Annotated in this window: 53 protein-coding genes and 1 riboswitch (2 of these 54 only partly in view); of the genes, 39 read left to right on the forward strand and 14 right to left on the reverse strand. The window is 35.8% G+C overall.

The features are described from left to right. The 4 genes from I2490_RS12925 to I2490_RS12940 all read left to right on the forward strand — a co-directional run. Positions 1-1313: the 3' portion of an S-layer homology domain-containing protein gene (locus tag I2490_RS12925; RefSeq protein ID WP_206460169.1), read on the forward strand. Its footprint begins 310 nt before the window's first position; the window shows 1313 of its 1623 coding nt (coding positions 311-1623); the start codon falls outside the window, past its left edge; its stop codon occupies positions 1311-1313. A gap of 392 nt (positions 1314-1705) precedes the next feature. After that, positions 1706-2746, forward strand: coding sequence for a calcium/sodium antiporter (locus I2490_RS12930; protein ID WP_206460170.1), 1041 nt, complete (start codon positions 1706-1708; stop codon positions 2744-2746). A gap of 159 nt (positions 2747-2905) precedes the next feature. Further along, entirely contained in the window at positions 2906-3559 is a 654-nt protein-coding gene (locus I2490_RS12935; RefSeq protein WP_206460171.1) for a Crp/Fnr family transcriptional regulator, read from the forward strand. Positions 3560-3700: 141 nt separating this feature from the next. Further along, positions 3701-4192 (forward strand): OsmC family protein, encoded by a 492-nt coding sequence (locus I2490_RS12940; RefSeq protein WP_206460172.1) that lies wholly within the window; start codon positions 3701-3703, stop codon positions 4190-4192. Between the two features lie 53 nt (positions 4193-4245). On the opposite strand, the gene I2490_RS12945 is transcribed toward I2490_RS12940, so the two are convergent. Next, positions 4246-4563, reverse strand: a complete 318-nt coding sequence (locus tag I2490_RS12945; RefSeq protein WP_206460173.1) for an ArsR/SmtB family transcription factor — start codon at positions 4561-4563, stop codon at positions 4246-4248. Positions 4564-4923: 360 nt separating this feature from the next. Between I2490_RS12945 and I2490_RS12950 the strand changes: the two genes are divergently transcribed. Continuing rightward, on the forward strand, positions 4924-5637 hold the full coding sequence (locus I2490_RS12950; RefSeq protein WP_206460174.1) for a cysteine hydrolase family protein: 714 nt from the start codon (positions 4924-4926) through the stop codon (positions 5635-5637). 190 nt (positions 5638-5827) lie between these two features. Here the strand turns inward: I2490_RS12950 and I2490_RS12955 are convergent, their stop codons facing one another. Beyond that, the gene (locus I2490_RS12955) at positions 5828-7033 is read right to left on the reverse strand and encodes an IS110 family transposase (protein WP_206457925.1); all 1206 of its coding nucleotides are present in this window, start codon (positions 7031-7033) and stop codon (positions 5828-5830) included. Between the two features lie 301 nt (positions 7034-7334). On the opposite strand from I2490_RS12955, the gene I2490_RS12960 reads away from it, so the two are divergent. The 14 genes from I2490_RS12960 to I2490_RS13025 all read left to right on the forward strand — a co-directional run bounded on the left by I2490_RS12960 (position 7335) and on the right by I2490_RS13025 (position 26976). Further along, positions 7335-8684 (forward strand): APC family permease, encoded by a 1350-nt coding sequence (locus I2490_RS12960; protein WP_206460175.1) that lies wholly within the window; start codon positions 7335-7337, stop codon positions 8682-8684. A gap of 220 nt (positions 8685-8904) precedes the next feature. Further along, a complete protein-coding gene (locus I2490_RS12965; RefSeq protein ID WP_206460176.1) occupies positions 8905-11292 on the forward strand; it encodes an ATP-binding protein in 2388 nt (795 codons plus the stop codon). After that, entirely contained in the window at positions 11261-12646 is a 1386-nt protein-coding gene (locus tag I2490_RS12970; protein ID WP_206460177.1) for a sigma-54-dependent transcriptional regulator, read from the forward strand. The genes I2490_RS12965 and I2490_RS12970 overlap by 32 nt, the downstream gene beginning before the upstream one ends. Before the next feature lie 99 nt (positions 12647-12745). Beyond that, complete coding sequence (locus I2490_RS12975; RefSeq protein WP_206460178.1) at positions 12746-14140, forward strand: sigma-54 interaction domain-containing protein; 1395 nt, start codon at positions 12746-12748, stop codon at positions 14138-14140. Positions 14141-14457: 317 nt separating this feature from the next. Further along, on the forward strand, positions 14458-15504 hold the full coding sequence (ord, locus tag I2490_RS12980) for a 2,4-diaminopentanoate dehydrogenase (protein WP_206460179.1): 1047 nt from the start codon (positions 14458-14460) through the stop codon (positions 15502-15504). A gap of 179 nt (positions 15505-15683) precedes the next feature. Then, a complete protein-coding gene (ortA, locus tag I2490_RS12985; protein ID WP_206460180.1) occupies positions 15684-15983 on the forward strand; it encodes a 2-amino-4-oxopentanoate thiolase subunit OrtA in 300 nt (99 codons plus the stop codon). Further along, positions 15983-17383, forward strand: a complete 1401-nt coding sequence (gene ortB, locus I2490_RS12990) for a 2-amino-4-oxopentanoate thiolase subunit OrtB (RefSeq protein ID WP_206460181.1) — start codon at positions 15983-15985, stop codon at positions 17381-17383. Before ortA ends, ortB begins: the two co-directional genes overlap by 1 nt. 149 nt (positions 17384-17532) lie before the next feature. Beyond that, entirely contained in the window at positions 17533-17895 is a 363-nt protein-coding gene (locus I2490_RS12995) for an ornithine aminomutase subunit alpha (RefSeq protein WP_206460182.1), read from the forward strand. A gap of 1 nt (position 17896) precedes the next feature. Beyond that, a complete protein-coding gene (oraE, locus tag I2490_RS13000) occupies positions 17897-20107 on the forward strand; it encodes a D-ornithine 4,5-aminomutase subunit OraE (protein WP_206460183.1) in 2211 nt (736 codons plus the stop codon). Between the two features lie 75 nt (positions 20108-20182). Continuing rightward, positions 20183-21715, forward strand: coding sequence for a GlmL-related ornithine degradation protein (locus I2490_RS13005; protein WP_206460184.1), 1533 nt, complete (start codon positions 20183-20185; stop codon positions 21713-21715). 99 nt (positions 21716-21814) lie between these two features. Beyond that, the gene (gene orr / locus I2490_RS13010; RefSeq protein ID WP_206460185.1) at positions 21815-22900 is read left to right on the forward strand and encodes an ornithine racemase Orr; all 1086 of its coding nucleotides are present in this window, start codon (positions 21815-21817) and stop codon (positions 22898-22900) included. A 226-nt stretch (positions 22901-23126) separates the two neighbouring features. Next, positions 23127-24035: a hypothetical protein gene (locus I2490_RS13015; RefSeq protein ID WP_206460186.1), complete on the forward strand. Its 909-nt coding sequence runs from the start codon at positions 23127-23129 to the stop codon at positions 24033-24035. A 78-nt stretch (positions 24036-24113) separates the two neighbouring features. Continuing rightward, positions 24114-25763 (forward strand): methyl-accepting chemotaxis protein, encoded by a 1650-nt coding sequence (locus I2490_RS13020; protein WP_206460187.1) that lies wholly within the window; start codon positions 24114-24116, stop codon positions 25761-25763. 22 nt (positions 25764-25785) lie between these two features. After that, entirely contained in the window at positions 25786-26976 is a 1191-nt protein-coding gene (locus tag I2490_RS13025; RefSeq protein WP_206460188.1) for a pyridoxal phosphate-dependent aminotransferase, read from the forward strand. A gap of 93 nt (positions 26977-27069) precedes the next feature. On the opposite strand, the gene I2490_RS13030 is transcribed toward I2490_RS13025, so the two are convergent. Further along, a complete protein-coding gene (locus I2490_RS13030) occupies positions 27070-28110 on the reverse strand; it encodes a uroporphyrinogen decarboxylase family protein (protein WP_206460189.1) in 1041 nt (346 codons plus the stop codon). A 200-nt stretch (positions 28111-28310) separates the two neighbouring features. Here I2490_RS13030 and I2490_RS13035 point away from each other — a divergent pair, with 200 nt between their 5' ends. Together I2490_RS13035 and I2490_RS13040 are read left to right on the forward strand one after the other, a co-directional pair. Continuing rightward, on the forward strand, positions 28311-29585 hold the full coding sequence (locus I2490_RS13035) for an AraC family transcriptional regulator (protein WP_206460190.1): 1275 nt from the start codon (positions 28311-28313) through the stop codon (positions 29583-29585). A 108-nt stretch (positions 29586-29693) separates the two neighbouring features. Next, a complete protein-coding gene (locus I2490_RS13040) occupies positions 29694-32057 on the forward strand; it encodes a M14 family zinc carboxypeptidase (protein ID WP_206460191.1) in 2364 nt (787 codons plus the stop codon). 89 nt (positions 32058-32146) lie between these two features. Here the strand turns inward: I2490_RS13040 and I2490_RS13045 are convergent, their stop codons facing one another. Next, the gene (locus tag I2490_RS13045; protein WP_206460192.1) at positions 32147-33331 is read right to left on the reverse strand and encodes a cation diffusion facilitator family transporter; all 1185 of its coding nucleotides are present in this window, start codon (positions 33329-33331) and stop codon (positions 32147-32149) included. 176 nt (positions 33332-33507) lie between these two features. Between I2490_RS13045 and I2490_RS13050 the strand changes: the two genes are divergently transcribed. From I2490_RS13050 to I2490_RS13065, 4 genes are all read left to right on the forward strand, one after another. Next, positions 33508-34827, forward strand: a complete 1320-nt coding sequence (locus I2490_RS13050; RefSeq protein WP_206460193.1) for a D-serine ammonia-lyase — start codon at positions 33508-33510, stop codon at positions 34825-34827. 59 nt (positions 34828-34886) lie between these two features. Further along, positions 34887-35576, forward strand: a complete 690-nt coding sequence (locus I2490_RS13055; RefSeq protein ID WP_206460194.1) for a response regulator transcription factor — start codon at positions 34887-34889, stop codon at positions 35574-35576. Beyond that, on the forward strand, positions 35573-36673 hold the full coding sequence (locus tag I2490_RS13060; protein ID WP_206460195.1) for a sensor histidine kinase: 1101 nt from the start codon (positions 35573-35575) through the stop codon (positions 36671-36673). Before I2490_RS13055 ends, I2490_RS13060 begins: the two co-directional genes overlap by 4 nt. Before the next feature lie 79 nt (positions 36674-36752). Then, the gene (locus tag I2490_RS13065; RefSeq protein ID WP_206460196.1) at positions 36753-37490 is read left to right on the forward strand and encodes a M15 family metallopeptidase; all 738 of its coding nucleotides are present in this window, start codon (positions 36753-36755) and stop codon (positions 37488-37490) included. Between the two features lie 181 nt (positions 37491-37671). Here the strand turns inward: I2490_RS13065 and hydF are convergent, their stop codons facing one another. The 4 genes from hydF to I2490_RS13085 are packed head-to-tail and all read right to left on the reverse strand — an operon-like array spanning position 37672 to position 41686. After that, complete coding sequence (hydF, locus tag I2490_RS13070) at positions 37672-38919, reverse strand: [FeFe] hydrogenase H-cluster maturation GTPase HydF (RefSeq protein WP_330634654.1); 1248 nt, start codon at positions 38917-38919, stop codon at positions 37672-37674. Continuing rightward, positions 38882-40303, reverse strand: coding sequence for a [FeFe] hydrogenase H-cluster radical SAM maturase HydG (gene hydG, locus I2490_RS13075; RefSeq protein ID WP_206460197.1), 1422 nt, complete (start codon positions 40301-40303; stop codon positions 38882-38884). Before hydG ends, hydF begins: the two co-directional genes overlap by 38 nt. Continuing rightward, positions 40293-41435: a [FeFe] hydrogenase H-cluster radical SAM maturase HydE gene (gene hydE, locus I2490_RS13080; protein ID WP_206460198.1), complete on the reverse strand. Its 1143-nt coding sequence runs from the start codon at positions 41433-41435 to the stop codon at positions 40293-40295. The genes hydG and hydE overlap by 11 nt, the downstream gene beginning before the upstream one ends. Beyond that, positions 41432-41686 carry a TM1266 family iron-only hydrogenase system putative regulator gene (locus I2490_RS13085; RefSeq protein ID WP_206460199.1) on the reverse strand — a complete coding sequence of 85 codons (255 nt, stop codon included), beginning with the start codon at positions 41684-41686 and terminating at the stop codon, positions 41432-41434. The genes hydE and I2490_RS13085 overlap by 4 nt, the downstream gene beginning before the upstream one ends. A 441-nt stretch (positions 41687-42127) precedes the next feature. On the opposite strand from I2490_RS13085, the gene I2490_RS13090 reads away from it, so the two are divergent. Together I2490_RS13090 and coaBC are read left to right on the forward strand one after the other, a co-directional pair. Further along, entirely contained in the window at positions 42128-42832 is a 705-nt protein-coding gene (locus I2490_RS13090) for a phosphopantothenoylcysteine decarboxylase domain-containing protein (protein WP_206460200.1), read from the forward strand. Positions 42833-42846: 14 nt separating this feature from the next. Further along, positions 42847-43389 carry a bifunctional phosphopantothenoylcysteine decarboxylase/phosphopantothenate--cysteine ligase CoaBC gene (gene coaBC, locus I2490_RS13095; protein ID WP_206460201.1) on the forward strand — a complete coding sequence of 181 codons (543 nt, stop codon included), beginning with the start codon at positions 42847-42849 and terminating at the stop codon, positions 43387-43389. Between the two features lie 74 nt (positions 43390-43463). Here the strand turns inward: coaBC and I2490_RS13100 are convergent, their stop codons facing one another. From I2490_RS13100 to I2490_RS13125, 6 genes are all read right to left on the reverse strand, one after another. Next, on the reverse strand, positions 43464-43766 hold the full coding sequence (locus I2490_RS13100; protein ID WP_206460202.1) for a hypothetical protein: 303 nt from the start codon (positions 43764-43766) through the stop codon (positions 43464-43466). A gap of 365 nt (positions 43767-44131) precedes the next feature. Continuing rightward, positions 44132-44343: riboswitch (cobalamin riboswitch) on the reverse strand. Positions 44344-44394: 51 nt separating this feature from the next. Further along, positions 44395-45513, reverse strand: a complete 1119-nt coding sequence (locus I2490_RS13105) for a DUF2812 domain-containing protein (RefSeq protein ID WP_206460203.1) — start codon at positions 45511-45513, stop codon at positions 44395-44397. Between the two features lie 197 nt (positions 45514-45710). Next, positions 45711-46760 carry a site-specific integrase gene (locus I2490_RS13110; protein ID WP_206460204.1) on the reverse strand — a complete coding sequence of 350 codons (1050 nt, stop codon included), beginning with the start codon at positions 46758-46760 and terminating at the stop codon, positions 45711-45713. Between the two features lie 121 nt (positions 46761-46881). Beyond that, on the reverse strand, positions 46882-47958 hold the full coding sequence (locus I2490_RS13115) for a type I restriction endonuclease (RefSeq protein ID WP_206460205.1): 1077 nt from the start codon (positions 47956-47958) through the stop codon (positions 46882-46884). 166 nt (positions 47959-48124) lie between these two features. Next, a complete protein-coding gene (locus I2490_RS13120; RefSeq protein WP_206460206.1) occupies positions 48125-48802 on the reverse strand; it encodes an ImmA/IrrE family metallo-endopeptidase in 678 nt (225 codons plus the stop codon). A 10-nt stretch (positions 48803-48812) separates the two neighbouring features. Next, a complete protein-coding gene (locus tag I2490_RS13125) occupies positions 48813-49178 on the reverse strand; it encodes a helix-turn-helix domain-containing protein (RefSeq protein ID WP_206460207.1) in 366 nt (121 codons plus the stop codon). Positions 49179-49433: 255 nt separating this feature from the next. Here I2490_RS13125 and I2490_RS13130 point away from each other — a divergent pair, with 255 nt between their 5' ends. The 12 genes from I2490_RS13130 to I2490_RS13190 all read left to right on the forward strand — a co-directional run. Next, positions 49434-49640: a hypothetical protein gene (locus tag I2490_RS13130; RefSeq protein WP_206460208.1), complete on the forward strand. Its 207-nt coding sequence runs from the start codon at positions 49434-49436 to the stop codon at positions 49638-49640. 8 nt (positions 49641-49648) lie between these two features. Beyond that, on the forward strand, positions 49649-50368 hold the full coding sequence (locus I2490_RS13135; RefSeq protein ID WP_206460209.1) for an ORF6C domain-containing protein: 720 nt from the start codon (positions 49649-49651) through the stop codon (positions 50366-50368). Between the two features lie 11 nt (positions 50369-50379). Further along, the gene (locus tag I2490_RS13140) at positions 50380-50619 is read left to right on the forward strand and encodes a hypothetical protein (protein WP_206460210.1); all 240 of its coding nucleotides are present in this window, start codon (positions 50380-50382) and stop codon (positions 50617-50619) included. A gap of 18 nt (positions 50620-50637) precedes the next feature. Then, the gene (locus tag I2490_RS16725; RefSeq protein WP_245157183.1) at positions 50638-50988 is read left to right on the forward strand and encodes a hypothetical protein; all 351 of its coding nucleotides are present in this window, start codon (positions 50638-50640) and stop codon (positions 50986-50988) included. 36 nt (positions 50989-51024) lie between these two features. Next, positions 51025-52017: a DUF7666 domain-containing protein gene (locus I2490_RS16730; RefSeq protein WP_245157184.1), complete on the forward strand. Its 993-nt coding sequence runs from the start codon at positions 51025-51027 to the stop codon at positions 52015-52017. Between the two features lie 10 nt (positions 52018-52027). Beyond that, the gene (locus I2490_RS13160; RefSeq protein ID WP_206460213.1) at positions 52028-52597 is read left to right on the forward strand and encodes a cell wall hydrolase; all 570 of its coding nucleotides are present in this window, start codon (positions 52028-52030) and stop codon (positions 52595-52597) included. Positions 52598-52627: 30 nt separating this feature from the next. Continuing rightward, a complete protein-coding gene (locus I2490_RS13165) occupies positions 52628-52822 on the forward strand; it encodes a hypothetical protein (protein WP_206460214.1) in 195 nt (64 codons plus the stop codon). Positions 52823-52924: 102 nt separating this feature from the next. Then, positions 52925-54214, forward strand: coding sequence for an AAA family ATPase (locus I2490_RS13170; protein ID WP_206460215.1), 1290 nt, complete (start codon positions 52925-52927; stop codon positions 54212-54214). Then, positions 54214-54402, forward strand: coding sequence for a hypothetical protein (locus I2490_RS13175; RefSeq protein ID WP_206460216.1), 189 nt, complete (start codon positions 54214-54216; stop codon positions 54400-54402). Before I2490_RS13170 ends, I2490_RS13175 begins: the two co-directional genes overlap by 1 nt. A 22-nt stretch (positions 54403-54424) precedes the next feature. Beyond that, positions 54425-55588: an ATP-binding protein gene (locus I2490_RS13180; protein ID WP_206460217.1), complete on the forward strand. Its 1164-nt coding sequence runs from the start codon at positions 54425-54427 to the stop codon at positions 55586-55588. 22 nt (positions 55589-55610) lie between these two features. After that, on the forward strand, positions 55611-56111 hold the full coding sequence (locus I2490_RS13185) for a DUF669 domain-containing protein (RefSeq protein ID WP_206460218.1): 501 nt from the start codon (positions 55611-55613) through the stop codon (positions 56109-56111). Then, positions 56111-57671, forward strand: the 5' portion of a protein-coding gene (locus I2490_RS13190; RefSeq protein WP_206460219.1) for a DEAD/DEAH box helicase. Its footprint extends 29 nt past the window's final position; the window shows 1561 of its 1590 coding nt (coding positions 1-1561); its start codon is at positions 56111-56113; the stop codon falls past the right edge of the window. Before I2490_RS13185 ends, I2490_RS13190 begins: the two co-directional genes overlap by 1 nt.

The raw sequence follows: 57671 nt of genomic DNA on the forward strand, positions 1-57671 counted from the left end.
GTGAAGAATCTGAAGCAAGAGAATATCAGATTAAAATTAAAAATAGTAAAATAGAGCTTAAATTTAAAGATAATTTACAAGAATGGGCATATGGTTACGTGAAGTTAGCAGAGGAAAAAGGAATTTTAGATAAAGCTGACTTGTTATACTTCAAATTGAATGAAGCAGCTACTAGACATGAAGTTGCTAAATATCTTGTAAGAGCAATGGGTTATGAAGATAAGGCTCAGAAGTATATGGATGCAGATCTTGATTATAAAGATGCAGCATTTATACCACAAGGATCAGTAGGATATATTTATGTAGCGAATAAAGAGCAGATAATAACCGGTTACCCAGATGGCACTTTTAAACCATTCAATAAGGTAACTAGAGCACAGATGGCAGTTATGGTAGCAAGACTTGAAGGAAAATTTGATGATGATTTTAAGATTTACACAGGTGAAGTAACCGATATAGACGATGGAAGTCGAATCGATTGGATTGAATTAGATGATGATAAAAAAATTGAGATAACAAGTGACACAAAAGTAGTGTTTGATGATCAAGTAAAAGGTAATATAGAAGATATAAAAATAGGGGATGATGTAAAAGTAAAGGTAAATGAAGATGATGAAGCAGTATATATTGAAGTAGATGGAGAATTATCTTATAAATACGAAGGTGAAGTAACCGATATAGATGATGGAACTCGAATCGATTGGATTGAATTAGATGATGATAAAAAAATTGAGATAACAAGTGACGCAGAAGTCGTATTTGATGATAATGTAAAAGGTGATATAGAAGATATTAAAATAGGATACGATGTAAAAGTAAAAGTAAATAAAGATGATGAAGCAGTGTATATTAAAGTAGATGAAGAATTGTCTTATAAATACGATGGTGAGGTAACCGATATAGACGATGGAAGTCGAATCGATTGGATTGAATTAGATGATGATAAAAAAATTGAGATAACAAGTGATACAGAAGTCGTATTTGATGATAATGTAAAAGGTGATATAGAAGATATTAAAATGGGATACGATGTAAAAGTAAAGGTAAATAAAGATGATAAAGCAGTGTATATTAAAGTAAATGAAGAATTATCTTATAAATACGAAGGTGAAGTAACCGATATAGACGATGGAACTCATATTGATTGGATTGAATTAGATGATGATAAAAAAATTGAGATAACAAGTGACACAGAAGTCGTATTTGATGATAATGTAAAAGGTGATGTAGAAGATATTGAAAAAGGAGATGATGTAAAAATAAAGGTAAATAAAGATGATGAAGCAGTGATTATAGTAGTAGAAAAAGATTGATAGATTTAACTTAAATTAGTAGCAAATATGTATGTTTTATTTTGTACGTATAGCATAATAATATATTGAATAATAGCAGGTTAATGAACGATGTCATTAACCTGTTATTTTATTTTAAATAGGAAAAAAATTGACAAATATAGTTTTTTTCCCTATACTTAAATCGTTAGAGGGAGTAACTGACCTGAATAAGGGATTAAAGTCGTCATTTCGGAAATAATAATTTCCCGGCTTTAATGGCATTGTATCTTGTCTGGTGAGACTCTACAAAAAATATAAGCTGTTACCATTAGTTTATATTCTTTGTGGAGTTTTTTATTTTTGCTTAGAATTTATTCTAACAGCACATAATTATTACATAAGCATTCAAATCATAAAAGGAGAAACGTAGTATGGAATTATTGATTCATAATTATTTAAATTCATTTTCAACATTTTTTTTAATTCTTGTCATTGTTGCAATGCTATACATTTTAAGCAAAGGAGCAGATATATTGGTAGAAGAAGCCGTTAGTCTTTCTCTTCATTTGGGTGTTCCAAAAATGATTATAGGAGCTACCATCGTATCTTTGGGAACAACACTTCCAGAAGCAACGGTCTCTGTACTTGCAGCAATCAATGGTAATCCGGACTTGGCATTAGGGAATGCAATTGGATCAATCATAGCAGATACTGGTTTGATTCTTGGACTAGCAGCTCTTATTGGACGTTTGCCTGTAGATCGGCTCGTTGTAGAACGTCAGGGAAAAATACAAGTATTATCCGGATTTTTACTAGCTGTAGTATGTCTTCCATTTTTATCTGGAGGAACAGGAAATATTAGACAATGGGTTGGATGGTTGTTTTTGGCACTATTAGTTGCCTATATTTATATTTCGATAAAATGGACAAAAAAATCGACTAGCAGTGATTCTTCTGTAATAACAAAAACAGAAGAGATGGATAATGATGATTTAGTAGAAGAAAAAAGTCCAGTAATTATTCAATTGTTAAAACTATTTATTGGTATCGTTTTAGTGATAGGCTCTTCAAAAATTTTGATACCGGCAGTTGAAATTTCAGCCATTCGTGTTGGAATTCCTCAAAGTATTATAGCAGCAACGTTAATTGCCTTTGGAACAAGTTTACCTGAGCTTGTAACTGCTATTACCGCTGTAAGGAAAGGACATGGAGAACTTGCTATTGGTAATATTGTTGGAGCAGATATCTTAAATGTACTGTTTGTAGTTGGAAGTGCAGCTGCTGTGACATCAGGAGGTTTGGATGTTCCAGTAAATTTCTATAAGCTTCAGATTCCGACTATGCTTATTATTCTTTTATTTTTCCGATTCTTTTCAAGCGGTAAAAATGAGGAAGAAATTTCGAAAAAAGAGGGTTCTATACTCTTTGCCATCTATTGCGTATATGTAATATTAAACTTTACATGGCATTAGTAAAAATAGCAGAATAATTAGGATAGAAAAAAATAGGATGAGTAAATCAAAGAATTTAAAACATAGATAATAGTGATATTTTAGATTTTAATTTTATAGAAACCTTGAATAGCCATTCTAAAAAGAATGGCTATTTGTTTTTGAGATGGAGGGCTGACTATGGATACAATAAATTTGATATACCCAACTAGTATTAGTAATTTATTCCCCAAAGAGATTATGGAAGATTGGATCAATCATGGAAAAGAAATTACCTTTAAAAAAGGAGATACAATTATCAAGCCTCAAGGATTTTTAAATGACATTTACATTGTAAAAGAGGGAAATGTTCATATTTTTTATATGCATGGAGATGGGAAAGAATGTGTTGTAGGTATTTTATCAAAAGGTGATTTTATTCATATGTTTGATATATTTACCGAAGGAGATAGTAAGGTTTTTGCAAAAGCATTAACAGATGTTAAAGTGTCAGCCATCAAGAAGGATGAAATTAGAAAAGTGGTAAAAGCTGATTCTAAACTTTCTATGGAACTATTAAGTAATTTTTCACTAAGATATCAAGAGATCATAGAAGTGCTCAGTCAAGTTGCATATGGTAAGGTAGAGGAGAGACTTTTATTTCTATTCCATAAGCTTGCAGATAAAAATAAGGAAGAAAATGGTTGGATTCCGGTTTCGGTTGCAGTAACACACCAGGATATAGCTGGAATGGTGGCTTCAACGAGAGAGACGGTAACACTTTTAATTAATAAATTTATTCAAAAAGGTTTTGTACGGCAACATAATAATAAAATTTGGATAAAAAAAGAATAAAAAAATTAGTATTTGTAATCCTCCTTACATTCAAATGAAAAATTGCTTGATACTATGTAACTATACACTAATATTACAATTTGAAATGAGTGTAGATGTATAAATATAATAAGAATGATAACTAAAAAAGGAGGATATAAAATGAATCATATTAATTTTGAAACAGTTGAGCAAACTGTAAAGGCTATGAAGGATGACCCAAATTTAGCAATGAAACAGTGGATTGCAAATGTAAGTTGGAATAATGGTGTTCAAAATGAGCTTACAATAAGAGAGTTCAATCCAATTATGGTTGATGAGCCTCAACCGTTAGGTGGAACGGATATTGCACCAAATCCTGTGGAATACCTTGTAGGGGCTGCTGCAAGCTGCTTTGCTATTACATTTGAAGTCATTGCAAGCCAAAAAGGCATTGCGCTTGAAACAGTAAATGTTAAAATGGAAGCAGATTTAAATGCAGCAGTATTTTTGGGATTGCAAGAAGGTGATGGAGGTATTCTTAATCCAAAATTAACATTAAATACAAAAACTTCTGCGTCTGAAAAAGAAATAAAAGAAATTGCAGAAGTTGCACTTTCAAAATCACCAGTACTCCTTAGCTTAAATACAAAAATAGAGTTAACGATAGAATAATAGATAAAAGAAAGTAAAAAGCGATTGCTGTTTATGCAGCAATCGCTTTCTTTTTATTGAAATTTCTTTACAGCATCTAAATATTTACCCAAAATACCTATATTTACATAATATATAGAGAATTTATCCTGTTTTTTAACTTGTATGAGTTCTGCTTCTACAAGTTTTTTAATGTGTTGACTGATAGTGGCTTGTGAATAATTAAAATTAGCCACAACATCTTTGTTACAAATTGTTTCTCTATTACGATTACTTACATAAATAAAACGAAATATCTTAACACGAGCAGGGTGGGCTAATGCATCGGAAACCTTTGCGACTAATAATATCTCGTCTTCCTGCATTTCATCGGATTCTTTTCTTAATCTCATATTGTTTCTCCTAAAAATAAAATGTGCATCGCATTTAGACGATGTATATTTTATTATAGGGAAATTTGACGAAAAAGTCAAGGAAGGAGTTGAAAAATTAAGCGTTACCTAAAAGTAACAAAAAGAAAAAAATGACACCTAAAGGTAACAAAAAATTTTGAATATTTAGAATAAATATAGAGAATTAAACGTTATTTATACCATTTTAAAAAAAATTTGAAATCAAAGAACCGTTGCATTGCAATGGTTTTTTGTATTTTTATAATAAAAAAAGAAAAATTATAAGAAAATTTGGCACATCTCATGCTCTTAATAAATGCATTCACAATCTAAATTTTATTTTTTAAGGAGGAGATGAATATGAAACCAAAGGATAAGTATCTTAATTTTTACTATGAGACGGTAAAAGAGCATGGGGAATTAAAATTGGACCCCCAAAAGACAGCATTGCTTATTGTCGATATGCAAAATGAATTCGTTCTTCGAGACTTTGGAGAGGCTTTACAATTCAAAGAAGCAGGAGAGTGGGAACGGTGGATTCCATTTCATGATCGTTTAGATGACATTGTCATTCCAAACAACAAAAAATTATTGGATTATTTTAGAGCAAATAACATGGTTGTTACGTTTGGAAGAATTGCATGCTTAAGAGAAGATGGAGAGGATCGTTCTCCGGTTCAAAAGTCAGAAGGGTGGAACAACATGCTGATGCCTGTTAATAGTTATGCAGCCCAAATGATTGATGAGTTAGCACCACTTGAAAATGAAATTGTGGTAAACAAAACTACAGACAGTGTTACAACTGGAACTAATTATTTAACATTACTTCGCTTTATGGGAATTGAAACGGTAGTTGTTACAGGAATTGTAACCGATCAGTGTGTTGCTTCTACCGTAAGAGGTTTAGCAGATGATGGATTTAAGGTTATTTGTGTAGAAGATGCATGTGCAGCAGGCAGTATGGAGCTTCATGATGCAGAATTAAAAATTATGAGTGTCATTTACTGTGATGTTTTAACAGCAGATGAAACCATCGAAACGATTGAAAAAAATAAAAAGAAAAAGAGTGCTTAGGGATTTGGATTTTTTAAGATGACAGAAAAAGGGGATGGATAATTTATTTGTTAAAAACTTCTCTTTAGCCTGCAAATAAAAAGTCAATAGTAAAAAGTTGATTTTTTTCAAAAGTACAATGAGGAAATATGACCATCACAAAAAGACCACCGGATATGGCTGGTCTGAAATAAGGGTATGTATGTGGTAATTACTGCGGAAGAGATGCTAAGTATTCTTTCACTCGTCCATAGTAGATACGTAAGAACTTATTGGCACCTGCAGTCATGTAGACATAATAAGGTTTACCTTGAGCACGTTTCTTGTCCATAAATAGATACACGGCATCATCCTGTGGCTTATTTTTGATAAGAGCGTCCATGACCTGAAACAAAGTTTTACGCAAGGTAGAAGATCCTCTTTTGGAAGCATGAACACTCTTTTGTTCATAGGTTCCAGATTGATTTACACCTGGATCGACACCAGCAAATGCTGTAATGGCGCCTTTGTGAGTAAAGCGTGTAACATCTCCAATTTCAGCAATTAGCTGAGGACCTAGAGACGAACCAACGCCTTTCATTTCCATGACGATAAAGTACTCTGGCAGTTTAGATGCAGTTTCATGCATTAAAGAACGAAGTTGTTCCACTGTTTGAGAGGCGATATTTAGCTGTTCTACAGCCTGTTTAACAATCAGTTTGGTTAAGTCATCTTTAGGAAGTACGGGAATAAGCTCCTTAGCTGCACCATAGATTTCTTCAGCTTTTGATTTACTGAAGTTGTACTTCTTTCTCTTGCACCATTTCTGATAATGGTCGGTGAAAGCATTTAGAGACATTTTACGAACACAGTCCACATGCCAGTATGTAGTGGCGAAATCAACCCATTTCTGACTACCATCATTACGGGCAGGGCTATCGAAGTAAGTATTAACACCTGGATAGGTTTGATCAAGAATGCCGATAAAGTTGTTTTTCATAGCCGTTTTGTGCTTCATATAGAAACCAAACTGACGGTTCATTGTTTTTAACTGATTGCGTATTTCATCCATAAGACAATACTGTTTCAAATCAGTCCAGCTGTCAAGAGCATAACGAGCTATTTTAACAGCATCTGCCTTATCAGACTTGACTTTACGGAGAGAATTATCTCCGAAATCTTTAATAAGTTTTGGATTTACGGCACTTACGAAAAGATTTGCCTGAGAAAGCTCATGAGCTAATGGTTCGTAATAACGACCAGTATGCTCCATGACAATCCGTGATTCACCTTCAATGGATTTGATTTGTTCAATTAAGAAACTAATTTCACTTGAAGTGTGGTGAATCTCAAAAGGTGAAGAAACAATCTCACCATATGGGCGGAGAATAGCAATCATGCTTTTGCCCTTAGAAACATCAATACCTACTGCGTTCATAAATTTGTCACTCCTATAGATTATTGCAATGGATAAACACCAGTTTTACTCATTGCCTATTCCATCTACTGTGGTGTGACCCGAACGTACTGTAGGAAGCAGTTCAACCTGCATAAAACGAACGCTGCGAATGAGGAGCTGGTTAGCAGTCTAATTTACGGACGCGAAGTCCAAGAAAGGAAGACGCCATACCTATTGCTCCATACATTCTAACAGCTTAAGCAACAAGATGGATAGTGACCTGACTGGCTGTCAAGCACATTAACCATAAATATATTGTAGTAGAAAGGAGTGAAATATTATGTCAGATAATACGTTGAAAAAAGAATTAAAATTGACTAATTTAATTTCAATGGCTGCAGGAGGAATGATTGCTGCATGGATGGTTGAAATCAAATTCTGGTTTGAGCTTTCGGGACCTGGTGCAGTGGTTTCTTTGATTACCTGTGCTTTACTGGTATTACCTTTGTGTTTAATTTATTCAGAATTAACGAGGACACTACCTTATGCAGGTGGTGAAAATATTTGGGTATCCAATGCATTCGGATGGAATGCTGGATGGTTCTCATGCTGGGGTGTTATGCTCCTGTATATTATGGCTATGCCAACGGTTGCATATGGAATTGCAAGTATGGTTGGTTTCCTTTATCCAATTACTTTTTTCCAAACAAAGCTAATTGCAGCAATTATACTGATCATTTGGTTTTTCCTAACCAACAAGGAATTAAAAATTTTAGCTAAAATGCAATCTATTATGTTTTGGAGTACTTTAGTTGTTTCGATTACAGCATCCATCATATTTATGACAAATCATCAATGGAGCTATGATAATCTAACTCCATGGTTTCCAAATGGATTTGCAGGTTATGGTGCTGCGGTAGGACTTCTTATTATGAAATTTGTAGGATTTGATTTAATTCCACAGCTTTCAGAAGAATCGAATTTTCCTAAGAAAAAACTTTGGATTGCTTTTGTAGGATCGCTGTTTTTAACCGTTCTAATTTATGGGCTTGCAGTCATAGGTGTTGGTGGTATTGTTTCGACAGAATGGGTTGCAGAAACTGATATCGTAGACCCTAGAGTTGCTGATATAATTGGCATGCATTGGCTTGGTGTAATCATAGTAGTTATGGGTTCCTTAACCTGTTTAACAACATTATCCTCGTTTTGGCTATGTGCTTCCCGTACTTTATACGGTGCTGCAAAGCAAAGACAATTTACTCCAATGTTTACTGCTTTGAATAAAGAAGGTCAGCCATGGAAAGCAAATATTGTAGTTGGTATTTTATCGATGTATTTTACGGTATTTGCTCCAGAAGCTTGGATCAATCACATTTATACGATTTATGGTGCTGCTGCAGGCGTTGTTTATCTTTTGGTTACACTTTCTTTCTTGAAGTTAAGAAAAACAAAGCCTAATTGGGAGAGACCATATAAGGTAAAAGCGGCTACCGTTATGGGTATTATTTCCATAATATTCACGCTTTGGGTCATTTACTCATCCGTTATAGCAATGGATATGGGAGCATGGATTGTATTAGGCCTGTACTTACTTCTTGGAATTCCATTCTGGGCTTATGCAAAGAATAAACAAAAGACAGATCCGGAGAAATGGGGGGCTGTCATTCTATCACCGGATAATCAGAAATAGCCATTTCATTATATTGATTGAAAAAAGGGAGGAAAGTCTTAGGAAGAAATCATTTTATAGAATTTGACTAGAAAATTAGATTATTTCTTCCCTTTTTTCATATATAAGAAAATAATTCCAAAATAATTTTACATATTTAATGTTATGAACAAAAAAATTTTTTGATATAATAAATGTAATAAAATTGCCCGTCCAAAAGCAGTGCTTAGGAGGAAAAGGCATGAAGAATTTAGTAAGAAAATCATTGGTTACCAATATACTAATTGTATTTGTTTTTTTCAATACCATCTCTCTTTTGGTATTTACTTTTTTTGTGATTCAACAAGATAAGCAAACCGCAAGACGGAATGTAGAAAGTAGTTTGCTTGCACTCGCTTCGGAAAAAGCCAATTCTATTTCCATGATAATGAAGAATGTAGCATATGAAGCAGAAAATACTGCGACATGGGCTGAAGAATATATTACAAATACAAATTACGCTGATGCATTGGCGGAGGGATATTATTTTAATCAAGAAGGTGCTTTAGTTCGAAAAAAACCGAAAATTGAAACGGATTATTCGGCTGTTTTTTTTCCGGCGGACAAAGAATTAACGGCAGAATCCATTCGTACAATTAACCTGACCGAAAAATTGGATTCACGATTTCAAGAAGTGCCACAAAGACAGGAAGTTGTTCGCTGGATTTATATTGCTACAGAAGAGGGATTGTTAAGGTGTTATCCGTATTCCGGAATGGGAGTGTTTATGCCAAATCACCAGCAAAAGGACGATCCTTTTTATGTAGCGGCCAATGCTGAAAACAATCCCAATCGAGAAACGATTTGGACGAAGCCATATGTAGATTATTTGGGAACCGGATGGCTTATAAGCTGTTCACATCCGGTATATTATAAAAATTCTTTATTTGGGGTAGTGAGTGCAGATATTGGTATAGATACTTTAAGAGAAAAATTTCTTACGGATTTTACCTTAGGAGAGTCAGGTATCATTTATTTGCTATCAGAAAATGGTGACATTATTTTTCATCCTGAGTATGTAACCCCTGTAACAAAACAAGGACAACTTTTTCTAGATAATATATTCAAAAAGAATGAGACCAATGCAAGCAAGAAGAAAGCTTTGGAAACAGCCCTCAATAAGAGGAAAGGAATGATTTCCTATATGCTTTCAGATGATTCTACTTCATTAAGAACATTAGCCTTTGCACCAATTGAAGGATTGCCTTGGACATTAATATTAGAAATTGATCGGTCAGAATATACAGCAATTCATCGCATTGAAAGAAATAATTTTTTAATCTTTTTATTCTTATTGTTATCAGCTATTTTTACCTTTGGATTTGTTTTACTGAAAAAATACTCGAAACCGATGAATCAGTTAGTTTCACAAGCAAAGAACATTGCTGCTGGAAATTTTAATGATACAAAACGGTTGGAAGGGTATTCTGAAATAGAGACCTTATCGGAATCATTTTGTTTTATGAGCGAACGTGTAAAAAAATATACGGAGCGCTTGTTGAAAAAGAATGGAGAAATTGAAAGTATTTTTAATAGCATAAGCGGAATTCTAATGATAGTGACTCCAAAAGGTGAAATTCGGATGATTAATGAAAAAGGTAAAAAAATCATTGGTTTCTTGAAAGAAAAGGAATGCTATTGTTATGATATTTTTTCAAATAGAGAAGGTATTTGCGAAGGATGTAAACTGAAAGAGGTTGTTCTAAATAAAGAAGCAGCTTATGCACGAATGCCGATCAATGGCGAGATATACAATAATGCATATTATCCTATCATTAATGTGAACAATGAAGTGGATGAGATTGTTGTATTCAGTCAACGAGTTACAAAAAGTGTTTTGATGGAAAAAGAATTGCAGCAAGCGGAAAAATTAGCAGGTATCGGGCAAATTTCATCCGCCATTGCACATGAATTAAAAAATCCGTTGGCGGTTATCAAAGGTTCTATGTATTTGTTGGAAGCTTATACTGTGGAGAAAGAAGATACAGAGGTAAATGAAATTATAACAACTGTTTCAGATACTGTAAACGAAGCGGAAAAGGTGATATATAGTCTTCTGGATTTTTCTGCAAGAGAAGAAGATAAGAATGTATTAGTTGATGTAACTAAAATTATCAATCAAATATTGCTTTTAAACAATCGTGATTGCATTCGATATGGTATTACAATTGAAAAGCACTTTAAACCAAACCCTTTTATTTATTTCGGAAAAGCTGAACCGTTAAAAAATATTTTACAAAATATCATAGCCAATGCCATCAAAGCCTTACAAAATGGTGGTAAAATAAAGATTGAAGGAAGTTTGGAAGGTGAAATTGGAAAGCAGGAAATGCGATTATGTTTCAGTGACAATGGCCCTGGAATTCCAATAGAATATTTGAATAAAATATATACACCGTTTTTTACTACGGATCGAGAAGGAAGCGGGACCGGATTGGGACTTTGGATTACAAAGATGCTAGTTGAAAAAATGGGCGGCAGGATTGAAGTGGAAAGCCAAGTTGGGTTAGGGACAGCATTCACACTGTACTTTCCAATCAATGAGAAAGGAATGAATTATGGATTACAACACGCAAATTCTTCTGATTGATGACGATACTGGTTTGCTTAAGGTTTATGAAAAAATATTTACTCTGAAACATTTTAATGTAATAGCTGTTTCTGATAGTTTAAAGGCATTAGACATTATAAAAAAGCAGCAAATTGCAGTGGTAATCTCTGATATTATTATGCCAAAAATGGATGGAATGATGTTGCTAAAAGAGATCAAAGAATGCAGTCCTGCTACGGAAGTGATTATGCTTACGGCTGAGGGATCCGTTTCTGGTGCTGTGGATGCAGTTCATAAAGGTGCTTTTACCTATATGGTGAAGCCTGCTGACATTGAAGAGTTGCTTTTTAACGTAAAACGCGCTTATGAGGTATATTCCATTAAAGAAGAAAATTATGTGCTGAAGCAACAAATTTCCGATATTACAAAGGAAGAGCCCTTAATAGGAAATAGTTCTTGCATTGAAGAAATTAAACAAAAAGTGGAAACCATTGCGCCAATGGATAGCACGGTATTAATAATGGGAGAAAGTGGAACCGGAAAAGAAATTTTAGCGAACATGATTTATAGTAAAAGTAAAAGAATGGATAAGCCGTTTATTCGTGTTAATTGCGCGGCATTAACGCAAAACCTTTTAGAAAGTGAATTGTTCGGACATGAAAAAGGTGCCTTTACCGGAGCTGAACGCATGCGAAAAGGACGATTTGAAATGGCACAAGGTGGAACCATTCTGCTGGATGAAATCGGAGAATTACCCCTAGAAACACAAGCAAAGCTGTTACGTGTTTTACAAGAAAAGGAATTTGAACGAGTAGGGGGAGCTACGACGATAAAAACGGATTTTCGTTTAATTGCAGCGACAAATAAAGATTTGCGTAGAGAAGTTGAAAACCATAGATTCCGTGAGGATTTGTTTTATCGCATAAATGTACTCCCTATTACTTTACCGCCTTTGCGTGAGCGTAAGGAAGACATTCCTGTTTTAGCAGATTATTTCATAAAACAAATTGCTAAGGAAGTTAAAAAACCTATATCACTATTTGAAAAAGATGCAATTCAACAGCTTTTGGATTATGATTGGCCGGGTAATGTACGGGAATTAAAAAATGTAATTGAGCGATTAGTTGTACTATCCAATCATGGTCAGATTGCTATGGAAGACATTCCGGAAGAAATTAAAAACAAAAAGATTAGAAAAGATATTAAATTACAACAAGTGCAACCTATGAATATTATCACGCTTTCGGATGCAAAAAAAGAATTTGAAAAAAATTATATTATAAAAGCATTGGAACGAAATGAATGGAATGTCACTAAAACAGCAGAAGAACTTGATTTGGCGCGCAAAAATCTTTATAAAAAACTTCACGAATATAAAATAGAATTTTATTAAAGTTTTAAAGATTTGTTTTGACTCTAAATCAATTGCTTTGCTTTTTTAAAAAGTATAAAATAGAAGTGAGTGATTATGTATAGAGGGGATGTTCTTAACATGAAAAATAAGGAATATATACAGGTGATGCAAAAAATTTTGCAGGCTATGGATGAAGGGGTTCATGTAGTAGATCCGGATGGCAATAGTGTCATTTATAATCGATCCATGGCTCAGTTAGAAAAGATGGAAAGTCAAGATGTTTTAAAAAAGCCATTTGCAGAGGTTTTTAAAAACATAGATGAAAGTGAAAGTACACTTATGAAAGCAATTTTGCATCGTAAAGCTACTTTAAAGAAAGAACAAACCTATTTAAATAAAGATGGAAAGGAAATTACTACAGTCAATACAACGATTCCTATGGTGGTCGATGGTAAACTCATTGCTGCCATTGAAATTGCAAAAAATATTACTGACATTCAAAAAATGTCGCATACGATATTGGAATTAAGAAAAGAAATTGATTGTCCGGAAGAGGCAAAAGAACATAGAATAAAAAAGTATAACTTTGATAACCTATACGGAAAAAACGAACGATTTAGTGAAACGATCGCTCTTGCAAAGAAAGTTGCAAAAAGTTCGGCATCGGTATTGATTTATGGAGAAACAGGAACCGGAAAAGAATTGATTGCGCAAAGCATTCATTTCGATAGCCCGAGAAAGCACAAGCCTTTTCTTGCACAAAATTGTGCAGCACTTCCTGCAAACCTCCTTGAAGGTCTTTTGTTCGGTACGACAAAAGGCGGATTTACTGGAGCTGTGGATCGTGTTGGTTTATTTGAGCAAGCCGATGGAGGTACTTTGCTTTTGGATGAAATTAATTCCATGCATTATGAGCTTCAGGGAAAGCTCCTTCGTGTTTTGCAGGAAGATTACATAAGAACGGTAGGCGGAACAAAAGATATTCCCATTGATGTGAGAATCATCGCCACAATTAATGAACCGGCAGACGAATTGATTGAAACAGGCAAACTAAGAAAAGACTTGTATTATCGTTTAAATATAGTACCCATTAATATTCCTCCTTTAAGGGAACGTTGTGATGATATACTTCTTTTAACCAATAAATTCATGGAAAAACACAATGAAAAGTATGGAAAACAGATGTGGATGTTATCAGAGCAAGCAAAAGAAAAACTATTGGATTATGATTATCCGGGAAATGTGAGAGAGCTTGAAAATATTATTATGGGAGCCATATCAATGGCAGAAGATAATGAGCGCGTTTTAATGCCTGAGCATTTAATTATTAATCGAAGAAAATCCGTTGCGCGTCAAGGAATTTATGAAATAAAAGAGGAAGGACTGGATTCCTATTTAGAAAGAATTGAACAAGAAATGATTGAGCATGCATTGGTTGCTGAAGGTGGAAATATATCTAGAGCAGCGGATCGTCTTAAGATAAAACGTCAAACATTACAGCATAAAATTAAAAAATATAAAATGAACATGTGAGAAGCAAAAACATTTGCATTAAGTGCAAATGTTTTTGCTTTATTTTGAAAAAATAAAGAGAAAATCGAGAATAATGATAAGCATAAAAAAAATAGAGTATAAAATTTAAATTAGATGTTAAAAAATATAGAAAAATATAAAGCAAATTTATAAAAACTAAAGGATAATTAAATTAGTTTTTGTTTTGGCATAGGACTTGCTTTATATTAAAGTGTCTCGGTAACAGTGCAAATATGAAGTATGAAGTGTATGTTAGGTACTGCGAGATATTTAGAAGTTAATTTTATTAAAACTATAAAAAAATGGAGGATGAAAAGATGCAAAACGTAAAAGTAATCATTTGGGGACTTGGTGCTATGGGCGGCGGTATGGCTGACATGCTGCTTAAGAAAAAGGGCGTTGATATTGTAGGTGCTGTAGGCCGTGGTGCAAAAATCGGTAAGAGCATGTATGATTTCATTAAGACTGAAAAAGGTGACAGACCTGAGGTACTTATTGGTGCTGCTGAAGATGTAATCAAGCCAGGTGCTGCTGACATCGTTCTACTTTGCACAGATTCTTTCACAAGAAATGCATTTGATAAATTAAAGTTCATCATGGAACAGAAGATCAATGTTATCACTTCTGCAGAAGAAATGGCTTATCCAAAAGCTCAGGAACCAGAACTTGCTGCACAGTTAGATGAAATTGCAAAAGCAAACGGCGTATCTTGCTTAGGAACTGGTATCAACCCAGGTCTTATCATGGACTTACTTGTATTGATCATGACTGGTTGTATGGAAGATGTAGAACACATCGTTTCCAGACGTGTTAACTCTTTATCTCCATTTGGACCTGCTGTAATGGAAGAACAGGGTATCGGTGTTACTCTTGAAGAATTCAAGAAGGGTCATTTAGCTGGTCACGTTGGATTCGCAGAATCCATGGGCATGATTGCTGATGGTATTGGTTGGGAAATCGACAAGTTCGAGCAGTCTATGGATCCAATTGTAACTGATGTAGATAGAAAATCCTCTTATGGATTTGCAAAGGCTGGTAACGTTGCTGGTGTTGCAATGAAAGCGTTTGGATATAGAGATGGCGAATTGATGATCGAAATGGATCACCCTCAGCAGATTGAACCAGAACAGGTTGGAGTACAGACTGGTGACTATGTAATCATCAAGGGAACTCCAAACATTAATATGGTTAACAGCCCAGAAGTTGAAGGCGGAATCGGAACAATCGCAATGTGCGTTAACATGATTCCTCAGGTTATCAATGCAAGACCTGGTCTTCACACTATGTTAACTCTTCCAGTTCCAAGAGCTATCATGGGTGACATGAGAGATCAAATTTGCGAAGAAGCAAAAATTGTAAAATAAAAAACAGTAATTTAACAAATACTAATATGAAGAGGACGGTTTTTTGTAATCGTCCTCTATATCAACATCTACATAAATTTAGATACATTTGAAAAAGATGGAATATCTTTTTCTCTGTATATAAATTAAATTTATTTTAGACAATACAGAGATGTATTGTTTAGAAAAGGAGAATAAAAATGGTTAAAAAAGGTGAATGGGTGCGTATTCACTCAATCGTACTGGAGCCATCTGGAAGAGCTCCAAAAGTTCCGGATGACACAAGAGCATGTCCGCTTGAAATGTGGACAAAAGGATTTTTACAGGAAGATGCAGAAATTGGCGACGAAGTTACAGTTAAAACTGCAGCTAATCGTTTAGAAAAGGGAAAACTTCTTGAAGTTAACCCATATTATACACATAGCTATGGCACGTTTGTTCCTGAATTGATTCAGATTGATAAGCAGCTAAGAGAAATCATGTTTGGAGGTGACAAATAATGGCATTGGCAAAAGATTATGCTTCCGTTATGGGAAGATCCAACGAAATTATGAAAAAAGCTCTTGGCTTAGATTATACAGATTTTGAATCAGGTTCCGTAGCATTTGATTACGAAACATTAATGAAGTCAACAGGATATACATTAGATGAAGTTGCTAAAATTCAAGGAAGAACAGGCGTTGGTAATACACCATTGTTAGAACTGAGAAACTTATCTGCTCTTTCAAGAAAATATGCAAAACCAGGATATGGTGCTCGCATTTTTGCTAAGGATGAAGCAGCTAATCCATCTGGTTCCTTCAAGGCAAGAAGAGCAGCTTGCGCTGTTGCTCATGCAAAGAAACTGGGATACAAAGGTGTTATTGCAGCTACATCCGGAAACTATGGTGCAGCAGTTGCATCTCAGGCAGCAATGCAGGGATTGGAATGCATCATTGTTCAGGAATGCTATGACTCTCGTGGAGTTGGTCAACCGGAAATCGTTGAAAAAGCAAGAAAGTGTGAAGCTTTTGGAGCAGAAGTTGTTCAGTTAACAGTTGGACCTGAATTATTCTATTCCTTCTTGTCAATTTTGGAAGATACAGGATACTTCAACGCTTCCTTATACTCACCATTTGGTATTGCTGGCGTAGAAACATTAGGATATGAAATTGCTATGCAGTGTCGTGAGTACATTGGAAAAGATCCTGATATGGTTGTATGTACAAATGCTGGTGGCGGAATGATGACAGGAACCGCTCGTGGTCTGATGAAGGCTGGAGCAACAGATACGAAATATGTTGCAGCTTCTATCGATTTAACAGGACTGCACATGGCTTCCGATAAACAGTTTAACCGTAAATCATGCACAACAGGTCACACTGGATTTGGTGTTCCATATGCTACAGACCCAGATCATTCAGATGTTCCAAGAAGTGCAGCAAGACCTCTTCGTTACATGGATCGTTATGTAACAGTAACACAGGGTGAAGTATTCTATATGACAGAAGCTCTTGCAAACCTAGAAGGTATTGAAAGAGGACCTGCTGGAAATACTGCATTGGCAGCTGCATTCTCATTAGCTCAGGAACTTCCTGAAGATGCAGTTATTGTTATCAGTGAAACTGAATACACAGGTGCTGGTAAACACATTCAGCCACAATTATCTTTTGCAAGAGAAAATGGTATTGATATTTGCTTTGGCGATCCTAAGGATGATAAGCCAGGTGAAAATATCGTATTGCCAAAGGATCCAAGCTACATCAAGTGCAAAGATGCTGACATTAATCGCTTCAGAACTTCCTTAATTAAAAAGGCTTGCGGTAAACATGAAGGCACTCCAACAGATGCTGACTTAGAATTCCTTGCACTAGAAACAAAGACAGATGTTGCTTTTGTTAAAGAAGTTTTAGGACTCTAATTTGGTAGTCCGAATAGTCTTTGACGTTATAAGTAAGCTCCGAAAATAAATTAAAAAACAAAGATGTAGGTTTTGATGAAACCGCAATAAATTGAACCCTACATCTTATTAATCCGAAATTAAAAGATTATTAAATAAGGAGAAACAGGATGGAAAGAAAAGATGATTTTGCAGAACGCAGAAAGCACATTGCAAAACTTTCAGACGAAGAATTATATGATAAATTCTGGGAGTTAACAGCTAAAGTTGTTGATCCTCTATTGGAGTTGGGAAAGAAAAACACAACTCCTTCTGTAGAAAGAGCCGTTCTTTTGAGAATGGGTGTTTCATCCCTTCAGTCAAAGCCAATCGTTGAAGGCTGTATGGACAGAGGATTAATGGGAAAAGGCGCAGGTCACGTAGTATATAAATTATCAAAGGCTAAGAACATTTCAATTCCTGAAGCAGCAGAAATGCTTGCAGAAGGTAAGGGTTGGGATGAAGCAGTAGCATTGTTTAAAGGAGGGAAATAAGATGGCTTACGATAAATTAGAAAAAGATAAGAAAATTGATATCGAGCTTATCTTACAGGACCTCGATAAATATGCACCAAGAAGAAAAGGATGGGTTTGGAGAAAACCTGTAGCAGACTTAGAAATGGGACCTTTCTCATATAAGGATGCAACTGAGCCATTGAAGCAGAGTGTACCGCTACCTCCTGCTAAATATTTTAACAACATTGACCCGCAGCCAGCTCCGGTTATTACGACTGAAATCGCTTCCGGAAGATTTGAAGACGATATCAGAAGAATGAGAATGGCAGCTTGGCATGGTGCAGACCATATCATGGTAATTCGTACTGCAGGACAATCTCATATGGACGGATTAATTGAAGGTACTCCGCAAGGTATCGGAGGCGTTCCTATTACAAGAAAGCAAGTTAGAGCTCAGAGAAAAGCATTGGATTTAATTGAAGATGAAGTTGGTCGTCCAATCAACTATCATTCTTATGTATCCGGTGTTGCTGGTCCTGATGTAGCTGTAATGTTTGCAGAAGAAGGAATTAACGGTGCGCACCAGGATCCACAGTACAATGTTCTTTACAGAAATATCAACTGTGTTCGTTCTTTCGTAGATGCTTGCGAATCAAAGAAAGTATTAGCATGGGCAGAAATTGCACAGATCGATGGAGCTCACAATGCTAACGCAACAGCTAGAGAAGCATGGAAGGTAATGCCAGAACTTATCGTTCAGCATGCAATTAACTCATTATTCTCAGAAAAGGTTGGAATTAAACCAGAGAATATTTGCTTGTCAACAGTACCTCCAACAGCGACTCCTGCACCATGCGTGTATATGGATCTTCCTTATGCAGTAGCGCTTAGAGATTTCTGCAGAAGATACAGAATGAGAGCACAGATGAACACGAAGTACATCGACTCTTCCGCTAGAGAAGCAACTGTAACACATGTATTGAATATGTTTATTTCAAAGCTTACAAGAGCAGATATCCAATCTACAATTACTCCTGATGAAGGTAGAAACGTTCCTTGGCATATCTACAACATTGAAGCTTGTGATACAGCAAAACAAACATTAATTGGTCTTGATGGCTTAATGGAAATGGTTGAATTAAAGAATGACGGTCCATTAATTGAAAAATCAAGAGAAATTAGAGAAAGAGCTTGCTTATTCATGGAAGAAATCGTTGAAGTAGGCGGTTACTTTGAAGCAGTACAAGAAGGATTCTTCGTTGACTCTGCAATGTATCCGGAACGAAACGGTGACGGTATTGCAAGAAAGATTGAAGGCGGTATCGGATATGGATTCGTTTATGAAAGAGACGAAGACTATATGGCTCCAGTAACGGCTCACTATGGTTACAATAATGTGGAACAGTACGGCGGAGATCCTAAGGATCCATCAGCATTAATCGATGGCTGTACGTTTGAAGACAGAAACAAGATCGTTTATATTGATGAGCTTGATGATGATAATGTAAACACAAGAATGGATGAAAATGCGAAATATAGAAATTCAAACTTCATCAAGCCAGAAATGGAATGGTTAGCAGATGGTACAGTAATGCTTACAATGTGCATTCCTGCAAATAAGAGAACTGCAGAAGTAGTTGCTGTAGAAATCGGTAATAAGTTAGGCCTGGAGGATCCAGAAGTAATTTCAAGAGAAGTACTTCAAGAAGCAGAAGGTACAAGAATTGAAATGAAAGGAAAGCTCAAATTTGACGTTGATCTTTCTACGCTTGTAATTCCACCTGAACCAGTATATCTAACTGACGAAGAAATCAGAAACGATGTAAAAGAACATCCGTTAAAGGTTGTTTGTGGTACAGTTGGTGAAGATGAGCATTCCGTAGGTCTTCTTGAAATCATTAACATTAAGCATGGTGGTATCGAAAGATTTGGTATTGAGTGTATATACCTTGGTACTTCTGTTCCAGTTGAAAAGTTAGTTGATGCAGCAGTAGAGCTAAATGCGGAAGCTATCCTTGCATCCACAATTATCTCTCATGATAACATCCATTACAAGAACATGAAGAGAATCAATGAACTTGCAATAGAAAAAGGAATCAGAGATAAGGTAATGATTGTTGCAGGCGGTACGCAGGTAATTCCTGAAGAAGCTATGAAGACCGGTATTGATGCTGGTTTTGGAAGAAACTCACATGGTATAGATGTTGCTTCCTTCTTAGTCGAAGAAAGAATCAGAAGAAGAAATAAATAAAAAGAAATAAAAAGAATTATGGTGGAGTCTGTGCAAAGAGTGCAGACTCCATTGTTAAAAATAAGGAGTTAGCATATGAAAGTCGACGTATTAGTAGCCGAAATCGGCTCAACAACAACGGTAGTAAATGCATTTAAAGATATAAATACAGAGGACCCTATTTTTTTGGCTCAAGGGCAGGCTCCAACATCGGTAATGGACGGCGACGTAAGAATTGGACTTCAAGGCGCAATTGATGATTTGTGCAAAAAAATGGGCATTGATTCCTTAGAATACGATGAAATGCTTGCGACTTCTTCGGCAGCAGGCGGATTAAAGATGACCGTGCATGGCCTTGTTTATGATATGACTGCAAAAGCAGCAAAGGAAGCGGCACTTGGTGCCGGGGCTATTATTCATTACGTAACAGCAGGAAAGCTGAGACGTACAGACATAAAAAAGATTAAAGAAATAAAACCGAATTTAATTCTCATAGCCGGCGGTGTAGACTATGGGGAGCGGGATACTGCGGTGTATAACGCAGAAATGATTCGAAATATGGGATTAAATACACCGATTATTTATGCAGGAAATGTAGAAAATCAAGAAGAAATCAAACTGATCTTCGATGAGGAGAGCGGTTCAAAATTATATATTGTAGAGAACGTGTATCCTAAAATTGATGACCTGAATGTAGAACCGGCAAGAAAAGTTATTCAGGACGCCTTTGAAGATCACATTATTCATGCACCTGGAATGGAGCATGTGCGGGATATGGTAAATGGGCCGATCATTCCGACACCAGGTGCGGTTATGGAAGCAACGAAGCTGTTAAATGAATGTATAGGAAACGTTGTTGTTTTGGATGTCGGCGGAGCAACTACAGATGTGCATTCGGTATGCGAAGAATCCGATCAAATTGCCAGAATTATGATCAGCCCGGAACCGAAAGCAAAGCGTACGGTGGAGGGTGACCTTGGTGTTTACGTAAATATGAAAAATATTGTGGAATTGATTGGAGAAGAAAAGCTTGCAGAAGACTTACCAAATATTAATTTACAAACAGTAATGGAAAGTTACAAGGCAATTCCAAAAAATGATGACGAACGTGCTTTTGTAGAGCGTTTGACAAAAGAAGCCGTAGTTCGTTCGGTAGAACGCCATGCAGGACAAATTCGATACATATATGGTCCGTCCGGCAGAAGTACGGTTGCAGAAGGTAAGGATTTAACACAGGTAAAATATATCATTGGAACGGGTGGTGCATTGACAAGACTTCCTCACAGAGTAGAGATTATGGAGGACATAGCAAAGCACAATGAAACTGGATTACTCTTGTTCCCAAGTGAAAGTGCTCGTATTTTAGTTGATAATGACTACATTATCGCTTCTTTGGGCGTACTATCTAAAAAATATAAAGAAGGAACAATTAAGCTTTTAGAAAAGAGCTTGAATTTTAAATTCCCAGCGAAAAAAGACGATGGTCCGATTCGTTCTGCAAAAGCAGCTTATTTACAGGAGTTAGAACGACTGGAAGCCATTGAAAATAAGAAGAAAAAAGAGTTGGAAGAACATTTGCGTGAAGAAGGTTATGAATGCATTAATGGAGAATATGTAAAAAAAGAGTAAATGATGAAATCGAGGATTTCTATTTACAAATTTTATGTATTACGCAACAAAGAATTGTTAAGGAAATCTTAAATAAGAAGTTTTAAAGGAGGAAAAGCAATGTATCCAAGATTAACGGTTCATTTAACAAAAATCAAACAAAATCTTGATGCGGTAAGCAAAATTACACATGGCGGCAACTGTTCTATGATGATTGTAACAAAAGGTTTTTGCGCCGATAAGAGAATTGTAGAACTGATTGCAGAGCATCCGGGAGTGAATTTTTTAGCAGATTCTCGTGTGCAGAACATTAAGACTTATGCAGAGTTTGCAAGAAAAAACGGAAAAGAGACTGTGCTACTGAGATTACCGATGGGAAGCGAAGCAGAAGAAGTAGTTAAGTATGTTGATTTAAGCTTTAATTCCGAACTTTCAACAATTACTTTATTAAATGAAGCTGCGAAAAAGCAAAATAAAAAACATAAAGTACTATTAATGATTGACTTAGGTGATCTAAGAGAAGGTATTTTCTTTAAAGACGAAGATCAGATTATGGATACCGTATCTGAAATTCTAAAGATGGAATGCATTGAACTATATGGTATTGGAGTTAATTTAACTTGCTATGGAGCAGTGATTCCTAAAAATGATAACTTATCCATCTTAGTAGACATTGCAAGAAAAATTGAAGATCGATTTAATATCTCTTTATCAATGGTATCCGGAGGAAATTCCAGTTCTATTTACTTAATAGGGAAAGACGAATTACCAGAAGGTATTAATAACCTTCGTCTTGGCGAATCCTTCATTTTAGGAAATGATACTGCATACGGTACAAAAATTGAAGGAACGTGCTCTGATGCTTTAATTTTAGAAGCGGAGATCATTGAGCTCAAGAGTAAACAGTCCATTCAAATTGGTGAAACTGGTGTGGATGCATTTGGTCAAAAACCAGTTTACGAGGATCGTGGCATTATTAAACGTGCGATCTTAGCAGTTGGAAAGCAAGACATTGATATTGACAGTATGACACCACTGGATGAAAAAATTGATATTCTAGGTGGCAGCTCCGACCATTTAATATTAGATGTAACAAATTCAGATACTGCTTATAAAGTAGGAGATTGTATCAAGTTTGAGCTTGGATATGGCGGAATGTTGAAGGCCTTTACAAGCGCATATGTAGGTACAAATTATGAAGAATAAAAGTAAGTAAATGAAAGAATAAAATAAGACAATCTAGGCCTTTGGCAGAAAATGTAAGTATCATAAATAATACATCATTTTATTGCCAAAGGTTTTTTATCTACTAAGGAAAATATGATAAAAAAATGTTTTCTCCTTGTAAAAAACCTTTTCTTTGTTTCTTGGCTAAAATCTAAAAAAAAGGAAAAAATACGAAGAAATAAAGTTAATTATAGGAGGAAAAATTTTGAGATATATCAAAGAATTTTTCTTGTATCATAAAAAAATTAGTTTTTTCTTTTTCTTTTTGTTCTTTTTGTATTTTGGGGCTATGTTGTCAGGAAGAGCAGTAGAATCTTCGGCACACATTACACCCGATTATCCAAAAGAAGAGATTATTCAAATTTTTTTGAAAGAAAAAATCAATGAAACAGATTATAAAAAAATTTTATTTCAGACTGGTTTAGGAAAGGCAGCGGTCGATCAGCTCAGAGAAACAAAACCAAAGATAGAAAACACAGATTATGCACAATATACGGCATGGATGCTTAAAATTGAAACCATACAAGAAAGCTTTTTTCAAGAAATTGATTTTACACACAAAGCGAATACTTTTATCTCTTGTGAAGAAACATTAATTGACAAAGACGGAAATCGTATAGAGGGAATCAAATTTGTTGATCTAGAAGACGGTGATATATTAGTCACCAAATGCTCTCGGGTATATGGGTGGAGAAATGGGCATGCTGCTTTGGTTGTGGATGCTAAAAAAGGAAAAACGATAGAATCGGTAGTTTTAGGAGAAAATTCATGCATTCAAAACATCAACAAGTGGAAATATTATCCCGATGTTATGGTTTTTCGATTAAAAGGAGCTTCTAAAACTTATCGTAAAAAAATTGCAGAATGGGCAATACAGAATTTGGAAAATTTACCATACCGATTTTCTGTAGGAGTTTTATCAAATAAAGAAGGCAAAGAGGGAACGATCGAAGGAACGCAATGTGCACATTTGGTTTGGGCTGCATATCGGCAGTTTGGATATGATTTAGATAGTGATGGAGGGAAAATTGTAACACCAAAGGATTTGGCGAATAGTTCTTGGCTGGAAGTCGTACAATTGTATGGGGTAAACCCAAATGAGCCTTGGAAATAATCATGACTTTCATTGACAGAATGAATATGGAAGATTATGATAAAATTAGACATGTGCAATAAGGGAGGCACTAAGGCGATGAAATTTTTTAAAAATACACAAAAGGATCAAAATGACATTGCTGTAATAAAAAATAACGATAGAGAATTGGCCGATAAATATTTAGAATTGATCAGTGGATTTTCTTTTTCTGTTGACGAATTGGATATTGAAATGAATGAAATTCTACTTCGAATTCAAGGACTTACATCAGAATCAAAAGAACAAGCTTCGAGCATGATTTCTATGAATGATGTGATCGATGTTATTTACACCACAGTTCAGGAAAGCAGGATAAAAGCATCTCAAGCATCTGAAATTTCTAATGATACCTATGAAAATATCGTAAATAAGAAAAAAGAGTTTGAGGAAATCACAAAGAGCTTAAGTGCAACCGGTGAAAATCTAAATTCTGCGAAAAAATCCTTCATTGAATTAGAAGGAAAAACGAGAACTGCCAAATCTCTTGTAGATCGGATTGAGCATATTTCTGCGCAAACCAATTTACTCGCTTTAAATGCATCAGTTGAGGCTGCGCGAGCCGGTGAGCATGGTCGTGGTTTTTCAGTCATTGCAGAGGAAGTAAGGCAGCTTGCAAGTGAGACAAGCGAGGTAAACAAAATAATCAGCGGAATTATTGCTGAGATTACAGCTTCTGTAGATCGATCCAAAAAGGATGTTCATCAAGTAATAGAAAACATCGAGTTTCAAGGTTCCAAAATTGCAAATACCATTCAAGATTTTGCTATGATTGAAAGTGTTTCAAAAGATTCGAGTGAAATGAGTCGTTGGATTGCTGATAACTCACAGGAACTGGAAACTTCCATTTATTCAGCGAAAGAGGTAATTGGAAAAGTAACTGCTTCAGTTGATTGTTCTTCCCATAAAATAGCAGAGCTTTCACAGTCTATTAAAGAAGAAGCAAAATCAGCCAATCATATTAAGCAAAGGATTGAGCAGCTTGAGCATCTTAATTTTCAACTTATGGAACAAAAAGAGTACAGGGATGATTCAACCATTGTTGTTGCTACTTCACCATATGAACCATATTTTATTTATGATGAGAAAACAAAACAAGTTTCCGGAATGGATTATGATTTAATTCAAGAGGTATTTAAGGATTCAAATTATAAAGTTGCATTTAAAATAGTACCTTGGGACACTTCAATTAAAATGGTGAAAAATGGGATATCAGATATTCTTCCTGCTATATCATATGATAAAACCAGAGAGTCTTATTTAAGATTCAGTGACAGCTATCGTTTTGAAAGTCCATATGCTTTTTATACCAGTCGTAATCAAGCGATAGAAGTAAATCAACTTTCCGATATGGATGGAAAAAGGGTTGGAGTCATTTCTGGATATACATATTTTTCCGAACTCTATCAATTAAATATAAAGATTGAAGAAAGCAGCAAAGAGGATATTCTGTTTAAAAAATTGTTAAAGGGTCAGCTTGATATTGTTGTATTGGAGATGGATTCCGGTGATTATCAAGTAAAGAAACTGAATATGGAGCATTTGATACGCAAGGAACCTTATGTTTTTATTTTAAAAGATCCCGTAAAGACGTATTTAGGCTTTGGTATTGTTAAAAACCACGATTTGATATGTGAATATTTTAATAAAAAAATTAAAGAAATGCAGAGAAATGGAATGCTGCAAAAAATTGTTAATAAATATAAGTAATAAGTAAAAGGAGTGAGGAAACATGATTTCAAAGAAAATGGTTGCCTTTGTTGAAGGTAGTTCAACAATTCGTGCGATGTTTGAAGAAGGTAAGCGATTAGCTGAAAAATACGGTGCAGAAAATGTGTATGATTTTAGTTTGGGAAATCCAAATGTACCGGCACCAAAAAAAGTTAAGGATGCCATCATTGATATTTTAAATGAAGAAGAATCCACTTTTGTTCATGGTTATATGAACAATTCAGGATACGAAGACATTCGGGATGCAATTGCTTCTTCCATAAATAAAAAATATGGAACTGCATTTAATCACAATAACATTATTATGACGGTAGGAGCTGCCGGAGGAATTAATGTTATTTTAAAAACTTTACTGAATCCGAATGATGAAGTGATGGTTTTTGCACCATATTTCGGAGAATACCGCAGCTATGCAGCCAATTACGATGCAAATTTGGTTGTTGTATCTGCTAATACAAAAGATTTTCAGCCAAACCTTGCAGAATTCCGCGAAAAAATAACACCAAAAACTAAGGTTGTCATTATCAATTCACCAAACAACCCAACCGGTGTGGTTTATACCGAGGATACCATTAAAGAGTTAGCTTCGATTTTAAATGAAAAACAGAAGGAATTTGGTACAGATATTTATTTAGTTGCAGATGAGCCATACAGAGAACTTGCTTACGATGGAGTAAAAGTGCCTTATGTCACACCATATTATAATAATACGATTGTAGGTTATTCCTATAGTAAATCCCTGTCTCTTCCGGGAGAACGTATTGGTTATTTGGTAATTCCAAGTGAAGCCGCAGATTTTGAGAATGTGATTGCTGCAGCTAATGTTGCCACTCGTATTTTAGGATTTGTTAATGCTCCGTCACTATTGCAAAGAGTTATTGGAAGATGTTTAGATGCTGAAGTAAATGTTGCAGCTTACGATAAAAATAGAGAGACGCTATATAAGGGGCTTTGTGATGCTGGTTATGAATGTATTAAACCGGAAGGTGCCTTCTATCTATTTGTAAAAGCACCAATGGAAAGCGATACCGAATTTTGTCAGGCTGCTAAGAAATATAATTTACTTCTTGTACCGGGAAGCGCATTTGCTTGCCCAGGTTATGTAAGAATTGCTTATTGTGTTGCATATGACACCATAGTCAATGCACTTCCAAAATTTAAAGATTTAATGGATGAAATCAAAGCAAAATAAAAAAATAAAAAAACGTTACATATAATAAATACCTCAAAGAACTGAGATATCTGGCAGATCAAAGTTCTTTGAGGTATTTTATTTTAAATTATTTTATTCGTATTTTCCGTAAGTTCTTGCTTCTTCCGCCATAACTTTTGCAAATTCCAAATCTAAGCTGGAAGGATATTCACATCCTGTAGCAAGGACAAAACCACCGTCCTTCTTATAAGCATCAATTTGTTCTCTGCACTTCTCTCTTAGTTCTTCTTCGGAAGCAGCACATAGCCAACCTGGCTCAATATGACCCATTAAAGTAATGGTTTTTCCGTATTTTTCTTTAATTGCAGCCATGTCCGCACAATCAGGCGGCATATGCTGATAGGAGATTAATACTGGATTCATTCTCTTAATTTGTTCTTCAAAGTATACACCCTGACCACAGTTATGTAGCATTAACATTGCACCATGTTCACGAACTGTATTGGATAATTCTTCAATGTAAACACCTTCAAATTCATCCCACATTTTAGGACTCATGATGGATCTTGAAGCATACAAGGTATCAAACATGATTCCATGACAGCCTGCTTCGATTAAAGCAATACAGAATTCTTTTAATGTATCTGTGATCGCTCTTAATGCAGGGTGTAATTTTTTCGGATTCTTATATAAGTCGAGGAACATTTGCTCTTGACCTCTCATCATACTTAGAACACCTAAAGGACCGAAAACAAAGCCTACAATTGGCATTTCCTTACCTTTTGCTTCATATAAAAGACGAGCAAGTTCAATGTGTTCACTCATTCTTGGTGCAGTTCTTGGATCAATCACTTTAATGTTTTCATAATCATCTGCAGTAGGAATCAAGCGTTTATCCATATTTGGGTGTGCAGCATTTTCTTTGCTGTAAACGATTTCTTGTCCCCAGCCTGCAGCTTCTACGGATAAATCAACCAATGTACTGATACAGTCAGCACCGATTTCTTCGGTTGCTTTGATGATGGCTTCTGCACATTTGTTGACATCCTTAGACCATTCTTCATAAGAAATGCCTAAGGTTTTTCTAGATACGCTATTTAATAGCGGATAAACAGGTACTCTGTCTGCTTCTTTATGCTGTAAAATTAATGTCATACGTTCTAAAGAATTCATAATGTCCTCCTTGTTATCGGTCGTTAATTTATGCTTATATTATAGAGGGTAATGCCATCAAAATAATATCAATTCTATTCAAAAATGTATAAATAATTTTATTACTATTCCATGAAAAAAATAATATTACCATTTGTGAAACAGGTTTAATAATGTTAAAATTATATTAAATATAAAAATAATTAGAAAATGGTGATGTTATGTCATATAAATACACAATGCCGGAACGAAAACCGGATTCTGAACAACAGTTACTGCTAAAAGCAAAAGATGTTGCAAAGGCATTTGCAAATGTGACGCAAATGCCTGTTTCATTTTTTAATCGTTACAATGAATTGGATTGGGAATTGCTTCCACAAGGAAAACTATGTAATATTTTTTCCGAACATTATAATTGCAATGCAAGTTGTCTCAGAATCTTAAAATCTGCAGCAAGTACAGCACATAAATTAGGAGAAGCTTATCTTTTTGTTTGCAATGCGGGAATGATACAGATTGCATACCCATTTACTTATAAAAAAGAAAATTGTGGTTGTTTTTTTGCAGGGCCATTTGCAATGGGTTCGAGTCGTGAACATGTATTGCGTCATATTTTAAAAGGTTTGAATTGCAAGGAAGAGTATGAATATAAGATGATTACTTTTTTTAGTACGTTAAAAGTGTATTCGCCAAAAGATGTACAGAACTTCTATGATTTATTTCAACACACTATGTTGGGAGCTTTATTACCAGATCGAGAATTTGGTACGGTGTATATTACTGAAAATAAGAATGGAGAGCTGAAAGAGCAAAAGGAAAGGGAGATTGCTTATCCAAGTGAATTGGAACATCAATTATTGGAAGCTGTAAAACGTGGAAACGGAGAAAAAGCACAACTTATTTTTACGGAATTTTTTGAGCGTATTAAAATATTGGAAGCTGGAAACTTAAGCTTTGTAAAGATTCGTTTGATGGAACTTACCGGAATTTTATCAAGAGTATCTTCTAAAAATGCAATTAATACTATAAACTCGTATAATTATTTAGAATGTCTCGATGAGTTAAATAATGCCATCACCTTTCAAAGTGTTTTTGATTTAATTTATAATTTAATCGGGAGATTTGCAAATGATGCATTTCTCCATATGTACGAAGGTAACTCAGAAATCATTCGAAGGGTAATAAGATTTATAGAGGATAATTATAAGGATAACATTACATTAAATGATGTAGCAGAAGCAGCACATATCAATGCATCCTATCTATCTACATTATTTAAAAATGAAATGGGAATTGCATTTACTTATTATTTAACAGAATTGAGAATTGATAAAAGTCTGCGATTATTGGTCGACACAAATCTAAGTTTAACGGAAATTGCTCTGAGTATAGGCTTTAATAGTCAGAGTTATTTTATTAAGGTATTTAAAAATATCATCGGCATGACACCAAAAGAGTATAGAAAAGAATCAAACACGCAAGGAATTTATCGGTAAACAAATATTTTGTTAGATATTACAAAAATGTATGATGAATGTACAACTTCGTTTATATAATAGCAATAGAGTGGATAGTAATTACTATTATATTAAGGAGGGAAACACATGATAAAAAACAGCAAACGTTTTTTTGCACTACTTCTAACAGTAGTACTTGTACTTTCAGGGTCTTTTGTGACCTTTGCTGCAAGTAGCTATGAAGAAGCACCGTTACCTCGAAATCTCATTCTTTATTCAGAGATTGGACAGAAGCTAAAGGAATTGAAAGCGTCAAACCCAAGTCTTATGAATTATGAAGTGATTGGACAATCGTTGGAAGGAAGAGATCTCTATTTGGTCACAATTACAGATGCTGAAGGTATGAAGCATCTGGAACGTTATCAAAAATTCATGCAGGATGCGGTAAACAATCCCGAAGATGCACTAAAAGCATTAAAAGAAACATCGGATTATAAGGTGCCGGTCTTTTTTAATGCGAGTATCCATGGGAATGAAACTCCTGGAACGGACGGTGTACTAAAACTGATTGAAACCCTATTGACTGATAAGAGCCCACAAGTTCAAGCAATATTAAAGAATTGTGTTGTTTTAATTAATGTAAGTCAAAATCCGGATGGAAGGGTAAGTGGATTGCGTGAAAATGCATCGGTGACAGACCTGAACCGTGACTATATTACGCAGAGTCAACCAGAAACAAAGGCTGTTGTAAAGCATATTGCTACGAAATGGTTTCCAACGGCAATGCTTGATCTTCACGGATTTATGACAACAGAAAATGTACTGTTAGAGCCATGTACCATTCCTCACAATCCGAATTACGAATATGATCTGTTATTGGATCACGCATTGCCACATGCAGAGATGATAGCAGATGAAATTACCCAAGCAATCGGATGGGGTGTAGACATCCCTTATCAAGTATGGGAAGACGGCTGGGATGATTATCCACCGATTTTTACACCACAATACTTCATGTATTTAGGTACTATTTCACATACTTTAGAAGTAAAATATGCAAACCAGGAAGGTGTAGAAACAGTTTATGCCGCTTGTATGGCTTCTTTAAAATATGTAGTTGAAAATAAACAGGAATTATTGGAAAATCAATTTAAAATTTATGAAAGAGGTGTCAAGGGAATTGAAGAAGAAGAAGATATTCATTTCCCTTATGCTTATATATTACCAATGAATGAGAAGCAGCAAAGTGATTCTCTGCAAGCAGCAAAGATGATTCAACATATGTTAAACAATGGCATTCAAATAAAGATAGCGGAAAAGCCATTTGAAGCAGATGGGATAACCTATCCAGAAGGAACTTATGTAGTGCCTCTTAATCAAGGACTGAGAGGACTTATTAATACCATGCTTTGGAAAGGAGAAGATGTCAGCCCATTGGCAAATGCTATGTATGATATTTCAGCGTATTCCTTCCCAATGCTTTGTGGATTTGATACCATAGCAGTCGACAAAGCTTTTACTGCTGATCTTACTTCTGTGGCAGAGATTACAATGCCTGCAGGGAGTATGGATGCCGCAAAGAATAGCAATTATGTTATTTTAGTGGAAAACAATGATGCATATAAAGCAGCAAATATTTTAGCGAAAGAAGGTTTTAAAGTATATCGTTCCATGGATATGGTAAGCAGCTATCCGGCAGGAACGTTTGTTGTTCCGGAGCAAAATGGAATCTTTGAACGATTATCCGCACTTGTAAAAGAAGAAGCCATTCAAGTAAAGAGTGTTGGAGAAACTCATGCAACGTTACTTCCGATTACGTTAAAAAAGATTGCGGTTGTTGAGGAAGATGGCGGTACCTATACTGCAATGAAAGAAATGGGTTTTGATGTTACCGCAGTCTCATATAAAAAGTTAAATAAGGGATATGATTTAAAAAAGAACGGGTTTAACGCATTGGTTGTTTCCGGTTCTCAATATTTCTGGGAAGATAGCTACGATGACACTGGAACGACTTGGTCGCTGGATGAAAGAGCGATTAAACAGTTAAAAACCTTTGCAAAAGAAAACGATTACATTGGTATGGGATATGCCGGTGTCATGTTGAATGAGGAAATTAAAAAATTAAAAACTGAATTTTATTATATTGAAGATGAAGATGGTGGGCAGACTGCCGAAAATGGAATTTGTACGTTTGATGCAGATAGATATGATCCAATTACCTTTAATTTTGGAAAAAAGGAAACGGTTTTTGCCTTTAAACCTATTTGGTTTAAAGGATTTTCAGGTAATGCGGTTGCAAATGCGACCTATGGTAAGGGTAAGGATATGTATTTAGCTGGATTTTGGCATGAACCACAAAAAATAGCTGGAAAAACAGCAATTATCCATGACAATAGTCCAGCTTATGATGCAGTACTTTTTGGAATCATCCCAAGTTTTCGCAGCTATAATCCTAATACATATGGCATGACTGCAAACGCTCTTTATTATATTGGTTATGATGAAAAATAAACGACTAAAAAAAATTGGAGTTGTCCGCATTTGTTGACAACTCCATATAAAACATAATTTTAATAATATTATAGAGAAGGGTAAGGCAATTAGTGTTTCTCAAAGTCGCCGGTATAATTTTTATCTATGGTAATCACTGGGTGATATAAAGAATTATATTGCTGAAGCCCTTCTGTTAATTTTGACTTCAATTCACTTTCGCTCATATTGCATTGCGGCGAAACGACTATATCAAAAATAATGTTATGGTGTGTATAGCCTTGAACGACTCTAACATCATGTACATCCAAAATGGTTTCGTTTTTAGAGATAAGCTCATTTAATTGTTGTTTTACCGTTAGTGTTAAAGGGTCTTTGTAATCTACAGGATCCATATGAACGACAAGATGTATGTGCAATTTTTCACTTAAGGTTCGTTCGATGTTATCAATCACATCATGGCTTTCCATTAAATTTCCATGTGCATCGACCTCTACATGTACGGATGCAAAAATACGAGAAGGACCATAATTATGAACAACCAAATCATGAATACCTAAAACTTCAGAATGCGATAAAATTTGTTCGCTAATCGCTGTTACTAATTCTGGATCCGGAGCTTGACCAAGTAATGGATCTGCCGTTTCTTTGACAAGCTGAAAACCGGAATAAACGATAAATAAAGCGACCAAAATACCTAAATAACCATCAAGTTGGAGTCCTGTGATTTTTCCGATTAGGATACCTGCTAATACAACTGACGTTGAAATGACATCGTTTCGGCTATCGGTACCAGTTGCCTTTAAGGTAGAAGAAGAAATGGCTTCGCCCATTTTTATATTAAAGAAAGCTTGCCAAATCTTTATTAAAATTGCAACAATTAAAACTGCAACTGCAACGTAGCTAAAGTCCAACTCGTCCGGATGAATTATTTTATCAATGGAGCGAATGCACAATTGGATACCCAATACAATAATAAGGACCGAAACAATAACACCCGTCAGATATTCAATACGAGCGTGTCCGTAAGGATGATCCTCATCTGCGGGACGAGATGCTAGACGAAAGCCAATTAAGGTTATAAAGGAAGACGAAGCATCCGCTAAATTATTAATTCCATCGGCTAAGATGGCAATGCTATGAAACACTAATCCAACAATAATCTTAATCGTGCATAGAAGAACATTCGAGGCAATGCCGACGGCACCTGCTAATTTTCCGTAGCTTTCTCGAACTTGTGGGTCTTTTATGTTTTCATAATCCTTAATAAAGGTTTTTATCAATAATTTTCTCATAGTTTCTCCTGTTTTGGTTCTATTTTCATTTATTCCTAAAAAATACTATAATACTTTTATTATACGCTGGATTAAACGGAAAGTAAATTGTATGCAGGCAAATGGAAAAAGGTAGGAAGTATATTTTAAATATGATAAGATATGTATAACGATTTGTCATAAGGAGGCACGGTTAGATGACATTTAATTTAGAAAAATTAAAGGAAGAGAATGCAATGCTTTTACCTATGATGGAAGCCGAAACTATTTTTTGGCTGAATCCTAATAATGGAGAAGTAGCAGAGTATCCATTTAATGAAAATGATGTTGCAGAAGTAGAAGCACGACTTAGACGTTTTGCATCTTACCTTCGGATAGCATTTCCACAGACAGAAGCAACAAATGGCATTATTGAATCTCCATTGATTGAAATCCCGAAGATGCAAAAAGCATTGTCTAAACGTTATGGCATTGCACATCGAGGGACCTTGCTTATGAAATGTGACAGTCATTTACCGGTATCTGGCTCCATCAAAGCGAGGGGTGGCATTCATGAAGTTCTAAAATTTGCGGAAGACATTGCAATCGAAAATGGTTTGCTGAAAAAAGAAGACGATTATGCAGTACTGGCAGAACCTCGTTTTAAGGAATTGTTCTCCCAATACAGTGTAGCGGTAGGTTCGACCGGAAATTTAGGCTTGTCCATTGGTATTATTAGCGCAAAACTTGGATTTCATGTAACCATTCATATGTCATCAGATGCAAGGCAGTGGAAAAAGGACATGCTTCGAGAAAGAGGAGCTATAGTAGTAGAATACCCGGATGATTATCAGAAAGCCGTTGCGGAAGGAAGAAAAGAAGCAGCCAAAGATCCAATGTGTCATTTTGTTGATGATGAAGGTTCAGCTGACTTGTTTTTAGGCTATGCAACTGCTGGAAAACGATTGGATCGCCAGTTGAAAGAAAAGGGCATTGTAATTGATGAAGACCATCCGATGTTCGTTTATTTACCTTGCGGTGTAGGTGGTGGACCGGGTGGTGTGGCATTTGGTTTGAAACAGGTCTATGGTAGTAATGTACATTGCTTCTTTTCAGAACCAACCCATGCACCTTGTATGGCACTTGGTATGATGACGGGACTTCATGATAAAATTGCTTGCAGTGACATTGGCTTAGATGGAAAAACAGCTGCAGACGGATTGGCGGTTGGCAGAGCTTCCAGATTAGTGGGTAAAATAATGGAAACTCAGTTAGACGGCGTGTTTACTGTAGAGGATGAGGAACTTTATCAACTTCTTTTCTTACTATCAGAAGAAGAAAAACAATACATTGAACCATCGGCTTGCGCAGGTTTTCCTGGCATTGCAAAGGTATTATCGCATGAGGAATATCTAAAGAAAAACGGATTAGTTGATAAAATGGATCAAGCCGTTCATGTTGTTTGGGCGACAGGTGGAAGCATGGTACCGACGGAAGAGATGCAGGATTATTTAAAAAAGGGAAAAGAGTTGATCTAAGTCATATAGTTGTTTGTTATAGCTAATAGGAATGATAATTAGGGGAATAGGTAGTTTTTATGAGTACCATTTTAGTTGTGGATGATGAGAAAGAGATTGTTGACTTAGTAGAAATCTATTTGAAAAGTGAAGGTTTCTCAATTGAAAAGGCTTATGATGGAAATCGTGCTTTGGAACTTATGGATCAAAAAGAAATTGATTTACTTATTTTAGATGTGATGATGCCAGGAATGAACGGCCTTGAAGTATGTCAACGCGTCCGATATAAAAGAAAATTACCAATCATTATGCTAAGTGCAAAATCAGAGGATGTTGATAAAATAATGGGCCTCGGTATGGGAGCCGATGATTACGTTACAAAGCCATTTCATCCTTTGGAATTAATTGCTCGTGTTAAGTCGCAGCTAAACCGTTTTGCGCAATTAACCGGAGATTTAGGAGAAGATAATAATGAAGTAAGTATTCGCGGATTATATATGGACAGCCGAAGTCATAAGGCTACGGTATTTGAACGTGAAGTTGAATTAACTCCTACAGAATTTGATATTTTATTTTTGTTAACGACTCATGCCGGAAAAGTTTTTTCTGCAGAGGAGATTTTTCATAAGGTATGGAAAGAAAAATATTTGGATTCCAACAATACTGTAATGGTACACATTCGTAAAATAAGAGAAAAAATAGAAGAAAACGCAAGAAAACCAAAGTTTATTAAAACGGTTTGGGGTGTCGGGTATGTGGTTGAAAAATGAATAAGAATGAGTTTACAACGTTAAAATTAAAATTAATCTTACGCATTGTTGGAAGTGTTTTTTTTGCTGCCATTGCTGCCTTGCTTGTTCTTCATTTAGCAGTGGATGGTTTTTTACAGGAACCGGTGGCAGATTTTGCAGATCAGCTGGGTATTTACCATTTATTGCTTAAACTTAAAATTCCTCTTATCATACTTATGATTGTTGTTTTTCTTCTTTTTGGTATTTTTCTTGCGATGGACAAGCTTTCTTATTATTTGAATGCAGTCAGTCGAGGAATTGATCAAGTTTTTGATGAACAAAAGAACATCGTTGAATTACCGGATGGTCTTGAGGCTATGGAGAAAAAGCTGAATCGCGTTAAGTATGATTTACAAAAACGTCAATTAGAAGCGAAACAGAGTGAACAGCAAAAAAATGATTTGGTAGTATATTTAGCACACGATTTACGAACACCGATGACTTCTATATTAGGTTATTTGAGTCTTTTGGATGCAGAAAAAGATATGGCAAAAGAAACGAAGGAAAAATACAGCAACATTGTATATGAAAAAGCAAAGCGTATGGAGCTGCTGCTTGATGAACTTTTTGAAATTACAAGATTTAATGCTACCAGTATGGAATTAATTGAACGAAAAGTAAATCTTAATATTATGTTAGAGCAGCTAATAGAAGAGTTTTATCCACTTATGGCAGAGAAAGAATTAACTTATAAGGTTATACAGCAGGAAAACGTAGAGTTAATTGCAGATTCCGATCAATTAGCACGTGTTTTTGATAATTTATTAAGAAATGCAGTTGTTTATAGTGAACCGAAAACGGAAATATTAATAGAACTATTAAAAACGGATCATTCCGCTATTATAAGTTTTACTAATTTTGGGATAACAATTCCAAAAGAAAAATTAGAACGTATTTTTGAACGGTTTTACCGTGTTGAGGAAGCCAGAACAACGGACAGCGGTGGTGCCGGACTAGGGCTTGCCATTGCAAAAAAAATTGTAGAACTTCACAATGGAACCATTAAATCGGAAAGTGAAAATTTAAAAACAGTTCTTACCGTAGAACTCCCTCTTAAGAAATCTTTAAGAAAATGATAAGGAAGCGGTAATGTATTCCCCCTTTTTTGCGATATAATAGTCGTACAAAAGGGGTTTTTTATTGAGGAGAGAGCAAATGAAAAAGAAAACGTTGATAAAAAGTGTAATTTGTTTTAGTCTAGTTGGGGTTACAGCATTTGGATTAAATCAAATGATAAAGAAACAGCCAGATTTAACTGGAAAGTACTTACAAAATATGGTGGTTTCTGCAGTAGAGCCGGACAATGAGACGCTTGCAAATCAAGATTATACAGTATTGGTTAATGCAGAGCATCCCTTACAGAAAGAATACGTACCGAGAAATTTGGTCACTGTAAGCTACACAGAAGAAAAGTTAACCGAGGTAGCGGCGAAACAAATGTCTGCTATGATAAGAGAATTGGAAAAGGAAGGGTATACGATTCTGCCTCTTAGCGGGTATCGTTCTTATGATCGTCAGCAAACGTTGTTTGATCGTAAGGTATTTGAACTCATGCAGACAAATAAATCTTTAACGAAAGAGGAAGCAGAAAAAAAAGCAGCAGAGTTTGTAGAGATTCCCGGAACCAGTGAACACCAAACAGGTTTAGCTATGGATGTTGCTTTGCGAGATGATGAAGCAGATCCACCTATGGAAGAATCACCAGAAGGGAAATGGCTCATAGATAATGCTTATCGATATGGTTTTATCGTACGATATCCTAAAACGGAAGATGCAAAAAAAGATGTTTCTTATGAACCGTGGCATTTACGCTATGTTGGTACTGAATTAGCAGAGCAATTACAAAAAAGTGGAGAGCGCTTAGAAGAATATAAGGAAAAAATATTATCTTAGTAAATTGGAGTATTAATAAACAAAATTTCAAAGGAAATGTTATAAAGATTTCCTTTGAAATAGTAGATAAAAGTAAGTCGTTTATAGGATCAAATATGACTACTATATTTAAAGCTACATAGATTAAATAAACTATAAACTTTAGTTTAGAAACATTATAAATAAAACATAAAGGTGTTGATTAAAAATCAATGAAATCTAAAATACCCGAAAGATACGCCAAAGCAACACCGTAATTGGTCATAGGGATTTCTTGTTCCTTTGCCAGGCCGATACGAGATAGGACGTATTGTCGGTTAAACATACATGCACCGCATTGGATGATTAAATCATACGAATGCAGCTTTTTAGGAAAATCAACTCCGCTGACGACGTCAATGGTCAACGCATTGCCGATTCGTTGGCGTAAGAGGCGGGGAAGTTTTTCGCGACCGATGTCTTCGGACAAAGGGGCGTGTGTACAAGCTTCTGCAATGAGTACGCGCGAGTGTGGAGTCAAAGCTTCGATGGCTTTGGCGCCTTCTAAGTAATAAGGCAAATCGCCTTTGTAACCTGCAAATAATACCGAAAAAGAAGTAAGCTTGCTTTGTGCAGGCTTCTTTTTATATACAGACTTAAATACCTGGGAATCGGTAATGATTAAATCCGGATCCTTAGAAAGGGAAGATAAAGCAGATTCCATTGTATCTGCAGTGGTGCTTAAAATGATGCATTTTTTATCCAGCAGCTCTCGAAGTACCTGCACTTGAGGTAAGATCAGACGTCCTTTTGGTGCTTGAATGTCTTGGGGCATGACCAAAAGAATCACATCACCGGACTTGGCTAACTCACCTGTAATGCTTTCTTTTTCATAGTTGAATGGCAGTGCATTAATGATTTCTCTTCGAACCGTTTCCACACTTTCTTTGTCATTTGCAGAGCAGACAACCGGGTACAAACCGGAATTCTTTTTAATGATTTGTATCAGATTTGTTTGTTGTTCTTTAGTCATAAGATCAGATTGACTTATAACAGCAATAACTGGAATATTCTTTTTTTCAAAAGCTTTGATCCAATTGCATTCTAAATCGATTGGTTCATTATGAAATAGAACTAGGGCTAAATCCGTTTTTTCCAGAGCTTTTTTTGTTTGTTCTACACGCAGATTGCCCAGTGCGCCTTCATCGTCAAAACCTGGCGTATCAATGAAGACGCACGGGCCGATTCCGTGTATTTCCATGGATTTATACACGGAATCGGTGGTGGTTCCGGCTACGTCCGAAACCACCGCAATCTGCTGGTGTGTTAAAGCATTGATTAAAGATGATTTCCCGCTGTTTCTTTTTCCGAAAAGTCCAATGTGTAAGCGGTTTGATCTGGGGGTATCGTTTAAACTCATGTTTTCCTCCGTTTTAAAAACGAAAATCTCGTTTCCCATTATGAAGCTCACCCAAGTATTCCTTTGCGATGGAACGTACTTTTTCATTCGTAATATTGTTAATTTCCTTGGAAATGAGGGCTTCCCCTTTTAACTTAGTATCTTCCGATGCATAATCTTCAAGATATTCTTTTAAGGTCATAAGTGCGTTTGGAAGACAACAATTAGCAATTTGTCCTGCCTTAACCAAGGTCATAAATCGATCTCCCGTACGACCTTCCCGATAGCATGCTGTACAAAAGCTTGGAATATAATCCATAGCCAAAAGCCAATTAACAATTTGGTCTAAGGTCCTTGTATCATTTAACTCAAATTGTGCAGAGTTATCTTCTTCTGCTTCTTTTTCTGCATAACCACCAACGCTGGTGCAAGAGCCGCCGCTGATTTGTGAGATTCCAAGATCCAAAACACGTCTTCTTGTTTCTTCGGTTTCTCTTGTTGAAATAATCATACCGGTATATGGAACCGCTATGCGTAATACTGCAACAATTTTAGCAAAAATATCATCATTAATGGCATTCGTAAAGTTATCCGGATCGATGTCGTCTGCCGGACGGATTCTTGGCACACTGATTGTGTGTGGACCAACTCCGAATGCAGCTTCTAGATGCTCTGCATGCATTAAAAGACCAATAAAGTCATAACGATATAAGTTGAGCCCAAACAAAACACCGATCCCTACATCGTCAATGCCGGCTTCCATTGCACGATCCATTGCTTCTGTATGGTAGGCATAATCATGCTTTGGCCCTGTCGGATGCAGCATTTCATAATTTTCCTTGTGGTAGGTTTCCTGAAATAAAATATAAGTACCAATGCCCACTTCTTTCAGCTTACGATAATTTTCAACGGTAGTAGCGGCAATGTTAACATTGACTCTTCGGATTGCACCATTTTTATGATGAATGCTGTAGATGGTGTTAATGCTTTCCAATACATAATCAATCGGGTTATTTATCGGGTCTTCACCCGTTTCAAGTGCAAGACGTTTATGTCCCATATCTTGTAAGGCACGAACCTCACGAGCAATTTCATCTTGCGTTAATTTTTTTCTGGAAATGTGTTTGTTCTGATGATGATAAGGGCAGTATACACATCCGTTTACACAGTAATTAGATAAATACAATGGTGCAAACATAACGATACGATTGCCATATAATTTTTGTTTGATTTCTTTAGCCAAAGCAAACATTTTTTCATTTTCTTCCTCAATCTCACATTCCAAAAGTACAGCGGCTTCACGATGAGTAAGCCCTTTACAATCTTTTGCTTTATTAATAAGAGAAGAAATCAGTTCCTTATTGTCTTTATTGGCTTTGGCGTATTCAATAGTAGAGAGAATTTCCTCATTATTGATAAATTCTTCGGCCTTTTTTGAAGCTGGATTATAGCGCATTTTGTTTCCTTTCTGGAGCATCGCCCCGATCTACAACTAAGATTCTATCTATGCTGTTCATACGATTGGTAAGACAGCCTTGACATTCTGCTGCTTCTTCTCCGGTACAGATTTTATTATCGTAAAGCATATATTTCTTACGAATGTTTACCGGAGATAAATTTGGCATAACCACATTGGCACCTGCTAAAATTCCGAGCTCACGGCCTTGTGGATGAATCGTTCCGAGTGCAGTGGTAGCAGGAAGAAGAACTTGCGGGAGCATCAATCGAAGAATACTAATTAAGCATAAGGTTCTCTGTAAGCTTCCGGCAGATTGATTTGCAAATGGAGTATCGTGATGCGGTAAAAATGGGCCAATGCCTACCATATGTGGCTGTAATTTATAAATGAATTGCAAGTCCTCAACCAGTGTTTGCGTGGTTTGGTAAGGAGAACCCACCATAAATCCAGTTCCGGTTTGAAATCCAATGTCCATTAAATCCAGCAAACATTGTTTTCTGCTTTCCAGTTTTTGCTCTGAAGGGTGCAGCTTACTATAGTGTTCCTTATTTGCCGTTTCATGTCTTAAAAGATATCGATCTGCACCCGCTTCAAAATAAGAACGGAAGCTTTCTTTACTCTTTTCTCCCAAGGAGAGCGTTAAAGCACAATCCGGGTATTTGGATTTAATTGTAGAAATGAGATCAATTAAAATCGCATCAGTATAATAAGGGTCTTCGCCTCCCTGAAGTACAAAGGTTCGAAAACCGAGCGCGTGGCCTTGCTTACAGCATTCCAATATCGATTCTTTCTTTAATCGGTAGCGTGAGGTATTGCAATTACTTTTACGAATGCCACAATAATAACAGTCATTCTTACAATAATTTGTGAACTCAATTAATCCACGCATGTAAATATGATTTTGAAACTGGGATAAGGTTACTTCTCTTGCTTTTTCAAACAGATAAGAGGAGAGTTCTTTCGAAAGGTTTGATTTTTCATTTTCTATGGAATCCTCCTTTTCTTCTAGTAACGATTTCTGGCTTATTGGCGATGCAGTTTCAATTAAGGAAAAAAGACAAGAATCGTCTAATGTTTTTTCTTTTAACAGTGTATCAATCAACTGTTTTCCTTGTATTAAATTTATCATTCGTTTGGCACCTTTGAGTATACGGTTTTTGTGCTGACATGAGGGAGCATTCCGATTTTCCCTGAAAGCGCACTGATGACATCGTTTGGAGCATCCATGATGACACTGATTACTGAGACATGGCGTTTAGGATAAGGTATTCCCATTCGACCAACAATATAGTCACCATATTCGTGAAGGAGTGCATTCATTTTCTCCACAGAATCCTTCTCTTCGACGATGATTCCAATTACTGCCATTCTAGTTTCCATAAAACAATCCTTTCTCTTTTTTATGTTTGCTTTAGTATTTGTAAAAAGGGTTTTTTTATTAAATCGATCCTTTTATCTATTCAAATTATAAACGGAATTAAGCAATAAAAAATTCCCTATACCCAGAGGTACAAGGAATTTTGCAATCAAAAATAAATGACAAATATAACATGCTTGGTATTTACAAAATTTTTGTAAATCAAAACATTGAAAATACAGTTAAAAAGTCACTCTCTTTTTTCGCCTTCCTACTCGGGACGAACCCTTGTACACTCAGAACGATTTTATGATTAAAGAGTAACATAGGAAAAAAAGAAGTACAAGGCTTAAATTTTGATTTTTTATAATTTTATAGAAAAATTAATCGAAAAAAATGGGTATTAAATTTCATTTATGGTAAGATAGAAAATAAATATATAAATTTATAGAGAGGAAATTCTGATGAAGCTAATCATAACTGCTGGAGGAACCACTGAACGAATTGACGATGTGCGTTCCATTACAAATACATCGACTGGTAGACTAGGAAATGCTATCGGCACTACGATTTTAAAAAATTATGGAGAAAATATAGAAACGTTATATTATTTACATGGACTTCGTGCAGTTCCTCCAATTGGTGATAATGTGGTACCCATTCCAATCGGTGGTGTAGCGGATCTTGAAAAAAATTTAAAAAAGCTTCTTGAAACAGAAGCCATTGACGGTGTAATCCATTCCATGGCAGTAAGTGATTATACGGTGAAAGAAGTAACGACGACAGAATCATTCAGAGAAGGAAAAACATTAGATAGCAGTAAAAAAATAAGCTCGGACATTGAAGACCTTGTTATTGTAATGAAAAAAACACCAAAAGTTATTAATTCGATAAAAAAATGGAGCCCGAATACAATTTTAATTGGATTTAAGCTTTTAAGTGATGTGACGAGAGAGGAATTGATTGATGTAGGTCATCATTTACTTAAGAAAAATGAATGTACATTTGTTTTGGCAAATGATTTAAAAGAAATAAATGCAAATGGACATGCTGGTTATTTGATTCATGAAGATAAAAGTTATGATTCCATGACAACAAGAGAAGAAATTGCAGAAACAATCAGCATACGATTGCTTGAGGAATTGAAAGAAAACGAAGCAAGATCGTAAAGAGGGGGAGAATAATGAAGCATGTACTTTTGGGAGTTACCGGAAGCATTGCCGCGTATAAGGCTGCGGATATTGCTAACCAGTTAACAAAATATGGGTACAGTGTAGACGTAATTATGACGGAAAGTGCAATGAAGTTTATTACTCCATTGACGTTTCAATCATTGACGAAAAGAAAGGTTTACACTGATATGTTCGAAGAAATTGTGCCGAGTGAAATTAAGCACATTTCTCTTGCAAAAAAAGCGGATGTATGCATTATTGCACCTGCATCTGCAAATATGATTGGGAAACTTGCCGGGGGCATTGCCGATGATTTTCTTTCTACCGTAATTATGGCAGTGAAGAACAAGCCGATTCTTCTTGCTCCTGCTATGAACACGAATATGTATGAGAATCCGATTGTACAGGATAACATTCAGAAGCTGCAACGGTTTGGTTACGGATTTATTGAACCAAAGGAAGCACTTTTGGCTTGCGGTGATTTAGGAAAAGGTGCTATGGCGGATGTAAGTACTATTGTAGAAGCTGTAAAAAACGAGATTTCTGAAAAATAAAAGAAAAAATCTTGCAAAGAATGATTCATTCGATGCAAGATTTTTTTACGATTTCCTACCTTTTATAAAAACATTTAATTATTCGAAGCTGGTTTTATTTTAACGCCGGTGATATTACACACCTCACTTGCCGTCAATCCAAACCGAATTAGTTTTTCTGCCATCTCTTCTCTTAATTGTACACTGGCTTTATCAGCACCTTGCTTAATACCTTGATACAATCCCATTTCGATACCATCTTTTAATCCTTGGTCATACTCCGTATTCATTAGAAAGTTTTGACGCAAGAAATAGATTTTATCTTGGCCCACTATCCTTAAAGCAGCTTCTTGTTTTTCTTCACATAGATTTTTAAAATATTTAATCATACTCATCATCTTTATTCTCCTTTATATTCAATTTATATTTAATTAGATTTTTATTGTTATAAGAATTATCGTTTACAAAATTACATCATTTAGATAAATCCTTCCCCCTCTGGATTGCCTTGAGAAACTGAGATAGGAATTACAATGATCTTTTTTAAAAACCAGTGCATATAAGCCTCCTTTCTACAATATAAAAGCTATGATCAATGATCACAGCCCGTTTTTTCTGTAATACTTCTTCTTCTTGTTTTATACCCTGAAATCGCGTATTTACACCATAAAAAACTGTAGCTATGAAAAATAGCTACAGTCCGTATTTACTGTCTATGTAATAAGTAAAAATTTACTTAACAACTACCGAATTTCCCGTCAGGTTGTTTTCTTTATTTTATGCAGGTCTTCTGGCTTATGAATCATTGTCTTTTTCCTCCTTCCCAAAGCATATGCTTCAGTGGATGAACTGCAACTGCAGAATATGGAAAAGACTCCTCATATACAGCGGCGGGACCGCACAGGATTGACACCTGTTTCCCTCTTAGCCGATTTCAGCGACTGCTTCATCGGAACATAAAATAGTTATTAAACTGTTAAATTTATACTATCAGTTTTTTCAAATTGCGTCAAGACTGTTTTTTACTCATAAAACTTTAGCAATGTTTCTTAAAATATCTTCAAGTGGCATAATTCCCATATTATGAATAAACATAACTTTATTTCCTTTACAGCAAGCCACAGTAATCATTCCACTTACTTGATAAGCGTAAACAGCATCCAACCCTAAATAATCTATTTTTTTAAGATTTTTTTTATTTATGGAAGTAAAATTATTTATGGGCAGTTCTTTGGATAGTGGCTCAGCCAATTTTTCAACAGTGACTTCATAGTATCGGATAGTCATAGAATTAAACTGATTTTTTTGGACAGCATAGTATTGGTTTGGAGCCAGTAGAGTATGCTTTACCTCCGCGTAATGATCTTCATTTGCGATGCCCTGAGATAACTTAGCAGGGTCTTCTGCTTGTTTCGTATCTTCAAGGAGCACAATCGGCATTTCTTTTTGCAGCTCACTGATAGAAATTCTCTCCGTATCAGAATAGATGCTTTTTATTAAAAAAATAACAGATAAAAGACAGATTGCTATTATAAAGTTTTGTAAGATATTTGATTTTTTTGAACGTTTACAGAAAAAATAGTTTTCCTGCTTTAAAAAACATTTTTTAGTCTGTATGATTACTTTGTACTCTCTTATGGCATCAAGCATCGTAGCGATAAAAATGAGCCCGATTAAAACATACCATATTGTAGAAATTTCCATAATAGTTTGTAATAAATTATCTCGATTCATGATTATTTTTAAGGCAATCGGAATAACTGCAATTAAGGTGACGGAAAGTCGTTTTAACATTTGTATAGCTATCCATTTTTTTAGAAACAGTAATGTATCTTTATTTAATCTGGGTGTGATATGGGTATAGATTCCTTGAATATAAAATATGTAATATTCATTACAGCTTCCTACAAAAGTAAAGCCTTGCTGCTCAATTTGTTTTATTTGCTTTACTGCATTTTTTTCATTTAAAATAAGAATTTTATATTTAATTTGTGCAGGAGAACCTTCTTGAAAATAAGCCGTCGTTTCATCAAAAGATTTAAGGAGAAGTCCTTTTTCTGCTTGATCATTCAACCATAATTCATTTTCATGCAGTAGATAGATCTTAGAAACCCATTTTTTTTGCTTTTTTTCTTGCTCAATCATAGTAATCTCTCCAAATTTAAAAATAACAGAAACTGTTACCCAAAGTAGATATAAATAAAATTTATGAAAAGAAAGTAAAAAATAAAAGACGCTAGTTACTATTCTTATGGAATACCAACTAGCGTTTTCTTATGGTCGAGGCAGCAGGATTCGAACCTGTTATTAAAATTACAAGAGCGTTGAAATTACTATACACTCTATTCGTCGTGTTGCATTTCGTGTTGTATTTTTTCAAAATGCTGCAACGCTACATCGGTAAATTTAGTCTCTTTATCACTCATTGTATGCTGGTAAACTCGTTTCAAAGTATCGTTTGTGTTCCATCCTCCTTGCCGCATGACGTACTGATCAGGTACGTTAAGAGCATGTAATATTGACGCATAATAATGTCTCAAATCGTGGAATCTAAAATGCGGTATACCATTGTTTTTCAAAATCCTTGAAAATCGCTTTGAAATCATATTGGGATTTAATTCGGTTATCTTTCCCTCGGTCGGTAACTTCTTAATCACAAATTCCGGTAATACAATATCTCTGTCACCAGCATAAGACTTTGTATATTTTAGTACCCAATTCTTATTTTCGTCTTGTACGAGTGCCTTTCTTACTTTTACGGTGTTCTTAACAATACCATCGGCATACAAGGCACAAATCTCACTTCTACGCAACGAACCGAACGCTGATAGTATAATGGGTATCTCCATGCAAGTTTCTTTCACAGAATCAATTAATTTCGTTATATCACCATCTGTTGGTACATACAATCTACTCTTCTGTTTTTTAGGTAAAGTGACATCGAGTTGCATTGGACAGTATGTGTTAATTGCAGCTGTTAATAAAGCATATATATTTGATACAGTCTTTGGGGATAATGGTTTTTTAGTTTTAACTGATATTCGTTTTGAAATATCATTTATCGCTTTTTGGATTGAGATGGTATCAAGTTTGTTTAGTTTAATATTCTCTATTTCTTTAAAATCTCTTTTACGGCTCCTTTTATACTCTGCTATTGTATCAGGTGCAAGTATCCCATCTTTGCTTGATATATAAGAGTCAATCGCTTCTCCTACCGTCATATTGGATGGCTTTCGTTTACCTTTCTTATTTCGTGCGAATTGGGATGCCAAATATTCTGCTTCTGTTTTTTCGTTGTCAGTAAACGATTCGTATATTCTTTTGCCGTTTTCGGTATGGCTATATACCTGAACCCTCCAAGATCCTGACGGCAATTTTTTAGCTTTTGCCATTTTTAATACCTCCTTGAAATATAGAGGCTGAATGTGATACAATCCAATTGATGAGTTAGGTTGTTCCATACAGCCTTTCTAGAACATTCGCTCCGGTGGCCGCCGGGGCGTTTTGTTTATATTATAAGTACCTTGTACAAGACTCTATTATTTCTTTTGAGTATTGATAAATATCATCGATAGTATCTATATTATAACGGATAGGTTTTTTATTCTCGTCAGCTATAGTAATAAATTTAATGGATGAAGTGAGGTGGACTCTGCAAATCCATTTTCTATTGTTGTCATCGAGAAGTATTCCGAAATAGCTTTCAGTATCTCTGTAAACTATTCGAGTGCTTTCAACTGTAGTACGAAGAATAGATTTAATTATAGCGTAAGCTTCTAATTCCTCTATGGTAGTATTTATTTTATTAACAGGTTCATCTTCTAATTCGTCAACCTTACAAGTTTCGTCATTATTGGATAAGGCGGCTTCTTCGGCGGCTTCTTTGTTTAATGCACTTTTGATTTTATTGTTCATTAAATCATTAATATATTGGGAAATTGAACGTTTAACGAGAGGTGAAAATTTTTCGATTATTTTCTGACTTTTTACACCTTCATACACATCATTTAGCACGTATTTCACGAATTCAGATGATGGGTTCTCTATTTCTTTGGCAAACCAGTCTTTTATTAATTGACTATACTTTAAATCAGAAGCAGAATTTAAAATATTATCAACGTCTAAATTTCCCTTTACGAATCTTGATATTTCTGCAATATCTCTATCTTTTAAATTTAGTAAATCAACTGATAGAAAAAGCTTTGAATCCATTTTATTTTTATCTTCTAAATCTGTATAAAATCGATATACAATACCATTAGTAAGTATGGCAAACTTAGATGATGTTGTTCCAAAATACCTAAAAAGCTGAGACCCATGTTTGTCTAAATTTTCATTACAAGGTTTGCATTCAATTAATATTAATGGCTTTTGGTCAATCATTATTGCGTAATCTACTTTTTCACCTTTTTTTATTCCTACATCTGCAGTAAATTCAGGAACAAATTCTAAGGGATTAAAGACATCATACCCAAGCATTTGAAAAAAGGGCATAATTAATGATGTTTTTGTAGCTTCTTCTGTTGGTATAGAATCTTTTAAGGATTCAATACGTTGCGTAAATTGATTGATTTTTTCATTAAGTTCCATAACACGACTCCTTTGCAACATAATGTGATCGTCTTACCAAAGATTGTCGTTTCTAAAGTTTTATGTCAATGACGCAAATATAACTTTAGAATTTTACTTCGCATTATATGAATGCTGTATTTAATTATAATATACCATTTTTAAATAGTGAATTGGATATGAATTATTAAATCATTTTTATGAAAGAGTATAATGGATTCTTTTTTAGATCAATATTTTGTGTTGATAATTGACTTCTGGATAATATTTTTAAATCATCTAAGTCTGTACCAGAATAATATTGACACATTTCATAAGCTAAGCTCTTTACTCTATTTTTTATAAAAGATTCAGTTACATTATAACGTTGAGCATATGATTCTGCGACGAAGCAAGCATTCCGCCTAACATTGATACCTAATCTTTTTGCGTCAATTATATCGTCACAAAATTGTTTTATAAAAATTTTATAAGGTAATATTAATTCAGCAGATCCCTCATTTGCTTGCCATTCCATAAATTTGTTCTGGTTTGGCATAGCTTTTTCAAAACAATGAAAGGATTGTGTTTTAGCATTGCGGTGTTCAACAAGATGTATTAACTCATGGCCACAATCAAAATTCTTTTCTTGTGCGTTTCTGTTTTCATTTAGGATGATAATATCCATTCCATCAAATGTATTTCGTTTTGTTGCGAGTCCTCTTAAGCCAGTTGTAAAAAATGGTACTTCTTTCACTGTCAAATGTTTAAAAGACTTACATAATTCAATTGTATTAATAGGGTAATTTGATAGGGTAACTCCCCATCTATTTCTATGTTCTTCAATCCTCTTATAAAGCGTGACTTTATTTAAGTAATTGTGCATCTCATATCTCCTATTTTTTTTCGTTCTTTCTTATATCTTTTATCATATTAATTGCCATCATTATGTCCCGAGGATCTATTTCATTTTCTTGGGCCTCTTTTGCAAGGCTAAGATATACCCCGTCTAATTCTTCTATTTCTTTTTGCAATTTTGTATCACAGACACCATCATCTTCTTCACCCGTCAGCAAGAATCTTTCTGACACGCCCAAGAATTCAGATATGGGTTTAATGTAAACGGCTTTAGGTTCAGTGCCTCGTTTTTTCCAATTAACAAATGTGCTTTGTGCAACTCCTATAGCATCACAGAAAGTTTTTTCATTCACCCCTTTTTCTTTTATCAGTTTAACTATTCTGTTTATCATTATTTTTTCCATATCTCCACCTTCTAAAAAATATTTCCAAAAAGTGAATTATAGTTATTGACACATTCCAAAAAGTGAAGTATATTGTAACTAAGGAATTCACAAATTGGCAATAAAAATCAGAGTGTCATTAAAAAATACACTTTTTAGCATTTTCGTATATATGAATTTGTCTCAACAACATAAATATATTGCAAATGTGAACAAAAGTCAATGGTTTCCTTAAAAATAATTCACAAATTTGAATAACGAAAGGTGGTGAAGATTGTGGCTAAGAGACCTAGGGAAAAGTGGCAAGCAGAAGCAAGGCTTAAAATGGAATGCATGGGAATCGGATATAAAGAGTTAGCGGAAAGAATAGGCTCCACGCAAGGTACCGTCGGACAAGCAATGTGCAAAAATTATAGCAGTAAAATTAAGCAAAAAATCTGCGACTATCTCGGCATAGATGCGGATGAAGAAAATGTTAGTTAGGAGTACATATGAATCAATTAAAAATTTTCGAGAATCAAGAATTTGGACAAGTTAGAACTTTAGAAGAAAATGGTAAACCGTTATTTTGCGGTAGTGATGTTGCTAAAGCATTGGGTTATGCAAAGCCGCACAATGCAGTAAGCACACATTGTAAGGGTGCTACCCTAAAACGGGGTATCATAGATAGCCTTGGAAGAGAGCAAGCTGTTAATTTCATCACCGAAGGCGACCTTTACCGACTCATCGTAAACAGCAAGTTACCGACCGCAGAAAAATTCGAATCATGGGTATTCGATGAAGTCTTACCGTCTATCAGGAAGCAAGGTTCGTATAAGATTCCACAGACAAAACGCGAAGAAGTCGCTTTGTTCTTGGGAGCTTTAGAAGAGCAAGAAGAGAAAATTGAAGCCGTCAATGAAGACTTGCAGAAATTTAAGAGAGATATTCCGATTTTCGGAGTTGAATGCGACAGAATCACAAGCGCAGTCAAGGGAAAAGGTGTTACTTGTATGGGTGGTAAGAAATCCGCTGCCTACAATGACAAATCACTTAGAGGGAAGATTTACTCAGATATTTACTGCCAACTCAAAAGAGAATTTGATGTAACGTCTTACAAAGCAATTAAAAGGAATCAAGCCGATTTGGCGATTGACATTATCAGAAATTACAAGATGCCGTTGGTGCTAATTCAGCAGGTTGAGCAGTTAAACCAACAGGTGGCTATGTAAGGAGGTAAACGATGCCAAAACTAAAGGAACGTCCCGAAGTTACGCAGGACAAGCAGCTTCAAGGAAAAATAGCAGAAAAAATGGTCATCAATGGCATTGATACGCAAAATGAATTAGCCGAAAGGTTAGGAATCCATCGTACAACGCTAATTTGTAAGCTAGCCGACCCCGACAAATTCAGCCGGAGAGAATTGAGACGATTATTTACGATTCTGAAATTTTCGGATGAAGAAAAAGGCGCAGTAATGTAGTTAAAAAGGAGGATATCAATGAACAAAGCTTTAGAAGAAAGAAATAAACCTATGACGGTGGATTATGGTAGCAGCGTCTGCCCATCTTGTGGCAATGCTCTTCTCCAAAGATACCAAAACCACTGTCAACATTGTGGACTGGCATTGTCTTACGAAGAATGTTTAGATGAAGGTTCTAATTTTTTCGTCAGACGTAAATTAAACAACGGTTCTGAGATTATTACAAGCATCACGCACGAAAACGTATTCACACAATGTCCTGTTTGTGGAAAAGAGATTCAAGTGGATTTGCAAGAGATCCTAAAAGATAAAGAAGGGGAGTTATTCGGTACTTCAATTTATTGTAAAGAGTGTTGTGAAGGTTTGTGAGTTAGAAAAAGGCATGGTTATGTGAAAGGAGAAGAAATGAAATTATACAAAGGATTTAACAAAAATCTACAATGTAGAGGGTTTCAGTACGAAATCGGTAAGGAATTCGAAGAGTTAAGCGCAGATTTATGTCGTAGAGGTTTTCACGCTTGCGAAAATCCGCTAGACGTATTTGGATATTACAGTCCGAACGAAAGTCGATATTGTGAGGTCGAGCTTGACGATGTGTCGAAAGAAACAAGCAACGATAGTAAAAGGGTTGGGACAAAAATAAAAATCGGTGCAGAGATCGGAATCAAAGGCTTAATCGATGCGTTTATAAAATTTACGTTTGACAAGGTGGATTGGAAAAACGCTAAAGAATCTAACACAGGTGACCGAAGTGCAGCTACTAACACAGGTGACCGAAGTGCAGCTACTAACACAGGTGACCAAAGTGCAGCTACTAACACAGGTTACCAAAGTGCAGCTACTAACACAGGTGACCGAAGTGCAGCTACTAACACAGGTGACCGAAGTGCAGCTACTAACACAGGTTACCAAAGTGCAGCTACTAACACAGGTGACCAAAGTGCAGCTACTAACACAGGTGACCGAAGTGCAGCTACTAACACAGGTTACCAAAGTGCAGCTACTAACACAGGTGACCAAAGTGCAGCTACTAACACAGGTTACCAAAGTGCAGCTACTAACACAGGTTACCAAAGTGCAGCTACTAACACAGGTGACCAAAGTGCAGCTACTAACACAGGTGACCGAAGTGCAGCTACTAACACAGGTGACCAAAGTGCAGCTACTAACACAGGTGACCGAAGTGCAGCTACTGTTGAGGGAGTAGAGTCAGTTGCTATGTCGGTCGGTATCAAGGGAACCGCAAAAGGAATCAAAGGCTGCTGGTTAGTTCTTGCAGAATGGGAATGCACAGACGAATGGCATAGAAAAGATGTTAAATGCATCCTGGTTGACGGAGAAAAAATTAAAGAAGACACATTTTATAAGCTAGAAAACGGAGAATTTGTTGAGGTTTAAAGGAGGAAACATGGAAGAAAGAGCGAGACGAAGAAAGAGACAGAGGGTTATTAAAGACATCACTAGTATCGTATTAAAAATCATCCTAGCGTTTGCATTACTAACCATCATCAGCAACCAAAACGCGGCGGCTCAGATGCAGACCAATACGCTCAATAAATTAAACGATTTAAGCGTGGAAATTGATGATATAGGCACAATCACACCATCGCCGGAAGAAGACAAGCCTACGGTTGGATTAAGCGACGAAGAACGTGAACTAATCGAAAAGGTCGTCATGGCAGAAGCGGAAGGAGAACCCATTGAGGGGAAGATGGCAGTTGCACAAGCTATAAAAGACAGGTCCGAATTATGGGATATGACAGTAACAGAAGTTGTTCTACAGCCCGCACAATTTACAAAGCCATCACAAAAGACGGTAAACAGTGAAGTGATCCAAGCAGTATCGGCGGTGTTTGACAGTGATATTAGTATATTTGACGATCCGGTGACACACTTCCATAATGATTCGGTAAGTCCATACTGGATTGATGGGAAGATTAACCGTGGAAGTATTGGAGGGCATACGTTTTATTATTGAGACGGAGAAAGTAAAGGAGGGGTGCAGAAGATGCCAGTTAGAATGATGTCCGTTGAGGACGCGATAGACCTGTTGAGAAACAAGTTAAGCAAAGCAGAGGATATGATTATTATAGATGTGCGAGACGGTGAACTATACAAGCCAAACGAACAATCAAACATGACGTTTGGAGACTTGATTGAGTGGGTTGCTAGAGATACCGCAGTTGTACTGATAAGGGAGTGATTAACTTGATTGTATTAAAAAAGCACCCACGGAATTGCCGTTCCAGTAGGGTGCACAGATAATTATACAACTTAAAAATAACATTAGAAGGGAGATTTGTCAATGTCAATTAAAATAAACAAACTAGAAATAGAAAATGTGAAGAGAGTAAAGGCTGTTGCTATTGAGCCTACAACCAACGGCTTAACTGTAATTGGTGGTAAAAATGGTCAAGGAAAAACCTCTGTTTTGGATTCTATCGCTTGGGGATTGGGTGGTGAAAAATATCGTCCAAGCCAAGCACAGCGTGAAGGCTCTGTGCTTCCTCCTAATCTACATATTGTAATGTCAAATGGTCTTGTCGTGGAGCGCAAAGGTAAGAATAGCGATTTAAAAGTTATAGACCCAAACGGTAAGAAATGCGGTCAGCAGCTTCTTAATGAATTTATAGAGCAACTTGCCTTAGATCTTCCGAAATTTATGCAGGCATCCAACAAGGAAAAGGCCAATACTTTACTACAGATTATTGGAGTTGGGAGACAGCTTGCTGAATTGGAACAACAGGAAAAAGAGTTATATAATCGTCGTCTTGCTATTGGTCAGATTGCGGATCAAAAAAAGAAGTTTGCGAAGGAACAACTATATTATCCGGATGCACCAAAGGAACCTATTTCTGCTTCGGAGTTAATTAGACAGCAGCAGGATATATTGGCTAGAAACGGAGAGAACCAAAGAAAAAGAGAAAATATATCATTTCTAGAAAATAAAGCGCAAAACATTAGAGATAAGATTGTAGAGCTTCATAACCTATTGGATCAGTGGATTGAAAAAGAAAATGAAGTTAATGCTGAATTAGAAATTGCCAGGAAGTCCGCTCTTGATTTGCATGATGAATCCACCGAGGAACTAGAAAACAATATCAACAATATTGAAGCAATCAACCGGAAGGTAAGAGCAAACCTTGATAAAGATAAGGCTGAGCAGGACGCTCAAGAGCATGAGAATCAATATAACACCTTAACTGGAGAAATTAACGATGTTCGGCAGAAGAAAATTGATCTATTAAGGGGTGCTGAGCTTCCACTACCGGGTTTATCTGTGGAAGACGGGGAACTTACATATAACGGATATCAGTGGGACAACATGTCAGGCTCTGATCAGCTGAAAGTATCAACGGCCATTGTAAGAAAGCTTAATCCAAATTGTGGCTTTGTCCTCTTGGACAAGCTGGAGCAAATGGATATTGATACGCTGCATGAATTTGGGGCTTGGCTTGAGTCTGAAGGACTACAAGCTATTGCAACTAGAGTAAGTACTGGAGAAGAATGCTCAATCATAATCGAAGATGGGTATGTAGCCAAAACGGAGGCGGCGGTAGAATCGGCTCCATCATGGAAAGCAGGTGAATTTTAATGGAAAAAGATATTTTGATTATCAAAAAAGAAAGCTTTAGTAATGAAGATTATATGAAGCCTTTGAAGGTTTCAACAGAACTTCATTCTCAAGTTAAAAGCATTGCGGATGAAGCAAATCAACCAATCAGTAAGATTTCATGCATGCTTATTGAATTTGCTTTAGCACATGTAAAAATAGAGGATTAAAAGTAAAGGAGGGTAAACGTTAATGCAGATTATAACAGGGAAAATGAAAAAGGCAAAAAAAGTGGTGGTTTATGGTCCTGAAGGAATTGGTAAATCCACTTTTGCTAGTAAATTTCCACAAGCATTATTTATTGATACAGAAGGCAGTACCGCTGATATGGATGTTTCAAGGACACCAAAAGCAAACAGTTGGACCATGTTAAAACAACAGATTAATGAGATTAAGTCAAAAAGACTTTGTGAAACATTAATTATTGATACTATTGATTGGGCTGAGCAAATGTGTGTCGAAGATATCCTTGCGAAACATCAAAAGTCGGGAATTGAGGATTTTGGATATGGGAATGGTTATGTTTACGTAAGGGAAGAATTTGGACGATTTTTAAATCTACTTCAAGAAGTAGTTGACAGTGGTATTAATGTTGTTCTTACAGCCCATGCTCAGATGAGGAAATTTGAACAACCCGATGAACTTGGGGCCTATGACAGGTATGAGTTAAAGCTTGGTAAAAAAACAAGTTCACAAACTTCACCATTAGTTAAAGAATGGGCTGATGCACTTTTGTTTTGCAATTATAAAACATATTCGGTAGCAGTAGACAAGGATGGGAAAAAACATAAAGCGCAAGGTGGAAAACGTGTTATGTACACGTCTCATCATCCTTGTTGGGACGCTAAAAATCGTTGGGAACTTCCAGAAGAAGTGCCATTTGAATATGCGTCAATTGCTCACTGTATTCCATTAAGAAATAATTCTATTAATACACCTAATGTAGAAGAAGGTCCTGTATATTGGCACCAAAAGGAATTGAGATACGTATTTGAGGCAAAACCAGATGAAGAGATTCCAGATTACACTCAATGCGTACAAATCACAAAAGAAGAGTATGACCAACTTAAAAAAGAATATGAAAAGCTAGAAAATAAGCCGGAGCAATTCCATGATACTTCTAAGGTGGGTAAAACAGAAACAAGGCTTCCTGCAAAATTATCGGAGTTAATGTTAGAAAACAAAGTAACTTACGAAGAAATACAAGAAGCAGTAGCAAGTAGAGGTTACTACACAATTGATACACCGATTGAAAATTACGACATTCAATTTATCGATGGCGTATTGGTAGGAGCATGGCCGCAAGTATTTGAAATGATAAAAGAAAATCGTTTAAATGATGATACGCCATTTTAATTTATAAGAAGGAGATTTAAAAATGACAAATAATAATAATTTACCTGAAGGATTTTATGAAGATAATGATCGTGAACTTGGTTGGGATGATGAAATTCAAAATGATGGACCTGATTTTGTGTTATTACCGGAAGGTGACTATGATTTTGAAGTTGTAACTTTTGAGCGTGCGAGACACAGCGGGAGTGAAAAACTTCCGCCGTGCAATAAGGCAGTTGTTCATATTAAAGTAACTGGAAAAGAAGGCAGTACCACAATCAAACATAATTTATTCCTACATACAAAAACAGAGGGAATGCTTTGCGCATTCTTTGCAGGGATAGGTCAACGCAAGAAGGGTGAAAAGCTTTCTATGAATTGGAATTCGGTACCGGGTTCAAAAGGAAGATGCAAGATTGGTATTAGAAAATGGAAAAATAAAGACAGCGGAGAAGAGTATTCTTCTAACGAGATTAAGAAATTTTATGAACCTGCTGAAAAATCGCCCACTCAGCAAGCAACATTTCAACCAGGGACATTTTAATGGAGCTTAGACCTTATCAGAACGAAGCCAGAGAAGCAGTACATAACGAGTGGGCGAACGGCAACAGAATAACTCTTTTAGTGCTGCCTACTGGATGTGGAAAAACAATAGTATTTAGTAAGATTATTGAAGATCAAGTGAAAGCAGGTGAGCGGGCTTTGGTGCTTGCTCACCGGGGAGAACTTCTTGATCAAGCAGCAGATAAATTAGTAAAATCTACAGGGCTCATGTGTGCAACTGAAAAAGCAGAAGAAAGTTGTCTTGGAAGCTGGTTTAGAGTAGTTGTTGGATCTGTGCAATCTCTAATGAGAGAAAAGAGGCTAAGGCAATTTCCAAAAGACTATTTTGACACAATCATTGTAGATGAGGCACACCATGTACTTTCTGATAGCTATCAACGAGTTTTAAATCATTTTGATGCAAAGGTACTAGGAGTAACAGCAACGCCCGATAGAGGCGATATGAAAAACCTAGGCCAATATTTTCAATCTCTTGCTTACGAGTATACATTACCAAAAGCAATTAAAGAGGGATATCTAGCTCCTATTAAAGCACAGACAATTCCATTAAAGTTAGACCTTACTGGAGTAGGAATGCAATCGGGGGATTTTAAAGCAGGGGATGTTGGAACTGCATTGGATCCTTATCTATATCAGATAGCCGATGAAATGGCGAAATATTGTATGGATCGTAAAACCGTTGTATTTCTGCCTCTTATTAAGACTAGTCAGAAATTTACTCAAATATTAAATTCAAAAGGATTTTCTGCAACAGAAGTAAATGGTGACAGTAAGGACAGAGCGGAGATACTTGAAAACTTTGATGTAGGCAAATACAACGTATTATGCAATTCTATGCTTTTAACAGAAGGATGGGATTGTCCAAGCGTTGACTGTATCGTAGTTTTAAGACCAACAAAAGTACGCAGTCTTTATTGTCAGATGGTAGGTCGTGGTACGAGATTACATCCGGGAAAAGATAATTTATTACTTCTAGATTTCCTGTGGCATACAGAAAGACATGAGCTTTGTCATCCGGCAAGCTTAATTTGTGAAAATGAAGAAGTAGCTAAGAAAATGACAGAGAATATTGAAAAAGCTGGATGTCCTGTTGATATTGAAGAAGCTGAAAAACAAGCAGCAGAAGATGTAGTAGCTCAGCGCGAGGAAGCTTTGGCCAAAAAACTTCAAGAAATGAAAAATAGAAAGAGAAAGCTTGTTGATCCACTTCAATTTGAAATGAGTATACAAGCTGAAGACTTAGCTAATTATGTACCAGCGTTTGGATGGGAAATGAGTCCACCTTCTGACAAACAAATCAAAACGCTTGGAAAACTCGGAATTTTACCCGATGAAATTGAAAATGCGGGTAAGGCTGCAAAAATTCTTGACCGCCTTGATAAACGCAGAACAGAAGGGTTAACTACTCCAAAGCAGATTAGATTTTTAGAAGGAAGAGGTTTTCAGCACGTTGGTGTATGGCCATTTGACCACGCAAAGAATCTTATTGACCGTATTGCAGCTAATGGATGGCGAGTACCCCATGACATTAATCCTTATG

Source organism: Anaerovorax sp. IOR16, from assembly GCF_017168145.1.
Lineage (GTDB): Bacteria > Bacillota > Clostridia > Peptostreptococcales > Anaerovoracaceae > IOR16.

Bases quoted from the DNA above. Each gene is read 5' to 3' on its own strand.
- I2490_RS12965 (WP_206460176.1), top strand. From the start codon at position 8,905: ATGAAGAATTTAGTAAGAAAATCATTGGTTACCAATATACTAATTGTA.
- coaBC (WP_206460201.1), top strand. From the start codon at position 42,847: ATGAAGCATGTACTTTTGGGAGTTACCGGAAGCATTGCCGCGTATAAG.
- I2490_RS12955 (WP_206457925.1), bottom strand. From the start codon at position 7,033: ATGAACGCAGTAGGTATTGATGTTTCTAAGGGCAAAAGCATGATTGCT.
- ortA (WP_206460180.1), top strand. From the start codon at position 15,684: ATGGTTAAAAAAGGTGAATGGGTGCGTATTCACTCAATCGTACTGGAG.
- I2490_RS13170 (WP_206460215.1), top strand. From the start codon at position 52,925: ATGTCAATTAAAATAAACAAACTAGAAATAGAAAATGTGAAGAGAGTA.
- I2490_RS13085 (WP_206460199.1), bottom strand. From the start codon at position 41,686: ATGGAAACTAGAATGGCAGTAATTGGAATCATCGTCGAAGAGAAGGAT.
- I2490_RS13040 (WP_206460191.1), top strand. From the start codon at position 29,694: ATGATAAAAAACAGCAAACGTTTTTTTGCACTACTTCTAACAGTAGTA.
- I2490_RS13050 (WP_206460193.1), top strand. From the start codon at position 33,508: ATGACATTTAATTTAGAAAAATTAAAGGAAGAGAATGCAATGCTTTTA.
- I2490_RS13185 (WP_206460218.1), top strand. From the start codon at position 55,611: ATGACAAATAATAATAATTTACCTGAAGGATTTTATGAAGATAATGAT.
- I2490_RS16730 (WP_245157184.1), top strand. From the start codon at position 51,025: ATGAAATTATACAAAGGATTTAACAAAAATCTACAATGTAGAGGGTTT.
- I2490_RS12930 (WP_206460170.1), top strand. From the start codon at position 1,706: ATGGAATTATTGATTCATAATTATTTAAATTCATTTTCAACATTTTTT.
- I2490_RS13115 (WP_206460205.1), bottom strand. From the start codon at position 47,958: ATGGAACTTAATGAAAAAATCAATCAATTTACGCAACGTATTGAATCC.
- I2490_RS13060 (WP_206460195.1), top strand. From the start codon at position 35,573: ATGAATAAGAATGAGTTTACAACGTTAAAATTAAAATTAATCTTACGC.
- I2490_RS12945 (WP_206460173.1), bottom strand. From the start codon at position 4,563: ATGAGATTAAGAAAAGAATCCGATGAAATGCAGGAAGACGAGATATTA.
- I2490_RS13180 (WP_206460217.1), top strand. From the start codon at position 54,425: ATGCAGATTATAACAGGGAAAATGAAAAAGGCAAAAAAAGTGGTGGTT.
- I2490_RS13030 (WP_206460189.1), bottom strand. From the start codon at position 28,110: ATGAATTCTTTAGAACGTATGACATTAATTTTACAGCATAAAGAAGCA.
- I2490_RS13045 (WP_206460192.1), bottom strand. From the start codon at position 33,331: ATGAGAAAATTATTGATAAAAACCTTTATTAAGGATTATGAAAACATA.
- I2490_RS13105 (WP_206460203.1), bottom strand. From the start codon at position 45,513: ATGATTGAGCAAGAAAAAAAGCAAAAAAAATGGGTTTCTAAGATCTAT.
- I2490_RS12935 (WP_206460171.1), top strand. From the start codon at position 2,906: ATGGATACAATAAATTTGATATACCCAACTAGTATTAGTAATTTATTC.
- ortB (WP_206460181.1), top strand. From the start codon at position 15,983: ATGGCATTGGCAAAAGATTATGCTTCCGTTATGGGAAGATCCAACGAA.
- I2490_RS16725 (WP_245157183.1), top strand. From the start codon at position 50,638: ATGAACAAAGCTTTAGAAGAAAGAAATAAACCTATGACGGTGGATTAT.
- I2490_RS13035 (WP_206460190.1), top strand. From the start codon at position 28,311: ATGTCATATAAATACACAATGCCGGAACGAAAACCGGATTCTGAACAA.
- I2490_RS13055 (WP_206460194.1), top strand. From the start codon at position 34,887: ATGAGTACCATTTTAGTTGTGGATGATGAGAAAGAGATTGTTGACTTA.
- I2490_RS13135 (WP_206460209.1), top strand. From the start codon at position 49,649: ATGAATCAATTAAAAATTTTCGAGAATCAAGAATTTGGACAAGTTAGA.
- I2490_RS13125 (WP_206460207.1), bottom strand. From the start codon at position 49,178: ATGGAAAAAATAATGATAAACAGAATAGTTAAACTGATAAAAGAAAAA.
- orr (WP_206460185.1), top strand. From the start codon at position 21,815: ATGTATCCAAGATTAACGGTTCATTTAACAAAAATCAAACAAAATCTT.
- I2490_RS13005 (WP_206460184.1), top strand. From the start codon at position 20,183: ATGAAAGTCGACGTATTAGTAGCCGAAATCGGCTCAACAACAACGGTA.
- I2490_RS12960 (WP_206460175.1), top strand. From the start codon at position 7,335: ATGTCAGATAATACGTTGAAAAAAGAATTAAAATTGACTAATTTAATT.
- I2490_RS13090 (WP_206460200.1), top strand. From the start codon at position 42,128: ATGAAGCTAATCATAACTGCTGGAGGAACCACTGAACGAATTGACGAT.
- I2490_RS13165 (WP_206460214.1), top strand. From the start codon at position 52,628: ATGCCAGTTAGAATGATGTCCGTTGAGGACGCGATAGACCTGTTGAGA.
- I2490_RS13100 (WP_206460202.1), bottom strand. From the start codon at position 43,766: ATGATGAGTATGATTAAATATTTTAAAAATCTATGTGAAGAAAAACAA.
- I2490_RS12975 (WP_206460178.1), top strand. From the start codon at position 12,746: ATGAAAAATAAGGAATATATACAGGTGATGCAAAAAATTTTGCAGGCT.
- I2490_RS13140 (WP_206460210.1), top strand. From the start codon at position 50,380: ATGCCAAAACTAAAGGAACGTCCCGAAGTTACGCAGGACAAGCAGCTT.
- ord (WP_206460179.1), top strand. From the start codon at position 14,458: ATGCAAAACGTAAAAGTAATCATTTGGGGACTTGGTGCTATGGGCGGC.
- I2490_RS12970 (WP_206460177.1), top strand. From the start codon at position 11,261: ATGGATTACAACACGCAAATTCTTCTGATTGATGACGATACTGGTTTG.
- I2490_RS13020 (WP_206460187.1), top strand. From the start codon at position 24,114: ATGAAATTTTTTAAAAATACACAAAAGGATCAAAATGACATTGCTGTA.
- I2490_RS13160 (WP_206460213.1), top strand. From the start codon at position 52,028: ATGGAAGAAAGAGCGAGACGAAGAAAGAGACAGAGGGTTATTAAAGAC.
- I2490_RS13110 (WP_206460204.1), bottom strand. From the start codon at position 46,760: ATGGCAAAAGCTAAAAAATTGCCGTCAGGATCTTGGAGGGTTCAGGTA.
- I2490_RS13065 (WP_206460196.1), top strand. From the start codon at position 36,753: ATGAAAAAGAAAACGTTGATAAAAAGTGTAATTTGTTTTAGTCTAGTT.
- I2490_RS13025 (WP_206460188.1), top strand. From the start codon at position 25,786: ATGATTTCAAAGAAAATGGTTGCCTTTGTTGAAGGTAGTTCAACAATT.
- I2490_RS12995 (WP_206460182.1), top strand. From the start codon at position 17,533: ATGGAAAGAAAAGATGATTTTGCAGAACGCAGAAAGCACATTGCAAAA.
- I2490_RS12950 (WP_206460174.1), top strand. From the start codon at position 4,924: ATGAAACCAAAGGATAAGTATCTTAATTTTTACTATGAGACGGTAAAA.
- I2490_RS13120 (WP_206460206.1), bottom strand. From the start codon at position 48,802: ATGCACAATTACTTAAATAAAGTCACGCTTTATAAGAGGATTGAAGAA.
- I2490_RS12940 (WP_206460172.1), top strand. From the start codon at position 3,701: ATGAATCATATTAATTTTGAAACAGTTGAGCAAACTGTAAAGGCTATG.
- I2490_RS13175 (WP_206460216.1), top strand. From the start codon at position 54,214: ATGGAAAAAGATATTTTGATTATCAAAAAAGAAAGCTTTAGTAATGAA.
- hydG (WP_206460197.1), bottom strand. From the start codon at position 40,303: ATGCGCTATAATCCAGCTTCAAAAAAGGCCGAAGAATTTATCAATAAT.
- oraE (WP_206460183.1), top strand. From the start codon at position 17,897: ATGGCTTACGATAAATTAGAAAAAGATAAGAAAATTGATATCGAGCTT.
- hydE (WP_206460198.1), bottom strand. From the start codon at position 41,435: ATGATAAATTTAATACAAGGAAAACAGTTGATTGATACACTGTTAAAA.